Here is a 55,095-nt window from a genome sequence, read left to right on the forward strand (position 1 = left end):
GGCTGGCAAAGGATTGGGAAAGGTCCATCGCGTCATCCACCGCATGGGCCCTCATCGCCTCAATCCGCATGCTCACGCGCAGAACCGCAAGATACTGTCAAATTTGATCAACTTCTGAATCGGGCTCATAGACATGGAATACGGCGGCACGTTCCTTGGAATGATTGGCAAACAACAGGCTGGCAGCATCGCCTTCCACGCGCAACTGCGCATCGATCCGATAGGGTGTCGGCCGACGCCTGCGCAAACCGGTTTCCTGCACCGGTGCAGCCAGCGCCGTCGGCAAGGGTGGCGGAACTTCCTGCAACTGCGCGGCGCGCTCCGACAAGGTCGTTGTCGTCGGCAATGACGCCAGAAACAGCCGCGTATCCGACCCGCTGAAGTCGAAGCACGAGGTCAGATCGCCACACACGGCGCGACGCCAGGCGCTGATGTTCGGCTCCATCACGCCAAAACGCGCTTCCAGAAAGCGCAGGATGCTGGTGTGGTCGAACACCTCTGATGCGACATGCCCCCCCTTGCTCCACGGCGATACCGCGTAGAGCGGTACGCGCGGCCCAAGGCCATAGGGACGGCCAAGGTAGGCGGCATCGGCAGCGCTCTGCGAACGGACGTGATATTCGTCCTCCGCCGGGATCGTCGTCGCGCCCAGCGTACGGCCCCCATCGCGTGCTGGCGGCGCTGGTGGGGGAACGTGATCGAACAGGCCGTCGTTCTCGTCGAAGTTGATCAGCAGGACCGTCCTGGCCCAGACGTCGGGGTTGGCGGTCAGCGCATCGAGTACGCGCGCGGTATAATCCGCGCCCTGAAGCGGGGTGGAAGCGCCGGGGTGTTCCGAATAAGCAGCAGGCGCAACGATCCACGAGACTTGCGGCAACTTGCCGCTCTGCACATCCTGCCGCAGGTCGTCGAGCGAACGGCTCGTCATGGTCCGGCGCGCGAGCAAGCGCTCCACCTCGGCAGAGGCGTTGCGTGACGCGCGGTAGCGCTTGAAGCCCTCCAGCGGGTTATCCGAGAAGTTGTCGGCGGTGTCCTGATAGATCTGGAAGCCGATGCCCGCAGCCATCAGCCGCTCGGGATAGGTCGTCCACGTATAACCGCCGTGATGGAAGGGATCGCCGGCCAGCGTATCATAGCCGTTGTCGATCGCCGGACCATTGCCCTTTGCCTGCGGATCGTGCGTGCCGGTCCAGATGTACAGGCGGTTGGGATTTGTGCTCAGGTGCAGTGCGCAATGATAGGCATCGCACAGCGTGAACGCTTCGGCCAAGGCGTACTGAAACGGCAGATCGGCGCGGGTGAAATGCGCAAGGGCATGGTTGTGTTTGGAATGCGGCCAGGCGCCCATGCGACCGTTGTCCCATGCTGCCTGACTGTCGGTGAAGCCATGCGGCGTGCCGAGCGGTCGGTACAACCGGAAGTCGACCGAAGTATCCAGCCGGAACGGAGCAAGCAGCGCAGGCTCGGCCCCGGCATGCTCGTTAGGCTGGACAAGCACGCTGCGCTGCGGCGCGCCGGGCAATGGCGGCGCGGGAATAGCGAACCGGTCGCCATAACCGCGCACTCCGCGCATCGTCCCGAAGTAATGGTCGAACGAGCGGTTTTCCTGCGTCAGGATCACGACATGGGCTACGTCCTGCAGCGTGCCGGTTCGACGATGTCCGGGGATATCGAGCGCCCGCGCGATGGCAGGGGTAAAGGCCGATGCTGCGCCCGCCGTGGCCGTCAGCGTTCGGATGAAGCTGCGCCGATCCTGCATCGTAACCATGCCATTGTCTCCATCGGTTGCGACCGACAAGGCAGTCTCGTCCAAGCGTAACCACCGCCCGTCATCCTGTCGTCGCAAAATTGTGGCCTATACCAGTGATGTGGCGGAAAAGTGACGGAAGGGAGCCCCAACATGTGGCAGACTGCAGCAAGACTTCTGCTGGGCCCCGCGTTGCTGGCTGGCACCGACTGCCTTGCCCATTCGTGCAACCTGTCCGCCGCAGATGCTCCTGGCGCCGGAACCGGTTGCGAGCGCGCGTGGATCGACCACAACCTCAAGCTCAACGACATCGTCACCGTCGGCACGCACAACAGTTACAAGCAGGCGCTGCCCGAAGCAGTGATGACGCTGGTGCGCAAAGTTGCCCCCGGTTCGGCTGACGAGATCGACTATCGCCACCGCCCCTTGTCCGAACAGCTGGACGCAGGCGCGCGCCAGCTAGAGATCGATGTCTACCACGACCCCGATGGCGGGCGATTCCTCGATCCCGCCGGTTTGCGCGCCGCCGGAATCGCGCTCGACCCCGCCCGCAGAGCCGCATTGGCCGAGCCGGGTTTCAAGGTGCTGCATGTCCCCGACATCGACGTGATGAGCAACTGCATCACGCTGACAGCCTGCCTTGGCGTCGTGCGGCGCTGGTCGCTGGCCCACCCAGATCACACACCGATCCTGTTGCTGTTCAATGCCAAGACCGATGCGTCGCCGTACCCCGGCGGCGTTGCCGGTCTGCCGTTCGACCACAGCGCTTTTGCCACGCTCGATCGCGCCGTCCGTTCGGTGTTTCCGCCGTCAGCGCTGATCACGCCCGACGATGTGCAAGGCGCCTTTCCGACGCTGCGCGAGGCGGTGTTGCACGGTGGCTGGCCAAACCTTGGCCGGGCACGGGGCAAGGTCATGTTCGCGCTCGATGAAGATCCGCTGAAAGTTGCAGCTTACATGGGCGCTCAGGCGTCGCTGGCGGGCAGGGTCTTCTTCGTCAATGCCGAGGAAACCTCGCCAGTCGCGGCCTATCTGACGCTCAACGATCCGCTTGCCGATGCCGCGCGCATCCGCAAGGCGGTGGCCGACGGTTTCATCGTGCGCACCCGCGCCGATGCGGGAACCATCGAAGCCCGGCGCAACGATACTGCCCGCCGCGATGCCGCGCTCAAATCGGGCGCACAGTTCGTTTCGACCGACTACCTGTGGCCCGAGCCGCAGTTGCATGATGCCTATCAGGTGCGGTTGCCCGATGGCGCGGCAGCGCTGTGCAATCCGGTCAGGGCGGCGGGTCGGTGTGGCGAAGTACCCGTCGAAGCCGTGGCGGCTACCGGCAATGGCTACTTGTCGCCCGAGGATACGCCCGACGGCGTGCGCATCCTGCCGCCGCCTCCCCGGCCCGACAGCCCGCTGGCAAGGGCCGATCGTGCCGTGTTTGCGACAACCCCGCGGCTGGCGGGCACGCCGCGCTGGAAGCTGGCGAGCGCCGACGTGCACAGCGAGGCGTTCGAACACTTCGCCTGCGCGCTGGGAGCCAGGCTGACGCCGCAGTCGGCGCCAGCGCTTGCCCGGTTGCTCGACCGGGCGAGCACCGCAGGCGTGGTCGATCCGGTCAAGAGCTTCTACCGCACACAGCGCCCCTACCTGCGGTCGTCCGCACCGATCTGCCAGCCCCGGACCGCAGCGCTGGCGGCCAATGGCGACTATCCCTCCGGCCATGCGGCAGGGGGGTGGATGGAAGCGCTGATCCTTGCCGAACTTGCCCCCGACCGGGCGAGCGAACTGCTCGCCAGAGGGCGCGCGTTCGGCGAGAGTCGCTTTATCTGCGGCGCCCACAGCCACAGCGCGGTTGCGGCAGGCTGGCTGGCCGGAGCCGCCGCCACGGCCGCGCTGCACGGCTCGGCGGCCTTTCGCGCCGACCTTGATGCCGCGCGCAGCGAACTGGCCGCGCTGCGCAAGACCGCTCCGACACCCGCCGCAGCCACCTGCCGCGCCGAGTCGGCCGCTTTGGTGCAGGACCGTTACTTCAGCGCCACAGCAGTCTCGAAACCTCGCCGCCAATTGCACCGCCAGCGCTGAATAAATGCAACAAATTGCGGGTATCGGCGTGCAAATCGGACCGATCCGGCGGGCGGGACACTCGCCGTCATCGCACGAAAACTCAGTTTAATGAGGCGTTTGGATGACGGTTCCACGCCAAGTGTAACAGAGGCGTCGCTTCAAGCTGCTTAAGCAAACTGGTTCATACCACTTTGCAGGGGCAATCAAGATGACGCGATATTCCCTTCTGGCCACGCGCTGGAAATCGAAGAGCATTCTGCTGGCTACGGCAGCGATGGTGGTCGCTGGCGCCAACCCTGAAGCCGCTCTGGCCCAAGACGCCGCCCAGCCTGCGGAAACCTCGAACCCGGGCGAAGACATCGTCGTCACCGGCTTCCGCAACTCGCTGATCATCGCGCGCGATATCAAGAAGACCGCGGTCATCCAGATGGACGTGATTGTGGCCGAGGACATGGCCAAGTTCCCCGAATTGAACCTGGCCGAATCGCTGCAACGCCTGCCGGGCGTCCAGATCACGCGCGAGGCCGGTGAAGGCCGCCGCATCTCGCTGCGGGGGCTTGGCCCCGATTTCGCCCGCGTGCAGCTCAACGGCATGGAAGTGCTGGGCAACGTCGATTCGGCGCAGGACAGCCGTGGCCAGCGTTCGCGCGACCGCGCCTTTGACTTCAACATCTTCGCGTCCGAACTGTTCTCACGCGTGGAAGTCGAAAAGACCTTCCAGGCCGCGCAGAACGAAGGCGGCATGGCCGGTACGGTTGGCCTGTTCACCGGCAAGCCGTTCGATTACGCATCGGGCACCAAGGGCGCGCTGGTCGTCAAGGGTGGGTCGAACCAGTACACCAAGGACGGGCAATTCCGCGTTGCGGGCTTGCTCAGCCACAACTGGGACAATCGCTTCGGGATCACGATCTCGGCCGCCTACAGCGAGCGCAAGACCTCGGAACAGGGCCACAACACCTACAACTACAGCCACCTCGGCAAGACCGAAACGGTCGACGGCAAGCTGGTCGGCGATGCAGTGGACCTCGTCAACGGCGGTCTCGACATCTCGCACCTCAGCGCCGAGAAGCAGGCCCGGTTCATGGCCGGCGACCTCTACTTTGCCGACGGCAACCGCATTTCTTCGTGGAATGCCAAGCAGCAGCGTCTGGGCATCACCGCATCGGTGCAATGGCGCCCGGCCGACAACCTGCTGCTGACGCTTGACGGGTTGCATGGCGAATTCACCACCCATCGCGACGAACTGCATCTGGCCACCCGCCCGATCCACGGGCTTGGTTCGACCACGCTGGACACTGCTGCTGGCAGCCCCTGGCCGAGCCAGTTCAACAGCCCGACGGTGCTGAACGACTTCAACGTCGACGCCAACAACTACGTCACGATGACCAATGCCTCAAACGTCACGTTCGGCAGCGAACATCGTCGCGAGCTGAACAAGAACAAGTTCAACCAGTTGGCGCTGACCGGCAAGTGGGACGCGTCCGACCGCCTGACCATCGACGGTCACGTCGGCTATGAAAAGTCGAACTACGACACCCCTTACGATGACAAGTTCTACATGCGCGCCAAGGGCAATCTGGTTGCCGATTATGGCGCGGATGGCCGCTCGGCGACGTTCACGTATCCGGGCTTCGACACGACCAAAGCCGCCAATTACGCGATGGACAACTTCTACTATCGCTCGTTCTACAACAGCTCGGAACTGCTCGAAGGCGTTCTGAACCTGCGTTACAAGGCGACCGACGCCCTGACCGTGCGCGCAGGCGGTGCCTATCACCGCTTCACGCAGGATGGTGCCAGCTATTTCTATGACGGTGGCGACAACGGCACCACCAAGAAGGCGCGCGGCACCTCGATCACCGGCATCACCGACGTGTTCAGCAACAGCTTCGGTTCGTGGCTGGTCGGCAACTATGATCGCGGATTTGCCAAGTACAACGAATACCACCGGCTTGTGCCCAATTCCGATGGCACCGGCGGCGTGCTGGTGGACATCGAAAACGTCTACAAGACCAAGGAAGAGACCGTTTCCGGCTACTTGCAGCTGGACCTCGACACCGAACTGTTCGGCAAGCACTTGCGCGGCAACGTGGGCCTGCGCGGTTACCACACCAACACCCGCAGTCAGGGCTGGATCCAGGGTGACAGCTATGCCTACCTCGGCACGGCTGACGTGAAGGGCAGCTATTCGGGTGTCCTGCCCGCGCTGAACGCGGTGCTGGACATCACCGACGAAACGCTGGTGCGCTTTGCCGCGACGCAGAACCTCAACCGTCCCTCGCTCGGCTCGATGGCCGCGCAGGGCAAGGCGTTCAAGAACGAGGACACCGGCGAAATCAGTGCCTCGCGCGGCAACCCCAACCTCAAGCCGTTCAAGGACACCACGCTCGACTTCTCTGTCGAACATTACTTCGGCAAGGTCGGTCTGGTTTCGGCCAGCGTATTCCACAAGTGGATCAAGAACTTCATCGGATCGCAAGACCTGTCGAACGTCCGCTTTGGCGATATCGGCATCCCGATCAGCAGCATTCCGGGCGCCACCGCCGACACGATCGTCAAGTCCTACTCCATCCCGATCAACATCGCGGGCACCAAGAGCCTGACCGGGGTGGAATTGGCCGCGCAAAGCCAGTTGTCGTTCCTGCCTGCCCCGTTCGACAAGCTGGGCGTGCTGGCCAACTTCACGTATGTCGATGCCGACGAGGCACTGACCGGCATTTCGGACGTCAGCTACAACGCGACGGTCTATTACGAGACCGACAAGTGGGGCATGCGCGGCTCGATGAGCCACCGCAACCGCTGGTACACCGGGCACAACAGCGATCCGATGAGCGCCGACACGCGCGGCTTCGAAGGATCGACTTATGTCGATGCCTCGGCGTTCTTCAACATCACGCCCAAGCTCCAGTTGACCGTCAATGCCATCAACCTGACCAACGCCAAGGACACGCAGTTCTGGGGTCAGGCCCGCTACCTGTACAACCAGACGCAGAGCGGCACGACCTACATGGGTGGCATCGCCTACAAGTTCTAAATCCCCTTCCGCCACGAGATCGCGCACCTTCCCTTTGGGGGAGGTGCGCTTTTTCCGTAAAAGGCCAAGCATGATCGTATCGCATCGCCACCGCTTCATTTTCGCCGCCGTGCCCAAGACGGGGACGCATTCGGTGCGGCAGGCACTGCGCGAGCAGATGGGCGACGAGGACGTCGAGCAGGTCGGCCTGTTCGTCAACAAGCGCTTCCCATGGGCCGATCTCGCGGCGATCCAGCACGGCCACCTGTCCCTGCAGCAAGTCCGCCCCTATCTGGGGGAGGAGGCGTTCGGCCGCTATTTCAAGTTTGCGTTCGTGCGCAATCCGTTCGCGCGCTTCGTCTCGTACTGCGCGTTCATGCTGCGCGGGGGCGACCTGTTCCAGCAGCGCCCGCGCGACGTGATGCGCCACTTCCTGTTCGAACAGCCACCCGAACAGCACATCCTGTTCCAGCCGCAGGCATCGCTGCTGGTGGATCGCGATGGGACAACCCTGCTGGCCGATACCGTGGGACGGGTCGAGGACATGCAGGCATCGTATGACGCGATCTGCGCCCGCATCGGCATCGCCGCGCGCCCGCTGGAGCGGGTCAACGGCAGCAACCACGACGATTACCGCCGCTACTACGATCAGGCGCTGATCGATGGCGTGGCCGCGCGATATGCGCAGGATCTTGACCTGTTCGGCTATACTTTCGAGGGTATGCGATGAGCGTTGCCGCCGACCTGCCCGCCGCCAACCCGCGCAAGACGACTGGCATCCGCCCGCTTGGCCCGGTCGACACCGCCGCGCTGCTGGCCGCAGTGGAGACCATCCCGGAGGCGATCTGGGACGCGCAAAACGCCGCCAAGCCCAACAAGTTCGACGTGCTGGGCAACACCCGCCACATCGTATTCCGCTTCATCGACAGCCCGCACGACTGGCGCGGCTCTTACGATTGTCCGCCCTGGGCAGTATGGCGTTTGCTGCTGGAACCGGTGCTGGCGCAGGCGGTGCGCGACTATGGTTATGCGCAAGGCGTGTTCCCCCGCGTGATGCTGGCCCGCTTGCCCGCAGGCGAAGCGATCCTGCCGCACATCGATGCCAATCCGGCGGCGAAATGGCCGCACAAGATCCACGTGCCGCTAACCACCAACGCTCAGGTGGTGTGCAGTTTTGGCGGTATCGAACGCCATTTGCCCGTGGCCGAGGCGTTCGAAGTCAACAATCTGGGCCCGCACTGGGTGCACAATGGCGGCGAGACCGATCGCATCCACCTGATCTTCGAATACTACGACGCCGAACAGCCCGCCCCCGAATGGCTTGCCCCTCTGGTGCAGGCAGGGATGGGCGGATGAACGCCTTCGACACAAGCGCTGGCCCGGATACCGTCGATCCGGAACGCGACGTGCTGTTGCAGCAAGCACAGGCACTGCGCACCGCCGGTCGCGTCGTCGATGCGCTCGCCATTCTTGCCCGGCTGGAGCAGCAGCATCCCCGGTTCAGCCGTCTGCATCAGGAGCGTGGCCATTGCCAAATTCTGCTCAAGAACGGCCCCGCTGCGATCGAGGCCCTGCAACAGGCGGTGGCTTTGAACCCCACCTTGCCTGCCAGTTGGGACATGCTGGCGCAGCTTTATCGCCTGCTGGGCGATCGCGTTCAGGCCGATACGGCGGCGCAAAAGCTGACCGTGCTCAAGCAGCTTCCCCCGGCGGTTGTGGTCGCCAACAGCCTTTATGCAGACGGCGATCTGGCACCGGCCGAGGACGTCTTGCGCGACTATCTGCGACAGGATGGCGGCAACGTGGGCGCGCTGCGCCTGCTCGCCCGCATCCGCCTGGATCGTCAGGACGCAGCCGAGGCCGAAGCCTTGCTCGCCATGGCGCTGGAGCTTGCGCCCGATTATCATGCGGCGCGGCTCGATCATGCCATGGCGCTGCTGCAGCAGCAAAAGCACCAGCGCGCACGGCAGGAAGCGGAACGGCTGTTGCAGCATGATCCGGACAACCGCGCATACTGCAAGCAATATGGCGCGGCCTGCGTCGGGCTGGGCGACCACGAGGCGGTGGTCGATCTCTATGCGCGGCTGCTGGCCGACCCGCGCCTGCCTGCCGCCGAGGTGGCCGAACTGCGCTTGTGGCGGGCCAACGCGCTGAAGATCACCGGGCGCCCGCACGATGCCGTGGCCGATTATCACGCCGCGCTGGCAGCGCGTCCCGACTATGGCGTGGCGTGGTTCGGCCTGTCCAACCTCAAGACCTACCGTTTTGGCGATAACGAGATCGCCCGAATGCGCGCTGCGGTCGAGCGCGCAGGGGTGCACGACATGGACCGGGTCTACCTGTGCTTTGCGCTGGGCAAGGCGCTGGAGGATCGCGGCGATCACGCACAATCATGGCAGTTCTATGCACGCGGCAACGCGTTGCGCCGCCAGTCCAGCCGCTATCGCCCCGACGGTGCGCAAGCCTGTGCCAACGCCTTGCGTCAGACGTTCAGCGCGGAATTCTTTGCCGCACGCACCGGCTGGGGATCGGATGATCCTGCCCCCATCTTCGTTGTCGGCCTGCCGCGTTCGGGATCGACGCTGATCGAACAGATCCTCGCCTCGCATGTGCAGGTCGAAGGGACGCAGGAACTGGTCGAGATTGGCCGCTATGCCGCCGAACTGTGCGGCAGCGACCCCGCTTGCGGCCTGCCGCTGCGCCCCGAAGCGCTGCTCCGCCTCAGCGCTGCCGATGCCCGCGCGCTGGGCGAGCGCTACCTTGCCGAAACGCGCGCTTATCGCAGGCTTGGCCGCCCGTTTTTCATCGACAAGATGCCCAACAACTTCTGGCACATCGGCCTGATCCACCTGATCCTGCCCAACGCCCGGATTCTGGACGTGCGGCGCGAGCCGATGGCCTGTTGCTTCAGCAACCTGAAGCAGTTGTTCGGCACCACCAATCAGGAATTCACCTATGGCATCGACGATGTAGCGCGGCACTATCGTGCTTATCTGGACGTCATGCGCCACTGGGATGCGGTATTGCCGGGCCGGGTGTTGCGCGTGCCTTACGAACAGGTGGTCGATGATCTTGAAGGCAGCGTGCGGCACATGCTGGCCCACTGCGGGCTGCCGTTCGAACCAGCCTGCCTGCGCTTTCACGAGACACAGCGCAGCGTGCGCACGCCCAGTTCCGAGCAAGTGCGCCAACCCATCGGCCGCGATGGTCTGGCGCAATGGCAGAACTATGCGCAATGGCTCGAACCGCTGCGCGAGGCGCTGGGCGACGCGCTGACCAGCTATCGGGATTGACCGCCATGCGACTGCCCCAACCGTTCTATCAACTGCCCGTGCTGTTCGATGTGGCCTGCCTGCAGGCCGAAGTCGCGGCCCTGCCGGATGAGGCTTGGGCACCGCATCCCGACGGCGTTCCCGGCAACAGCGCGGCGCGCCTGATCACCGTCGGCGGGGCTGAAAGCGATGCCCATGTCGGGCAGATGCTGCCCACCCGCTGGCTCGCCGGGATGCCATATTTGCGGCAAGTGCTGGCAGGGTTCGGTGTCGTGTGGAGCCGTTCGCGCCTGATGCGGCTGGCGCCGGGCGTGGGCGTGCCCGAACATGCCGACATCAACTATCACTGGCACAACCGGGTACGGCTGCATATTCCGGTGTTCACCACGCCCGAAGTCCGCTTTCATTGCGATGGGCAGAGCGTGCACATGGCCGCGGGCGAGACCTGGCTGTTCGATAATTCGCGCCGCCACCATGTCGAGAACAACAGCACTGTCGAGCGGGTCCACCTCGTCGCCGACACCTCGGGCACCTCGGACTTCTGGCAGTTTGCCCGCAAGCCGCTGCCGCCGCGCGCGCAATGGCGGACCTTGCCGATGAAGCCCGGCGCCAACCCACAGGTGCTGACCGAGGCCGACCAGCGCTCGGTGGTCATGCCCGCCGCCGAAGTGCAGTTGCTGATCGACGACTTGCGCGGCGAACTGACGGTTGCTGCCGATAGCGACGAAGCGCGGTCGCGCGGCGAGCGGTTCGACCGCCTGCTGGAAAGCTTCGTGTTCGACTGGCGGCAGCTATGCGCGCTGCATGGCACGGCGGGACGCGGCCTCGCACAATTCGACGGACTGACCCACTCGGTGCATCAGGCCGCGCGGGCGCTGGGCGATGGGCTGGTCATGCGCACCAACGGCGTCGACGCCATGCTGGTGCTCGAAAAGCGAGTGCTGCAACATCTGATCGTGGAGTGACGCCGGGCCGCGTCGTTCTTTTGGTCAGGCGCGCACGTTCAGATCGACATGGATGCGGATGGCATCGTGGCGCCAGTATTCGCGGTCATATTCGACCACGCGCCCTGCTTCATCGAAGCTGGTACGCGTGACCTTCAGGCCCGGCGCGCCGGACTTCACGCCAAGCTGTTCGGCGGTTTCACGGATCAGCGCGCAGGGGCGAATGTCCACCCGGTTGCGAGCGACCGCGATTCCGTAGTGCGCCTTGAGGATATCGGTGAGCGAGCCATCGAGCGAATGGTCCAGCAGGTCGGGCGCCAGCGCGGGATCGACCATGATCCGCTCGACCAGCACCGGACGCCCGTCGATCGTGCGGCGACGCTTGATGCACAGCAGCATGTCGCCGGGGGCGACGCGAAAGATGTCCGCCAGCCCCGCGTCGGCAGGCAACGTCGACTTGTCGAGCGTTTCGGTGCCGGGAACCCGCCCTTGCGCGCGCACATAACTCATGAATCCGGCCCAATGGGTCGGGTTGTAGGTGACGGCGGGCGGTGAGACGTACCAGCCGCTGCGGTCGCGGCGATAGATCAAGCCTTCGGATTCAAGCTGGGCCAGAGCCTCGCGGATCGTGCCGCGTGCAGCGCCGGTCCCGCTCTGGAAGCTGCGCTCGGACGGCAGGCGCGTTTCGGGCTGGAGGCGCCCCATCTCGATGCTGAGGGCGATCCGGTCACGCAGTGCGAGGTATTGGGGGCCCTCGGACTGCTCGGCCAGATGGGGAAGTTCGACCATGTCGGTTGGCTTGCGCATCGTGATGACGCATGACAGGGGCGAAGGCTGTAGGCAACCGCGAATGCGCGGTGGTCAGCCAGCCGGCAGCAACAGATCGCGCAGCAAGGACCGGTAGCTTTCCAGCCCGGGAACCTGCCAATCGATGCGCTTTGCAGCATCATCGCAACGCCGCAGGCTGATCGCTTCGGCAAACCATGGGTGCCGGGCGAACGCTTCGGCCTCTGCCTCGGTCATCGGCCCGCCCTGCAAGCGCAGGCTCAGTTCCGACGCAGGGCTGAGCGCATCGCGATAGCCGGTCTCTGCCTGACACAGATAGCGCTTGGCCGCGACGTGCAGGCGCATCGGTTCGGTGACTTCGGGCCCGAAGAAGGGCGCAAGAAACGCGGCGCCGGTCTCTTCGTGATGCGCATCGATCCCCTTGTGCTCGGCCGCGTTGCCCGCATCGTCGATGAACTGGCCGACATCGTGCAGCAAGGCGGCGGCGATCAATGCGGGGCTGCCGCCCTGTTCGCGGGCCAGTTGCGCGCATTGCAGCGCGTGCTCAAGCTGGGTCACCGCCTCGCCATAGTGCAGATCGCCGTAATCGATGACAGGCTTGAACACACGATCGATCCGCTCATTCTGCATTCGGTATTCCCATGACTTTGTACGATATTTCAGGACAGCGGCCGATTGCAGCACCTTTGGGCAGGCGCCGTCCGTCGTCAATCTGTAGCGATTTTGGACTAGACCAGCAATATGACTCGGTGGCGACAGTCGCGGATTTCCGGCGGCAGCGAAACCGGCGACAACGCATGGCAGGATGTAGCACATGGATTCCCACGGTCGGCGGCAGTTCCTCAAGCTTGGTGTCGGTTCGGCCGCGCTCGGCGCCTGGCCCGGCCTGATCGACCGCGCGCTGGCGATTGCGCCTTCGGGCAAGACCGGTACGATCATGGATGTCGAACATGTCGTCATCCACATGCAGGAAAACCGCTCGTTCGACCACTATTTCGGGATGCTCAACGGGGTTCGTGGCCTTGGCGATCCGCGCCCGCTGCGCCTGTCCGGCGGGCGTTCGGTGTTTGCCCAGCCCTCCACCCAGCACCCTGATGGCCATGTGCTGCCCTATCACGGCGATTCGCGCACGACGCGCTCGTTCACTGTCGACGGCGCGGACCAGTCGCACACCGAGAACATCCACATGTTCAATCGCGGCCGCCACGACCGCTGGGGCCACAACGGCGAACTGCAGAACCGGATGCTGCACTACGGACCGGGCGACCTGCCGTTCTACTACGCGCTCGCCGACGCGTTCACGATCTGCGACGCCTATCACTGCTCGACGATGACACAGACGTATCCCAACCGCCTGCACCTGTTCACCGGGTGCAACGGCGGTGGCGGCTTTGGCGGCGAGCCGGAAATGAGCAACTATGGCGAGGATGAAACGCCCAGCGCCGACATGGTGCAGGACCGGCAACTCCGATCCGACGCCTATGGCTGGACGACGTATGCCGAGCGGTTGCAGGCAGCCGGGATCGACTGGAAGGTCTATCAGGAATACGACAATTTCGGCGACAACCTGCTGTCGGTTTTTCCGGCTTTCCGCCCGTGCGCCAAGGATTCCGACCTCTATCGCCGGGGCCGCTCGTGGGTCAGCGAGCACAAGCAGGGCGCCGATCGCACCCGATCCGATGGCGAACAACTGGTCGAGGCGTTCCGCGCCGATCTTGCCGCCGACCGCTTGCCGCAAGTCTCATGGATCGTCACCGCCGCCGACTTGTCCGAACACCCCACCGCCGAACCGGCCAAGGGCGAGCATGTCACCGCGAAGCTGATCGAAGCCCTGACCGATCATCCCGAGGTGTTCGCCAAGACCGCCTTCATCCTGACCTATGACGAGGCTGGCGGGTTCTTCGACCACATGCCGCCCCCGGTGCCGCCGGTCGGCGACTATCGCGGGCACAGCACCGTGCCGACCAGGGGCGAGACCAAGGACTGGTCGAACGAGGCGCAATGGGCCGCCGAACATGGCGCGCTGCATCCTATCGGCCTTGGCATCCGCACGCCGACGATCGTTGTCTCGCCGTGGAGCGGGGGCGGCAATGTCTGCTCCGAACTGTTCGATCACACCTCGGTCCTGCGGTTCCTTGAGCAGCGTTTCGGCGTGCGCGAACCCAACATCAGCGACTGGCGGCGTTCGGTCTGCGGCGATCTGACATCGGCTTTCGACTTTGCCCGGCCCGATGGCGCGCGCACGGCAAAGCCGCTGCCCGATACCGGCGCTTTTCGCGAGCGGGTCGCGCAATCGAAGGCGGGAGCCGCAAACGCCATTCCGGCAAAGCAGGAGATCGCCCGGCAGTTGCCCGGCCAGCGCGCTCACCGCCCGCTGCCCTATCGCTTTGCGGTTCAGGGCGCGGTGACCGATGCGGGGCGCTTGCGCATCGCGATGGACAATCCGGGGCCCACCGGCATCGTCCTGACCGTGCACGACAACGCCAGCGCGCAGGAACCCTGGCATTTCACCATCGGCGCGGGCGCCAGCCATGCGTCCGAGCAATGGCACGAGCAGGGCGCCATCGGCAGCGTGTTCGACCTCACCTTGCGCGGGCCCAACGGCTTTTGGCGCCGCTTTGCCGGAACAACCGACGACAGAATCGAGGTGCAATGCCGCGACCGGCCGGAGCTTGAGGCGGTGGAACTGGTGTTCAGCAACCACGGCACCGCCGCTGCGGAATTCGTCGTCAGCCTTGACGCCGCCTACCCGGTGCAGGGCGCGCGCGAACGCCGCATCGCGGTGCCGCCGGGCACGCAGCGGAGTGACCTGTGGCGCCTGTCACGCAGCGACCGGTGGTACGACCTTGCCGTCACAGCCAGCGGCACTGCCGGGTTCCTGCGCCGCTTTGCCGGCAAGGTCGAGAACGGCAAGCCGGGCCGCACCGACCCCGCCATCGGCCAGATGCGGCTGGACGTCTGACCTAGCCCGCCTTAGCCGACAACGTCGACCGGGCGCTGCATCACGCCCTTGCTGACCGCATAGTCGCGCACGAACGCCGGGTTTTCGACCCGGCCTTCGGGCAGGAACAGGCGCGATGCATGGCCGATGCCGATCACGCGGATGCCCGCAACGTCGAGCGGGCCGCTGGTAACCGGCAGGCGAAGCGCATCGCCCTGCACCAGCCAGGCCCCGCCATCGGGCGCGGTGGCAAAGATGCGGGCGCTGCCGTCGGGCTCGACGGCAAGGCTGGCGCTTTCATCCACGCCCAGCCCGATCAGCGGCTTGCGGTCGCCCGGCCAGCCGACCTGGGCCTTGGCGACGAAGGCGAACAGCCGCCCCAGCCGGTCGCGCTCCTTGAAATGGGTGTCGGTGATCACGCCCTTCAGCAGCGCCAGATGGAGGAAATCGTCCTCGATCGTGTTGGAGGGGCCGAACGGTGCGGCCAAGGCCGGTCCGCTGGTCTGGCTGATCCCGTCCATGCAGCCATAAAGCTTTTCGCCCAGCATCGCCAACCCGGCGCTGGTGCCACCCAAAGGCTTTCCTGCGGCGACATGCGCGTCGATGATCGCGGCAATCGGCGTGCCCTTCCACCGGCGGACATAGTTGCCCTGATCGCCGCCCGACAGGAAGATCCCGTCGGCGTGGCGCAGCGCATCTTGCAGGCGGGCATCGTCGGCGGCGCTGCGGTCGCGCGTGACGAAAGTTTCGGCCGACAGGATGCCGCCGACCTCGCGATAGAATTCCTTGCCGATCTGGCCCTGCTGCGTCGCGCGCAGGATCACGATGTGGCCATGCCCGGCCTTGGCAAAGAACCAGCGCATCGCATCGAGATTGCGGTCCCCGCCGCCCATCAGCAGCAAGCCGCCGCTGACCTTGTCGGGCGCGGTGCCGGCCAGATTGCCCTCGACATAGTGGTGATAGCTGCGCGCCTGAGCGGCGACGGCCGCCGAGAAAGTTCCGGCAAGTCCGAGCGCGATGGCAAGACAGGCTTTGGCAAGATGGCGCAAGAACAGATCCCTTCGGGTCACCGCGATGTCAGCCTGACGGGAGTTACCTTTTTGCCGCAGCATGTGGCAAACGCTTTTCGGTGGAAAATACAGTGTTGTTTCAACGTTTGGACTGTGCCCATTTGCAAATATGTTCGGCGCGTGACGATCGCGTCGTTGCTACAGGGGGACCACCTAATGAACACAAGCGGGCGTGGCGCCATGCGGGCCATGTTGGCCCTGGGCTCGGCCATGGCCATGCTGCCGACGGCGGCATGGGCACAACCGGCTGCCGCCGGCGGCGAAGCACCGGAAACGATCATCGTGACCGGATCGCGCATTCCGCGGGTTCAGGAAGAAGGCCCGGCCCCGATCACGGTCATCACGTCCGACACCATTCGCGACAGCGGCTATGCCAGCGTGCCCGACATCTTGCGCGCGGTCACCCAGAACGGTGGCGAAACCCAAAGCCAGCAATCGTTCAGCGGGGCTGCCTTCACCCCCGGCGCGCAACAGGTGGACTTGCGCGGGCTTGGCCCCAACCACACGCTGGTGCTGGTCAATGGGCGCCGCATTGCCGATTTCCCGCTGCCGTTTCAGGGGCGCAGCAACTTCACCGATATCTCCAACATCCCGGTCAGCCTGATCGAGCGCGTCGAAGTGCTCTCGGGCAGCGCTTCGGCCATTTATGGTTCGGACGCGATCGCGGGCGTGATCAACTTCACGCTCAAGAAGCATGCGGATGGGCTGACGCTCGATTACCGGCACGGCGACACGCAGCATGGCGGCGGGGACTCGCACCGGTTCACCGCTGCGGGCGGCTGGGAAAAGGGTGATTTCCACATCGTCGGCGGTCTGGAGTATCAGCTTCAACGACCGCTCTGGGCCTATCAGCGCGGCATCCAGAACAGCCGCGCCGATAACCCGACCACCGCCCAGCCGCTCGCCGGGCGCACGTTCCTGCGCTACAATCCCGACGCGGATGAATACGTCGATCCCGGCAAGGCGACCTGCGACCGACTGGGCTACCTCAACGGCGGCAGCACCTATTACGCCTCGCGTCCGCGCTACGGCGCCTATGACCCGGTGCTCGACGACTATGGCCCCGGCTATTTCTGTGGCAGCGATACGTCGGTCGGCTATGGCACGGTCATCTCGCGCCGCGAAGGCTTCAATGGCTACCTCTCGGCGGGGCTGGACCTGTCGGACAAGGCCTCGCTATTCGTCGATGCACAGTTCGGCATCAGCAAGGTATCGCTGATGCGCGATGTGATGAAGTGGTACTTCCAGGACGCCACGGGCAGCAGCGACAGCACCTTCTACAACGCCTTCGACGGCACGCTCGACGATTGGTCGCGCCAGTTCACCCCCGAGGAATCGGGCGGGTTCGGCAGCGTCATGACCCACAACCGCCAGCAGACGTTCAGCGTCACCCCCGGCATCAAGGGCACGCTCGGCAAGTGGAGCTATGAGGCCTCGTTCAACCACAGCGAGTATTCGGCGCGGGTCGATTTCCCCGAAGTGATCGCGGCCAAGGCCAACGCCCTGTACCTTGGCGCACAGCAGGGCACCGACGCGGACAGTGGCTATCCCATCTACAACGCCGATCCAGCGCGGCTCTACACCCCGCTGACCCGTGCCGAATACGACAGCATCACCGCTTACAGCACTTATCGCCCGAAAAGCTGGAACGACGGCTTTTCGGCGACCGTCAACACGTCCGACCTGTTCCAGCTTCCCGCCGGGCCGGTCGGTTTTGCCGCCGTCGCCGAACTGGGCAAGCAGGGCTATGCGCTCAAGCCCGATCCGCTGGCGCTGACCAACTACTACGTAGGGCTGAAAGACAGCGACGGATACGGCACGCGCACCCATTGGGCGCTGGGCGGCGAATTGCGCGTTCCGGTAGCCCGCTTCCTCGAACTGTCGGGCGCGGCGCGCTATGACCACTTCAGCTTTGCCGGCAACTCCATCGGCAAGCTTACCTACAACGCCGGGGCCGAACTGCGCCCGATGCGCTCGCTGCTGCTGCGCGCGGCCTATGGCACCGGCTTCCGCGCGCCCGACTTGCACTATGTGTTCACCGGACCGGGCAACACCCACCCATCGGCCACAGACTACTACTTGTGCCGCACCGAGGAGCCCGACACCGACATCGGCGATTGCAGCTATGCCGACAGCGGCATCGTCGCCAACCGCACCGGCAACAAGAAGCTGCAACCCGAAACCAGCAAGTCGCTCAACGCTGGCATCGTCTTTGCGCCGACGCGCCACATCGACATTTCGGTCGACTATTTCCGCGTTCAGCTCGACAATCAGGTGGCCGACCTCAGCATCGACAAGCTGCTGCGCGATGAGGCCAGTTGCCGCATCGGGACCACCTCTGCAGGCACTGCGGTCGACCCGACCTCACCCACCTGTCTTGACGCGATAGCGCGCATCCACCGCTATACCGGCGGCGCCTTTGCCGGGCAGGTCAGCTCGGTCGCGATCAACCCGATCAACGTGGCGCAGGAACGCACCAGCGGCGTCGACGTGGCGCTGCACGTCAACGTGCCGACCGAACGCCTGGGCACTTTCGCCCTCGCCCTGTCGCACACCCACGTGTTCGACCACACCTATCAGCAATATCCGGGCGATCCGGTGATCAACAAGCTGGCATTCGACAGCGGTTACGACATTCCGCGCGACAAAAGCACCGCCAGCCTCACCTGGTCGCAAGACAAGCTGAAGTGGACCATCGAAGGACGTCGTCTGGGCAAGCTGCCCAACTACAACGAGGACGCCTTCATCAAGGAAAGCTACCAGTTCAACACCACGTTCCAGATCGATTTCAACGATCACTTGCGCGGCTCGCTGTCGATCGACAACCTGTTCGATCAGGATCCGGTGCGCGACCCGACGTATGCCAGCTACCCATACTACGACATCAGCTGGTTCGACAGCGTTGGGCGCAGCTTCTATCTGCAACTGACGTGGAAGCTTGGCGGCAAGGCGCTCTGACCTGCGCGCTGGCCGGGGGCCCACCGGCTCACCGGCCAGCGGATTCGTAGCGACTTGCGCGATCCCGGCGCGCCCGGCCACCGCTTGCGGGACTTCAAGGATTGCGCAAGCCGGGATGGGAGCGCGATGGGGTAACCTGGCTTGTACGCACGCTTGCGCGCTGCGTCGCGCTCCCGACTGTCAGTGGACGACGTTCTTCGTGCGCTGCGCTTCATAGCCCTTGCGCTGCTGGTCGATCAGGTAGGCGTGGATCGCTTTCACGTCGTACTTGGTGACCATGTCGTCCAGCGGAGCCATGCCCGCCCCCGCCAGCACGCCTTTCAGCACGATGGCGTCGAACATGCCGTGGATTTCGCGCGGCAGGCGCGACAGGTCGGGCGTGATGCCGGGGCCGAACATGTGGCAGCGCGAACAGAACTCGGTGAATTTGGCCTCGCCGTGGGCGATCAAGGCCGGGGTGGACCTGAACGCGGGCGGTGCGGGATAAGTCAGCGGATCGGGGCGCGGGTCGGGCTGCGGCACCGGCCCGCCGCCCAGCTTGAACACCACAATGCGGTTGGTGTTCTGGTTCCTATAGGCGATGTCCGACGATGGCAGCGGATAGCTGATGCCGATCCCGCCATAGCCCACCTGCACCGCAATGTACTGCACCCCGCCGATGCGATAGGTCATCGGCGCGGCCATGATGTGCGAGCCGGTCTGGATCGCGGCCAATTGCACGCCGGTCCGGGCGTTGTAGACGCGCAAGGTGCCATCGCCGCGCCCCTGCACGACGATGTTGCCCGCGGTCGACAGCACGCCCCCGTCATAGCCGCGATTGCCGTCGGAGGTGACCTGTTCCCACACCACCTTGCGCGCGACCGGATCCCAGGCCTTGAGCACTTCGCGCACGAGGCTGGTCTTGCCGCGTTCCTTCTGCAGTTCGGCCTTGGTCGGCAGCGGACCGAACAGGCGCGTCAGCGTGACTTCGTCATAGGTATCGTCGGGAATGATGCCGTTGGCGTTGAAGAAGCCTTCGAGATGGTCGAGCTTGCCATGATTGGCGGGCAGGTTGACCATGACATTGGGCGCATCGAGCGTGGGGATATAGACCAGCCCGGTCTTCGGGCTGAACGACATCGGGTTCCACGTGTGTGCGCCCGCCCATGAAGGATAGACGTTCTTGGGCTTGGCCGAATAATCGGCAATCTCGGTAAAGCGTGGACGGCCGGTGGCAAGGTCGATGCCCGTGGCCCAGTTGACATAGGAGAACGGATCGGCGGCCAGTAATTTGCCGGTCTTGAGGTCGAGCGTGTAGAAGAAGCCGTTCTTCGATGCCTGCATCACCACTCGGCGCGTTTCGCCGCCGACGGGCAAGTTGGCGAAAATGAACTTCTGCACCGCGTCATAGTCCCAGGCGTCGCCGGGGGTTTCCTGATAGTACCAGTTCATCCGGCCGGTGTGCGCGTTTACCGCGACGATCGAGGCGTTGAACAAGTCGTCGTGGCGCTCGGCGGCGCTTTTGGCGCGTACGTAGGGCGAGGCATTGGCGGTGCCGAACACGATCTGGTCGGTTTGCGCATCATACGACAAGCCGTCCCACACCGTGCCGCCGTTCTGATAGCGGCCATCGTGGCCGGGCCCCCACGATTTGGCGGCCATTTCGAGTTCGGGGTGTTCGAACGGCTGGCCGGGCGCGGGCGGCACGGTGAAGAAGCGCCATTTCAAGGCGCCGGTCCTGATGTCCCAAGCCGAGATGTAGCCGCGCGTCGATCCGTCGCCCAGATCGGCACCCGAATTGCCGATCACCACGCAATCGCTGGTGAGCAGCACGGCGCCGGTCGAAGCATAAGTATAGGTCTTGTTGCGGCTGATGATCGTGTCCGCGGTCCATTTTTCCGCACCCGTCCTGGCATCGAGCGCATGGAGCCGCCCGTCCTCGCTGGCGACGAACACCACCCCGTCACGCACCGCGACACCGCGGTTGACCACGTCGCAACAGGCATTGCGCGCCGATGCCGGGTCGATACCCGGATGGAACGACCACAGCAGTTTGCCGGTAACGGCGTCGAGCGCATAGACGATGCCCCACACGCCCGAGGTGTACATCACGCCGTCGATCACCAATGGGGTCGCTTCCTGCCCGCGCTCGGTGCCCATGTCATAGGCCCAGGCAAAGCCGAGCTGACCCGCATTGCTGTCATTGATGTCGGCAAGCGATGAAAACCACGTTCCCGCCGGATCACCGCCGACATAGGGCCATTGTTCGCCCGCGACCGGATAAGTGGCCGCCGGAAAATCAGCCGGATTTGCAGCCGAAATCTGGGCGAACCCAGCTTGAAGCGATGACGCGGCCACGCTGAATGCACACAGCAGGCCGAGCAGGGGTTTGCGCAGATTGATCGACACCATGGGCCGAAGTCTCCGTCGCAACGGCTGCCTTGGCAAGCGGGTTTTAGGCGGCGTGATCGTCGCCGTTTGAGGCTGTCGCTGGCACCGGACGAACTACATTTCCGCCATGGCCTGCCGGGTGAAGTCGATGAAGGCGCGCAGCGGCGGCGGAAGCTGTCGTCGGCCGGAATAATACAACATCGGGCCGGAAAACGGCGGGCTCCAATCTTGCAGGACTGGCTCGAGCGCCCCGCTGGCCAGATGCGGCGCGAGCCAATCCTCGAACAAGGCGATCACGCCAAGGCCCGCCACGGCGCTGCTGATCAGCAGATCGCAAGCCAGACCGGGCCGAACGAGCAGCCTTGTCGGCGGATCGACGCGCAGAATTTCGCCGTCCTTTTCGAACTCCCACGCTGCAGGCGCGCCGCTCGAAAAACGCAGACCCATGCAAGCATGCGCCAGCAGATCGCGCGGATGGGTGGGTCGGCCTCGCGCGGCAAGGTACGAGGGTGCGGCGGCGACAAGGATTCGCTGCGTGCGGGGCCCGATCGGTAGCGCGATCATGTCCTGCTCCAGCCGCTCTTCATAGCGAATGCCTGCATCCGCGCCCGATGCCAGAATGTCGACAAAGCTGTCCTCGACCGTCACTTCGACGCGCACATGGGGGTGGGCCAGCAGAAAGGACGGAATGATGCCGGGCAGCACCGTGCGCGCGACATTGGCCGGTACATTGAGCCGCAGCGTGCCCGCTGGCTGGTCGGTCTGCACTTGAACGCCTTCAAGCGCGGCATCGATTTCATCCAGGACGGGTGACAACCGCTCCAGCAGCCGCGCCCCGGCTTCGGTCAGCGATATGCTGCGGGTGCTGCGGTGGAGCAGTCGCACACCCAGCTTGCTCTCAAGCCTGCGCATGGCCTCGCTAAGCCCGGAAGCCGAGACTTTGGAGATCCGGGCCGCCTCACGAAACCCGCCAGCACGCGCGACAGCGGCAAAAGCCGAGAGATCATCCAACACGATCGGCATTGTGCGATAATCCGTACAACCTGTCTGGAATGTCATGCCTTATCGATCATTCGCGCCAAGTCTATATACCGCTTGCAGCCTGAGGAGATTTGCCATGACCGTTTCAGCCAAAGCCGGGACTTTTCAACTGGGCGACCGCATCGTCAACCGCATGGGGTATGGCGCGATGCAACTGGCCGGTCCCGGCGTGTTCGGGCCACCGCGTGACCGCAACGAGGCAGTGGCAGTCGTGCGCGCCGCCGTCGAAGCTGGCGTCAACCACATCGATACCAGCGATTTCTATGGCCCGCACATCACCAACCAGATCCTGAAGGAGGCACTGCATCCCTATGGCGATGATCTGGTGATCGTGACCAAGGTCGGGGCTGTGCGTGGCGAGGACGCCTCGTGGCTCCCCGCGCAAAGCCCTGCCGAACTCATCCAGGCGGTGCACGACAACTTGCGCAATCTCGGGCTCGACCGGCTGGATGTCGTCAACTTGCGCCTGATGGGGGATATCTTCGCGCCCAGCGAAGGGTCGCTCGACGAACAATTCTCGACACTCGCCCGCTTGCAACGCGAAGGGCTGATCGCGCATCTGGGGCTCAGCAATGCGACGCCTGCGCAAGTGGCACAGGCGCAAGCCATCGCCCCCGTCGTCTGCGTCCAGAACCACTACAATCTGGTGCACCGGAGCGATGACGGGCTGATCGACGCCTTGGCCGCAAAAGGCATCGCCTATGTCCCGTTCTTCCCCCTGGGCGGGTTCAGCCCGATCCAGTCGGATGCCCTGTCTGCAATCGCGGCCGAAGTCGGCGCCAGCGCGATGCAGGTGGCATTGGCCTGGCTGCTGGCCCGTTCGCCCAACCTGTTGCTCATCCCGGGCACGTCCGGCAGGGGCCATCTTCGCGACAATCTGGCGGCGGCAGAATTGCACCTGCCAGCCACGATTCTGGCGCAACTGGATGGTATCGGCAAGCCAAGGCCTTGATCGACAGCCCCGCATTTGCGGCAACCACCCGGCAAGCCACACCATCCAAGCTGTTGAAAAGGTGGTGAGTCCAGCTGGGTTCGAACCAGCGACCTACTGATTAAAAGTCAGTTGCTCTACCGACTGAGCTATGGACCCGCCTGAGACCGGGGGCCTTGTGGCACCGGGGCGTGGCGGTCACCTAGGGGCGGCGCGGCGGCGGGTCAAGCGGGTGACGAGGTGTTTCACCCAAAGGTGTGTCACCGGGTCGCGCCAATCGCGCGCAATTTTGGTCGCCGGAACCAGCACGAAGGCGCGCTCGCGAAACGCCGCGTGTGGCACCGTCAGCCGTGAATCGAGCCAGCGCCCGCCCGACCACAGCACGATGTCGAGGTCGAGTGTGCGCGCCCGCCAGCGCTGGCCGCGCCGGACACGACCGAAATCATGCTCGATCCGCTGCAGCAGCGCCAGCAGATCGGGGGGCGCCAATGGCGTGGCGACAAGCGCCGCCCCATTGGCATAGCGCCGCCGCGACGGACCAACCGGCGCGCTGGCGATCAGCGGCGATGCCGCTTCCAGCACCAGCCCGGCATCCACCAGCGCGCGCAATGCGGCGCGCAAGACCGCAGGCGGGGGTCCATGGCGATGGTGCCCGACATTGGAGCCGAGCGCGACGACATAGCGCTGATGCGCGGCGCCACCCGAAGGCTGCGCCGCGCCCGTTGCGATCACTTGTCCTCGACCAGCCGGGTATAGAGTTGCGGCCTGCGGTCGCGGAAAAAGCCCATGCCCGCCCGGTTGATTCGCGCTGTTGCCAGATCGAGCGTGGCAACCAGCACGCCGGTTTCCTCGGCGCCGTACTCGGCCTGGAAATCGCCCCATTCATTGGTGATGAAGCTGTGACCATAGAAGCTTTGGCCGTTCGCCTCGATGCCGATGCGGTTGGCCGCGACCACCGGCATGCAGTTGGATACCGCGTGGCCCTGCATGGCGCGGCGCCACATGCGGCTGGTGTCAAGCTCGGCGTCCTGCGGCTCGGTGCCGATCGCGGTCGGGTAGAACAGCACTTGCGCGCCCATCAGCGCCATCGCCCGCGCGCATTCGGGATACCACTGGTCCCAGCAAATGCCCACGCCGATGCGCGCGCCGAACACGTCCCACACCTTGAACCCGGTGTTGCCGGGGCGGAAATAGAACTTTTCCTCATACCCCGGCCCGTCGGGAATGTGGCTCTTGCGATAGATGCCCTGCACCTCGCCGTCGGGGTCGACCATCGCGATGGTGTTGTAGAAGTGATGCCCGTCGCGTTCGAAGAAGCTGACCGGAATGGCGATCTTAAGGCCGCGCGCCAGTTTGCGCATTGCGGCCACCGCCGGATCCTGATCGAGCGGATGCGCCAGCGCGAACAGTTCCTGATCTTCCTGCTGGCAGAAATAGGCCCCCGAGAACAGTTCGGGCGGCAGCACCACTTGCGCACCCTTCGCAGCGGCCTGTTCGACCAGCGTGGTCACCGCTGCAATGTTGGTGGCGGCATCGGGCGCATTGAGCGCCAGTTGCAGAGCGGCGACGGTGAGTTCGGTCATGCCATGCGACGTAGTCTGCGGGGCGGCGAAATTCAACGCCGCCCCGCATCCTTTCAAGGTCCGGTCAATGTCCGGCCGGACGGCCTGCGATCACGGCCGCTTGCGGAACAGCAAGGTCATCCGGTCGCTTTCACCGATCGCCTGATACTTCGCGCGATCCTTGTCCTTGAGGAAATAGGACGGCGGCAAGGTCCACACGCCATCGGGCCAGTTGGCGCTGTCCTTGGGATTGGCGTTGATCTCGCTCTTGGCGACAAGCTGGAAGCCATTCGCCTCAACCAGCGCGATCACGTCCTTTTCACGCATGTAGCCCTTGCTGCTGTCGGTTTCGGAGAAGGGCGCGCCCGGCTTGGCGCGATGCTCCTCGATCCCGAGCAGGCCATCGTCCTTGAGCAGCGAACGGATCGCCAGCAGGTCGGGGTGAAGCCAGCCATTGGGCCAGATGTTGTGCACCTCGCGCATGATGATGGCGCGATCGACCGTGCCCTTGCGGGCAGCGGGAATGGTATCGCCGTTGAAGGCAAGGATGCGGCTGGCCGGTACGCCCGTCCACTCCGCAGCCTTGGCCGGGAATTTGTCGGCCATGTCCCCCAGAATCTCGCGCCGCTCGGGGGTGAGGTTCACTTCGGCGGGATTGAGGCCGATGTACTGGCCCTTGTCCCCCAGATAGGGGACGAGGATGCGGGTGAACCAGCCGCCCGACGGCAGATAATCGACCACCGTCATGCCTGGCTTGATCCGGAAGAACGCCAGCGTTTCGGCGGGGTGGCGATAGATGTCGCGGGCGCGGTCCTTGTCGCGGCGCGGATCGGCGAGCACGGCCAGCAGCGCCGGATCGATCTTCACCGCAGGTTTCGTCGTGGCATAGGGCGCATGCGCTCCGGTGCCCTTGGCCATGGCCGTGGCGGCAAGGCCCACACCTGCTGCTGTTCCCGCCAGCGCCAGCATGATCCCGGCGAATTTCGCGACCTTGCGCATGTTCCTGTCCCTCTGTTGAACCTGCTCGACGTATCAGGCGCGAGCGATTCGCACCCTAGCTTGGGGCAAGGCGATGACAACCGCGACTTGCGTCCCTATCTCCACCGCGACATCTGGAAAGGACCAACACTCCATGGCTGAAGCGATCCTGGCCGGCGGCTGTTTCTGGTGCACCGAGGCGGTGTTCCGCAACCTTGCCGGCGTAAGCGCGGTCGAAAGCGGCTACATCGGCGGCACCATCGCCAACCCTACCTACAAGCAGGTCTGTTCGGGCAGCACCGGCCATGCCGAAGCGATCCGCGTGATCTTTGATCCGGCGCTGATCGGCTATGGCGACTTGCTCGACGTGCATTTCGCCACGCACGATCCGACCCAGCTCAACCGGCAGGGCAACGATGTGGGCACGCAATACAGGTCAGCGCTGTTCCCGCTGGATGATGCCCAGCACGCCGAGGCCGAAGCCGGAATCGCCCGCGCCCAAGCCGATCGTGCCGCACCGGTGGTGACCACCATCGAAGGCCCCGCCACATGGTATCCGGCCGAGGACTATCATCAGGAATATTGGCAAGGCGAAGGCCAGCGGAACCCCTACTGCCTCGCGGTAATCCCGCCCAAGCTGCAGAAGCTGCGCAAGGGCTTTGCCGACCGGCTCAAAGCGTAAGGCCGCCGATCGGCACGGTGTCTGGCGGGGATCAGCCCCGCCAGCGCGCCGCGAAGAAGCCGTCGATGCCGCCCGCCTGCGCCAGCATGCCCGGATCGCTGCGCAGCCAGCCCTGCCCGCTCGGCGCGATGCCTGCGGGCAATTCGGCGGCATCGATCGGAGCGGGAGCAAGGCCGCTCACCGATGCGGCCTGCGCCTCGCCCTCCTCGGGTTCAAGCGAGCAGACGGCATAGACCAGCACACCACCGGGTGCGAGCCATTGGCTGGCACGCGCCAGAAGCGCGGCTTGCAGTTCGACCAGTTCGGCGATGCGCGGCAGGCGGTGCATCACGTCGGGATGGCGCCGGGCGGTGCCGGTGGCGCTGCACGGGGCGTCGATCAGGATCGCATCGAACCTGGCGTCCGGCTCCCACGTCAAAGCGTCGGCCACCACGACATCTGCCGACAGACCGGTGCGCGCAAGGTTCGCGGTCAGCCGCTCCACGCGCCGGGCGGACTTGTCGAGCGCGGTCACCTGCCAGCCGGTTGCGGCCAGTTGCAGCGTCTTGCCACCGGGTGCGGCGCAAAGATCAAGCGCGCGGCCGGTTCCGGTGCCGATCAACCGGGCGGGCAAGCTGGCGGCCAGATCCTGCACCCACCACGCGCCATCGGCGAATCCGGGCAGGCTTTCCACCGCCGTGCCGCGCGGCAGGCGCACATGGCCGGGCAGCAACGAATGGCCGCCCAGCCGCTCGGTCCAAAGCGCGGTTTCCGCAGCATCGCGCAGCGTCACGTCGAGCGGCGGCGGTTCGGCAAGGCCAGCGGCAATCGCATCGACCCGTCCGGGCCATGCGGCTTGCCAGCGCGCGGCGACCGTGGCTGGCAGGGTCAGCGCCTCGGGCAGTGTACCCGCATCACGCAGCACCGCCGAAAACACGCCATGCGCCAGACGGCGTGGGCCACCGGTGAGCAGCGGCAGGCCCGTGGCGATGACCGCATGCGGCGGCAGGCCCAGCCGCAGCGCCTGCGCCAGCATCAACCGCAGCACGGCGCGGGCCTTGGCATCTTCGGGCAGATTGTCGCGGGTATGCGCATCGATCAGCGCGTCAAAGTCGGGCAGGCGGCGTAGCGCTTCATGCACGATGGCGAGCGCGAGCGCGCGGTCGTCGGCACGCTCGATCGCGCGCAACAGCGGCGGCGCGGCCTGATCGAGCGGGTCGCCCCGGCGCAGTACCGCATCCATCAGGCGCAGCGCGGCCAGCCGGGCGGGCACACCCGGCGCGTCGGCGGGACGGCTGGATTTCTGGCCGGAGTTCGGGCCAGTGTTCGGGCCAGTGTTCAGGCCAGTGTTCGGGGCGGACGGGGGAGGACTGGATCGCGACATCGTGCCCCGCCTATCGGCGCTTATGCCCCACTTGGCAATTGCGCTCGGTCGTCGGCGGGTTCATCTGGGTGTCATGGACAAACCGACGCCCCGCGCCACCCGGCGGCCCGAAAGCTTTACCCCTCCCGCACACTGGACCAATCTGCCGGTGCCCGAACCGCGCGCGGTCGAACGCGGCGAAGATCCCGACGGGCTTGACCCCACCCGCTATGGCGACTGGGAACGCAACGGCATCGCCATCGACTTCTGATCACCCGGCCGGTTGCGGGTTTCAGCCCGGAGTCTGCGCCAGCGGCGGCAACGGATGCCAGCCCCACGGATTGGGCGTGATGCCTGCGCCAAGACTGCGCGCCATCAGCCAGCGGATCGGTCGGGCCAGCGGAATGAAGCCATTGGCGGCAGTGATTTCGGCCTCTGCCCGGGTCAGCAACTGGCTGCGCCGCAACGGGTCGGCTTCGCGCATCGCCTGTTCGACCAAGGCATCGCCCACCGCATTGCAGGCTGGCCGGATCGCGGCGCACGATAGCTGGTTCAGGAACCACGTGGCACGGGGATAACGCGCCACCAGGTCGACCAGCCGCAAGTCGCCATGGCCGCTTTCGGGAACCCGCTGCAGCGCCGCGCCGATGGCGGCGAAATCGGCCTGCAACTGCGCGAGCACCAGCCTTGATCCCGGACCGTCGGTCATGGCGATGGTGATGGTCAGCGGCTTGCCGCTCAGTTTGCGCCAATGCGCCACCCGCTGCGCCGCCTGCGCCCTGCGCTGGGCCATGCCGATGCCGCTCCAGCGCTCACCGACGGCGCCTTCGTCACCATCCATGCCGGGCGCGACCAGTCGGGTGGTCGGTTGCCAGCCATCGATGCCAATGCGGGCGACCAGCGCGTCGCGATCGACCGCCAGCGCCAGCGCTTCGCGGTTGGGCGGCTCGGCCAGAAAGCCGTCGGCGCGCTCCACCGCCAGACCGTAAAGCCCGGTGACCGGATCGAGCAGGAGATTGCCGCGAGTCAGCCGACTGCCCGTGGCCAAGGGCAGCGAATCGATCGTTCCGCCGAGTACCACGTCGACCGCGCCGCCATTGAAGCGCTCGACCGCGCGTTCGGCCCGGTCGAATTCGATGTGCAGCGCGCGGGTTGCGCCAGCCGGCGTGCCCGGATCGCCGCCAGCGCCTTTGCGCGCGGGCAGCAGCAGCAGGCCATCGTTGAACGCCCGCGCGGTCATCGCGCCAGCCGTGCGCGCCCGGCCAGCGTTGGACGATGACACACGACCGGTTTCAGGCAAGGTCAGTTCGGGTTGCGCCAACAGCGTCAGCAGATCGGGCTGCGGCGCGGCGAGGTCGATCTCCACCACCCGTTCGGCCATGGCGCGTACTGCGGTGACCGGCAGCAGATCGCGCCCCAATGGCAAATCGGACTGGGCCGCTATCGCGCGCTTGAGCGATTGCGCCACGGCCTGTGCGGTAATCCGGCCGCCCCCGCCCCAGTATCCTTCGCGCAGGCGGAAAATGTAGCTGGTGCCGTCGGCCGTCACGATCCAGCGTTCGGCCAGTCCCGGCACCACGCGCCCTTCGGCATCGAAGCCGACCAGTCCTGCCCGAGTCGCTGCACGCAAGGGCAAGCCCGCTTCCGATGGATTGACCTGATCGTCGCGCGCGTCAGCAGCGGTGCCGATCAACGCCACGCCCAGCGCACCCTGCTCGCGATTGCAAGCGCCCGGCAACAGCGCCAGCAATGGCAGCAAAAGGGCCAGGTGCAGCCGGGAACCGCTGTGGAGGCGGGGCCGTTGTCGGTAGTGGAGCCGGAAACGCGCCATGGCCTCGGCGTTTAGCACAGCGTGTGCGCGTGGTCAGCGCCCGGACGATGGCGAATGATCAGATCTTGCACAGGCGCTTGGTATCCACCGTCGAGACCAGCGGGCGGGCATAGCGCGGCACGACCGCATCGGGCTGGGTGGACGCCGGTGCGCGCACCAGCTTGGGGTCGATCGGCTCGGCAAAGGCGATGCCGAAGCGGTTGTCCTGAATCCATGCGACGGTGCCATCGACCCAGCCGATGTTGCGCAAGTTGACCTCGATGACGGTGCCGCGCGAAACCTTGACGTTGCCTTCGGCCATCATGCCGCCGGCCGACAGGTTGCGTACCCGCACCTTGTGTTCGCCACCGCTGCCGAACAGACGCAAGTCCGCCGTCAGGAAAAGGCTGTCCCGTCCAAGCTGCCGATGGTCGATATCTGTCACCACCCGGTTCCCGTCGCAAGTTCCAGCACGTTGCTGCCGAAGCCATCCATCAATGGGCCACATTGGGCTGGCCGCACGCCCAAGGCAAGTGCGACCCGGCCGCAAACGCGGACCCGACATCCAAGCCTAGGCAGCAGTGGCAAAAAAAGCGTTAATTCGTTGCGGGCATACACGTCAGGAAGCGGCCCGATTGCCCCGAATCAGGACAGTCGGGCCGTTCGAGATCGCATCAGCTTGCAGCTGCGATCAGGCAATCACTGATCGCGCGAAATCTTCTCGCGCCGTTCGTGCGCGCCCTGCGCCTCGACGGTCATCGTGGCGATCGGACGCGCGATCAGCCGCCCCAGACCGATCGGTTCGCCGGTCACTTCGCAATAGCCGTATTCGCCTTCATCGATCCGGCGCATGGCGGAATCGATCTTGGCGATCAGCTTGCGCTGGCGATCGCGGGTGCGCAGTTCGATGCCCCAGTCGGTCTCGCTCGAGGCGCGGTCGTTGAGGTCGGGTTCGCGAATCGGCCCTTCCTGCAAGGCCGAAAGCGTGTTCTCGGACGCCGACAGGATCGATTTCTTCCACTGCAGCAGCAGCTTGCGGAAATAGTCCAGTTGCGCCTCGGACATGTAGGGTTCGTCATCACTCGGAACATATTCGCCTGCCAGTGCCCGACGGGCTTTGGCCAGAACGTCAATCTCGTCACCCAGAACCCCAGCCATTCGGCCCTCCGCGTAGCCCGCCTTATGACCCAGACCTTGCCGCCTTGCCGTTCCGTCCTGCCCTGCAGGACAAGAAACCGGGACAGCGCAAAGGCTTGGTTTGAGCGCGCCTATACGGGCGGCCAGAAACCCGCACAAGCCATTCCTTGCGCCCTATTGCGCGGTCCGAGCCAAGATCGCGACGAAACGTGTCTGACCGATGCCGATTGTTGCCTCCATTCTGGAGATAATGCGCCGATCCCGAGAAATCGTCGGGCCAAGAACTGTCGGTTAACGCTTTGTTGACCAAACTCGTCAACTCTTGGGACTGCGGGAGGCTCCGGTCCGGTGCCGATTCCGCAAGCGAACACGATGGGGTTCACGGCACATGGGGTTCACGGGACAGGGCACGATCAAGCTGGTGGTGGACACCGGTTTGCCAAACGGAGGGATCGCCGCCTCCGACACGCGATTCGCCGATGACAGCGAAGCACGAGGGGTCATGGCCGGTTGTCTGGCCGCCGCCGCGCAAGGGTGCATGGACGGATACTTCGATCTGGGCGTCGCCTTCAGCACCGGCAGCCACGGCTTCGACTGCGATCTGGTCGAGGCGCACAAGTGGTTCAATCTGGCCGCAGTGGGCGGTCATCCCGAAGCCGCCCGCGTGCGCGCCGAAGTGGCCGACGACATGACCGCGCGCGAAATCGCCGAAGCGCAGCGCCGCGCCCGCGAATGGCTGCGCAACCAGACGACCACGAACATCCGAGCGGCCTGACCACGCGCTCAGGCCGGTTCAACCCGGCTCAACCCTTGCGGAACGGGGTGTGCTGGCCCAGCACCAACTGATCCTGCGCGATCCCGGCGCGCTCGCGCACCAGATAGTCGGCCACCGCCGCGCGGAACTGCGGATCGACGATGTAGTGCGCCGACACGGTCTGCACCGGCTCATAGCCCCGCGCCAGCTTGTGCTGGCCTTGCGCGCCTGCTTCCACCCGCGACAGCCCCAGCGCAATGGCCGCATCGATCGCCTGATAATAGCACAGTTCGAAGTGCAGGAACGGCTTGTCGACCACCGCCCCCCAGTACCGTCCGTACAGGGTGTCGGCGCCGATGAAGTTGAGCGCGCCCGCCACCGGCATCTCGTCGATGAAGGCCAGCACCAGCAGCACTTTGTCGGCCATCCGTTCGCCCAGCAGCGAAAAGGCCGCGCGCGTCAGGTACGGCGTGCCCCACTTGCGCGCGCCGGTATCCTGATAGAACTGCCAGAACGCATCCCAGTGCTCGGGCCGGATCGCATCGCCGGTCAGCGCGCGGATGGTCACGCCATCCTGCGCCTTGGCCCGTTCCTTGCGCAAGTTCTTGCGCTTGTCCGATGACAGCGCCCCCAGAAAGTCGTCAAAGCTGGCATAGCCATGGTTGCGCCAGTGGAACTGAAGGTCGGACCGGGGCATCCACCCGGCCGCTTCGAACAGCGGCACCTGTTCGGGCGCAATGAACGTGGCGTGGGCCGAGGACAGCTCGTTCTCCTCGCACAGCATCTCTGCCGCGCGCAGCAGCGCCGGGGCAAGGTCGGGCCGGTCGCCCAGCAGCAGGCGCGGACCGGTGGCAGGGGTGAACGGCACGCTGATCTGCAGCTTGGGGTAATAGGCGCCCCCGGCGCGATGCCACGCATCGGCCCATGCATGGTCGAACACATATTCGCCCTGACTGTGCCGCTTGAGATAGGCGGGCAATGCGGCGGCAGGGCGTCCCGCCTCGTCCTCGATCACGATCGGCAGCGGCGCCCAGCCGCTGCGCCCGCCGACACTGCCCGATTCTTCAAGCAACGTCAGGAAGGTATGGCTGACAAAGGGATTGCCGTCGCCCGCCATCCGGTCCCAGTCGTGTGCCGCGATGTCACCGACCGACTGGTGGATGTGGGCCGCAACGCTCATTCGACCCCTTCACCTTCGGCAATGGCCGCATCGGCATACATGAAGGCGACCTGACGCCGGGCCGGGCTGTCGACCGTCCAGGTCAGCACCGGCAAGCCGCGGCGGCGCTGCGCTCCGGCAAAGCGGCTGGGCAGATCGCGCACGTCATAGGCCAGAAAGTCGGGTCGGGCGTGCCACAGTGCCAGATGGCGGCGGTACTTGCCGGTCATCGTACGGCGGCCGTCCTCGGTCACCACCAGCCCGCGCACCGTGTGCGGCGAATAACGCGCGAACCAGCGCGATACCCGCGAATCGAAGCTCATCACCGCCACCGGCCCGCGATAGCCTTCCAGTTGGCGACGGACCGCCAGACACAGCGGCGCGACCCGCGTGCCGGGTCTGGCCTTCACCTCGATCAGCAGCGGGACTTTGCCTTCGACCAGATCGAGCAAGCGCCGCAAGGTCGGGATCGTTTCGGCGCGGCTGGCGCTGTTGCCCAATGGCAGCACCGCCAGTTCGGCCGCGCTGCGCTCGATCACCGCGCCGCTTTGCCCGGTCAGCCGCTCAAGCTCCCAGTCGTGGAACACCACCGCATGGCCATCGCTCGACCGCTGGACATCGCATTCGATGCCCATCCCGCGCGCCAGCGCTCCGGCAAAGGCCGAAGGACCATTTTCGGGAAGGCCCGCGCCATGCAGCCCGCGATGGGCGTAGATCACCCCGCGCAGCCAGCCCACGCGCCGGTCATTCGGCGCGGGAGCCAGCTGCCGGTCAAGCAGCGCTAACAGCAAATACAGCATCGATTTCCACCGCAGCGCCCAGCGGCAGCGTGGGTACGCCCACCGCGCTGCGGGCATGGCGGCCCGCATCGCCAAACGCGGCAACCATCAGATCCGAAGCGCCATTGGCGACCTTGGGCTGATCGGTGAAATCGCCGGTGGAGTTGATGAAGGCGCCCAACTTGACCACCCGTTCCACCCGATCGAGCGAGCCGAGCGCGGCCTTGACTTGCGCCAAAAGCATCAGGCCGCAAGCCTGCGCCGCCGCATAGCCCTGCTCCACCGACACGTCGTGGCCCAGCCGACCGGTCACCAGCGCGCCGCCGACGAAGGGCAACTGGCCCGAAACGTGGAGCAGCCCGCCCGCCAGCACGGTGGGCACATAGGCGGCCACCGGCGCAGCAGGCTGGGGCAAGGTGTGGCCGAGTTCGGCCAGCCGGGCGGCGATCGTGTCAGTCATCGTTTTCTCCGTGCAAGCGGTCCATGATCCACGGCAGAGCGCTGGACCAGTCGTCAATCCGGGCATGGGCGTGGCCGGCCTGATGGGCGCAGCCGATGTGCGGGGCCAGCAGCGGTTCGCCGCACAAGTGCAACCGTGTGACTTCGGGCACCAGTTCGGCGACCGAGCCATGGTGCTGCGGCAGATCGTCGATGAACAGCGCGCGGCTGGGCCGGTATTCCTCGATGATCGCCTTGAGCGCGGGGCCCTTGGGCCCGGTATTGGTGAACACCCGCGCGTCGATCCCGACACCGCGCAACTGCTCGGTCCGCGCCAGTTGGCGGTCGTCGGACAGGTTGGTCAGGATCACCACATCGGCATCGCGGGCCAGCGCGTTGATCCCGTCGACCGCACCGGCGATCGGCATCTGGCGATACATCTCGGTATCGAAAAAGGCATTGAGCAGCCGCCAGATCTCCTTGGGCTCGACCAGCGAGCCGTCGTGGCGATGGCGCATGGCCTTGCTGAAATCGTGATCGGTCATCGAAAAGTCGATGCCATGCGCCTCGTCCAGCCACGCCTTGTAGGGCGCGATCATGTGCAGCAGCACTTCATCGCAATCGCTGATGACAAGCGGGCGACCGCTGGAGGGACGGGTCATGACAGGGTGTTCCTTGCGGCCAGAATGGCTTGCGGGCCTATGTCGAGTGCGTCGGCCGCCGCGACAAGGTCCGCTTCGTGATTGCTGAGGAAATCGATCACCGCGCCCAAAAGGGCACCATCCTGCAACCCGGCGCGCAAGGTGTCGGGCGTCAGCCCCGTCAGCGACAGGAAACGCTCGGCGCGCGAATCGTCCGACAGCACCCAGCCGAGCGCCTGCAACGCGATGGCCGCGCCATCTGCTTGACCACCGGTTTGCCGGGACCGACTAGGTTCGCGAATGATTGTCATGTCCTTCCGCGCGCAATAAGGGTGCCAGACCCGCAGCCCGTTTGGCACATCGTGCCTTAACGCGCGTTGCGACCGGGTTCGGGATTGTGCGGTCAGTGGCAAAAAGAATTCTGGTTGTCGAGGATAACGACCTCAACCGCAAGTTGTTCTGCGATCTCTTGGCGGCCAACGGCCATACGGTGGAGCCGCTGGCCGACGGGCGCGAGGCGATTGCCCGCGCGCGCAGCTTTGCCCCCGATCTGGTGATCATGGACATCCAGATGCCCAACGTCTCGGGGCTCGACCTGATCGAGGCGCTCAAGGGCGATGAGGCGCTGCGCCTGATCCCGGTGCTTGCCGTCACCGCCTATGCCGGCAAGGGTGACGAAGAACGCATCCGCCAGGCCGGGGCCGAAGGCTATCTGGCCAAGCCCGTCTCGATCAACCCGTTCATGCAGGCGGTGAACCGGCTGGTTTGAGGGTGTGAGGGCGCACTTCGGGCGGCGTGCCCCCGACCAAACTTGACAACCCTGCCGCAAAGCCGCTTTTCCGCCGCAATCGTCTGGCAGGGGCCATCTTGCCCAATGGAGTTACTACCAATCATGGATCGCGCGACCATCGCTGCCCGCATTGCCGAACTGATCGAGCCCTTCAACAAGAAGGGCATCGCCATCACCGACGACGTGACCTTTGCCGGCGACCTTGAATGGGACAGCCTGACGGTGATGGATTTCGTCGCCGCGATCGAGGACGAATTCGACATCATCATCAGCATGAACCAGCAGGCCGAGATCGAAACCTATGGCCAGTTGATCGACGCGGTTGAAAAGCTGCAGGGCTGAGGAACACCATGACCGACACTTTGACGACCGAGACGACCACCGACCTGTTCAGCAAGTTCGATCCGCTGATCCAGCAACGCCAGGCGCTGCTCGACACCGGGGTGACCGATCCGTTCGGTCTGGTCATGGAAAAGGTGCTTTCGCCGACGACCGCGATCTGCAGCGGGCGCGAAACGATCCTGCTGGGCACCTACAACTACATGGGCATGACCTTTGACCCCGACGTGATCGCGGCGGGCAAGCAGGCGCTCGATGAATTCGGGTCGGGCACCACCGGCAGCCGCGTGCTCAACGGCACGTATGCCGGGCATCGCGCGGTCGAAGATGCGCTCAAGGACTTCTATGGCATGGATCATGCCATGGTGTTCTCGACCGGCTATCAGGCGAACCTTGGCATCATCAGCACGATGGCGGGCAAGGGCGATTACATCGTGCTCGACATCGACAGCCACGCCAGCATCTGGGACGGCTGCAAGATGGGCGACGCCGAAGTCGTGCCGTTCAAGCACAACGATATCGAGGCGATGGAAAAGCGCCTCAAGCGCATTCCCGCAGGCGCGGGCAAGCTGGTCATCCTCGAAGGCGTCTATTCGATGCTGGGCGACATTGCCCCGCTGAAGGAAATGATCGCGATCGCCAAGGCGCACGGCGCGATGGTGCTGGTCGACGAGGCGCACTCGATGGGCTTCATCGGTCCCAACGGGCGCGGCGTCGCCGAAGATCAGGGCGTGCTCGATCAGGTCGATTTCGTGATCGGCACGTTCTCCAAGTCGGTCGGCACCGTCGGCGGGTTCTGCGTGTCGAACCACCCCAAGTTCGAGATCCTGCGGCTGGTCTGCCGCCCTTACGTGTTCACCGCCAGTCTGCCGCCCAGCGTGGTCCACACCGCCGCCACCAGCATCCGCAAGCTGATGCACGGTGAGGCCAAGCGCGCGCACTTGTGGGAAAACTCGCGCACGCTGCATGGCGCGCTCAAGGCCAAGGGCTTTCAGCTTGGCACCGAAACGCCGCAAAGCGCGATCATCTCGGTGATCATGCCCGATCTTCAGCGCGGCGCCGCGATGTGGGAAGCGCTGCTGCACGAAGGGCTCTATGTGAACCTCGCCCGTCCGCCGGCCACGCCCGCCGGGATGACGCTGTTGCGCTGTTCGCTCTGTGCCGAACACAGCGCCGAACAGGTCCAGACGATCATCGGCATGTTCGAACGCGCGGGCAAGGCCATGGGCATCATCTGATGCGCCGGATCGTCCGGGCTGCGGCGATTGCAGGGTTCGTCCTGCAAAGCGCCGGGCACGCGCTGGCGCAAGCTCCGGTGGCAGCGCCGCAGGTCGTGCCGCCGGGGACGCTGGCCGCCGCGCCATCCGGTCCGGCCTCGGCGATGGTCGACCAGCCTTGCGCGCTGCCCCGCAATGCGCAGAACGACTGGCCCGCCTTGTGCCGGTACCAGCGCGCCAATCGCCAGTTGGCCGCACCGCCGCGTGTGGTGATGATCGGCGATTCGATCACCGAATGGTGGCTGACGACCTCGCCCGGCATGTTTGCCGGCGGGATCGTCGATCGCGGCATCGCCGGGCAGACCTCTCCGCAAATCCTGCTGCGGTTCTATCAGGATGTGGTCCGGCTCAAGCCGCGCGTGGTGCACATCATGTGCGGCACCAACGACGTTGCGGGCAACACCGGCCCGACCAGTCCTGAGGAATACACCAACGCGATCCGCGCGATGGTCGATCTGGCGCAGGCCAACGGCATCGCGGTGGTCATTGGCAGCGTGCTTCCGGCCGGAGCCTTCAACTGGCGCGCGGGCTATCGCCCGGCGGGACAGATCGTGGCGCTGAACGTCTGGCTGCGCGACTTTGCCCGGCTGCGCGGCGCGGCCTATGCCGATTACCACGGCGCGATGACCGACCCGCAGGGCGCGATGAAGCCGGGCCTGTCGAGCGACGGCGTCCACCCCAACGCGGCAGGCTACGCGGTGATGGAGCCGATCGCCCGCGCCGCCATCGCCGAAGCGCTGAAACCCGCACCCCAGACCGCGCCCGGCACCCCCCGCACACGCTGATCGGTTCCGCTGGGCGCATGCCGCGCGTTACTGCCACATTGGCCCGAATGCATCTTTCCCGTATCGGCGGAACCGCTTAAGCTGATGGCGCGTACCGACCAGGGGGCCAGAATTTCATGGGGATTTTTGCATACCGGATTTTGCTGGCCCCGGCGGCCTTGCTGTGGACCGGTTCCGCCTTGGGGCAGGCGGCACCCGTGGCAGAAGCGCAGTTGCAAAGCGGATTCCTGCGCGATCGCAACATCGAGTTGTCCAATCAGGATGCGCCGAACGAAGAGGCCTACACCCGCCGCGCGGCTGAGGCGATCGGCGCGGGCGACTTTACCGGCGGGCTGGCGATCCTGCGGCGCTATCGGATGAGCGCGACGCTCAACGACTGGATGTTGTCCGGTCAGGCCCATGTCGGCCTTGGCGATTACGATGCCGCGCGCAAGGATTTCGGGACCGCGATCAAGAAGCGCAAGAATTTCAGCCCTGCCCAGATCGCTCTGGCTGAACTGGAAGCTGGGCATGGCGACAAGGCCGTCGCGACGGAACTGCTGACAGCCTTGACCGCGCGGCGCGATGCCTGTGGCGGGCGATGCGCCGAACAGCGCGTGCTGGATGCCGGCACCGGACGGATCGAGGCTGCGCTGAAGGCCCGGCCCTGATCCTGATCCTGATCCTGATCCTGATGCCGCCGGTTACCGCCGCTCAAGCAAGCTGCGCGGCCATGGCGCGCGCATAGCCTTCGCGCGCGGCCAGCCGGTCGAAGTAGGCGCGCATGGTGGGGGAGACGAACTCCTCCAGCCCCACCGACAGCGCCAGCTTGATCGCGTAGCCGACCGAGATGTCGGCCATGGTGAACCGATCGGCGGCGGCATAGTCAGGCCCCAGCATTTCCTCGGCGTTGCGCAGGCGCGATCCGAACCATTCGGCATAGTCACGCGCGATCTCGGGCCGTCGCGCCTCGGGCGGGGCGAACACGGCGTAGCGCAAATGGATCGTCTGCGGGAACGTCAGCGTCGCCTCGCCCATCAGCAGGAAGTTGAGGTAGGCGGCATAGCCCGGTTCCTCCACGCCGACTGCCAGCGGCGATGGCCCGTACCGCGTGGCCAGATAGTGCGGGATCGCGCTGCTTTCGGTCATCCGCGCATCGCCATCGATCAACAGCGGGATGGTGCCGAGCGGATTGATGTAGCGGTACCCTTCCACCCGCGCGCGCGGCGGGAACGGCAGGACTTTCAACGCGTAAGGCAGCCCCAGTTCCTCAAGCGCCCACAGCGCACGGAAGGAACGGGCATCGCGGCAGTGATAGAGCGTTATCATGCCTGTGAGTTTTACCCAAGGGTGCGGCCTTGGCAAGTCCTGACCCACAGGTTCCGATCAACGGCGCTTCAGCTTTGGCTGGCCAGCGTGGCGTGTTCGCAGCGCGCATCGGCCGCCTTGTTGCCGCCCGAACCGCCCAGCAGCGACATCGCCACAAATCCGGAAATCACCAGCAGCACGAAGCCGATCGTCACCAGCCCCAGATACTTGTCGATGAAGCGCTTGATCGGCGCGCCGAACAGGCGGAACAGCACGCCCACGATCATGAAGCTGATCGAGCGCGAAACGATGCTGGCCAGCAGGAACGGCACCAGCGGCATCGCAATGAACCCGGCGGTGATCGTCAGCAGCTTGAACGGGATCGGGGTGGCCCCCTTGATCACGATGATCTCGACCCCGTATTCGCGCAAATAGCAGGCTGCGCGCGGGAAGCTTTCCTTCAGGTGCAGCAGGCCAAGCAGTTGCTCGCCCACGCTGGCATAGAGGAAGTGGCCGATGGCATAGCCCAACAGCCCGCCTGCCACCGATCCGACAGTGGCAAACGCGGCATAGCGTACCGCTTTTTTCGGATTGGCCAGGCACATCAGCCCCAACAGCGGATGCGGGGGCACCGGAAAGAAGCTGGCTTCCATGAACGCGAACAGCGCCAGCCACCACTCGGCATGGGGGTGCGCGGCCTTGGCGATGGTCCAGTCATACAGGCGGCGAAGCATCGTGGCGGTCATCCCCATTGGTGCACTGCGGCACGATGCTTAGGCGAGGCTCGGGCTTCGCACCAGACCCGGACGCAATTAACCCATATGGCACTTTTCGATTGACATTTCACGTGCAGATAGGTACATAACAGGAACAAGCCGCCACTCCCGAGTCGCAACGGCTCCTGCCGACACCCGGCACGGCCCGATTGCCCCGGACGGGCGCCCCGAACAGTCTGGCCCGACCAGCCTGCCTCGAACAGCCTGCCTTACCCCTTTTTCGCCAACTGCAACGGAGCCACCATGGCCGAGCGAGACCCGGTTGCGCGCGCTGCGCCTGTCGCCAAAGCCCGATTGGCAAAAGCCCCTTCGGCAACCGCAAAAAAGTCCAAGTCCGCGCTGGGTCAGCGCTGGACCCGGCCGTTCCTGGCGGCGCTGGCCGATACCTCGAACGTCGCTGCCGCCGCGCGCAAGGCCAAGATCGACCCGTCGACCGCCTATCACCGCCGCCGCATCGACGCCGAGTTCAATCGCGAATGGCAAGTCGCGCTGTGCGAAGGCTACGACAACCTTGAGATGGAATTGCTCCACCGCCTGCGCACCGGCGAGTTGAAACCTGCCGCCGGTGCCGCCAAGCGCGCCGGGCGCAGCTTCGACAACGCCACCGCGTTTCGCCTGCTGGTGGTCCACCGCGAAAGCGCGGCGCGCGAACGGGCCTTGCGCGATCATGTCAGCGCGGCCGAGATCCGCAGCGTCATCGACCGCAAGATCGAGGATCTGCGCCAGCGCGTGGCTGCCGCCAAGTCGGCGCGCGATGGCTCGGGCGCGGCTTCGGCTTCGACCACCCTCACCGCCCTTCCCGCTCCGGCCAATCCTGCGAACAACCGCGTATGATCGAGCGGTTCGACTTCCTGCTCGATGATGTCGAGGGCCTTTACCGGCAATTGCCCGAACGGCTTGGTCCGGTCGAGCGCAGCCACTTTGCCGCCAACTGGCCGGCCTTTGCCCGCGCCGAACAACTCGCTCCGGCGGGCGACTGGCGGGTGTGGCTGGTCATGGCCGGGCGCGGCTTTGGCAAGACCCGCGCCGGGGCCGAATGGGTGCGCAGCGTGGCCGAGGCCGATCCGGCCGCCCGCATCGCGCTGGTCGCCGCCTCGCTGCACGAAGCGCGCAGCGTGATGGTCGAGGGTGAAAGCGGCTTGATGGCGATCAGCCCGGTCCATGCCCGCCCGCGCTTCGAGCCATCGTTGCGGCGGATCGTGTGGCCGAACGGTGCGCAGGCGCAACTCTATTCCGCCGCCGAGCCCGAAGCGCTGCGCGGTCCCCAGCACAGCCACGCCTGGTGCGACGAGATCGCCAAGTGGGACGATGGCCAAAGCCAGGCGCGGCGCAGTTGGGACAACCTGCTGCTGGGCCTGCGGCTGGGCAGCGATCCGCGCATCGTCGCCACCACCACCCCGCGCCCGGTGCCGCTGCTGCGACGGCTGCTCGACCAGTACGACAGTACGGGCAGCGTGGAGGGGCCAAGCGGCGTGGTCATCACCCGCGGCCGCACGCAAGACAATGCCGCCAACCTGCCAGCGCGCTTCATCGCCGATGTCGAGCGCGAGTTTTCCGGCACGCGGCTCGGGCGACAGGAGCTCGACGGCGAACTGATCGAGGACTTGCCCGGCGCCTTGTGGCGGCGCGGCCTGCTCGAAGCCTGCCGTACCGGTGCGGTGCCGGCGATGAACCGGGTGGTCATCGGCGTCGATCCGCCCGCCAGTGCCGAGGGCGATGCTTGCGGCATCGTGGTCTGCGGGCTGGGCGAGGATGGTCTGGCCCATGTACTGGCCGACGCCTCGGTCGAAAAGGCCAGCCCCGACACCTGGGCCCGCGCGGTCGCCGCCGCTGCTGCTGCATGGAACGCCGACCGCGTGGTGGCCGAGGCCAATCAGGGCGGTGCGATGGTCGAGGCGGTGCTGCGCGCCGCCAATGCCGCGCTGCCCTTGCGGCTGGTCCACGCCTCACGCGGGAAAGTCGCAAGGGCCGAGCCGGTCGCCGCGCTGTATGAAGCGGGCCGGGTGCGCCACGTCGGCCAGTTTGCGCGGCTGGAGGACGAATTGTGCGGGTTGATGCCGGGCGGCGCCTATCACGGTCCCGGCCGCAGCCCCGACCGCGCCGATGCCTGCGTCTGGGCGCTGACCGAACTGATGCTGGGCCGCAGCGGGCAAGGCCGACCGCGCGTGTGGTTCGACTGACCGCGCGCTCATCCCGATCGTCGCTGCCGCTCGCAGACTTTCTGAAATTCCGCAGCCCGTTCGCCGGGCCCTTGTGAAAGGAAATCCATGTCGATTTTCCAAAGCCTGGCGGCCGCCTTCAAGGGCGATCCCGTTTCTGCCCGCGCGCCGCTGGAGCGATCCCAGATCTCCCCATGGATCGCCGGTTTCGACTGGCGCGGTCCGGGCGCAAGCGGTGCCGCCGACTACCCGGTGGCGGTGCGCGAGGCCTATCTGCGCAACCCGGTGGGTCAGCGCGCGGTCCGACTGGTGGCCGAAGGCGTGGGCGGTGCGCCGCTGACCGGTTCGGACCCGCAATTGCTGGCGCTCGTCAACGCCACCAGCGCCGGGCAGGCGCTGCTCGAAACGCTGGCCAGCCAGATCCTGCTGCACGGCAACGGCTATGTGCAAGTGCTGCGCGATGCCGAGGGCAATGCCGCCGAGCTTTATGCGCTGCGGCCCGAGCGCGTGACCGTGCAGCCCGATGTGGGCGGCTGGCCCGCCGCGTTCCGCTATACCGTGGGCGACCGCACGATGACGCTGGATGCGGTCGACGACTTCGGCCAGCCCAACGTCATCCACATCCGCTCGTTCCATCCGGCCGACGATCACTATGGGGCGGGCTGTCTTGAGGCCGCCGCCGATGCGGTGTCGCTGCACAATGCCTCGTCGCGGTGGAATCTGGCACTGCTCGACAACGCCGCGCGGCCATCGGGCGCGCTGGTCTATGACCCCGGCGATCCGGGCGCGACGCTGAGCGCCGACCAGTTCGAGCGGCTCAAGGCCGAACTGGCCACCGCCTATTCCGGGCAGGGCAACGCCGGGCGGCCGATGCTGCTCGAAGGCGGATTGCGCTGGCAGAGCATGGCGCTGACGCCCGCCGACATGGATTTCGCCAACCTCAAGGCATCGGCCGCGCGCAGCATCGCGCTCGCCTTCGGGGTGCCGCCGATGCTGCTGGGGCTGCCGGGCGACAACACATACGCCAATTATCGCGAGGCCAACCGCGCGTTGTGGCGCCAGACGATCCTGCCGCTGACGCGCAAGATCCTGGGCGCGCTGAGCGAAGGCTTGCAGCCATGGTTCCCCGAGGCGACGCTGGCGGTCGCGCTCGATCAGGTGGCCGAACTGGCCGAAGACCGCGATCTGCTGTGGTCGCAAGTGGGCAAGGCCGATTTCCTCAGCAATGCCGAAAAGCGCACGATGCTGGGCCTGCCGCCCGAGCCTGCGGACCTTGCCGCCGCCTCTGCGGCACCAGCCGATCACGGAGGGGCCGCATGAATCGCGAGGACATGCTCGCCCGCCTGCTGGCGCAAGCCGAAACCGCCGGGTCCGAGCGGCTCACCTTGCGCGCGATCGTCGAGGAAGCGAGCGACCTTGGTGCGGTGCGCGTGCTCGAACGCATGGGCCTTGCCGATGACAGCGCGCATCAGGATCTCAACGAGCTGCGCGAGCTGCTGCGGGCATGGCGCGATGCCAAGGCCAGCGCGTGGAAGGCGGTGGTCGACTGGGCGGTGCGCGGATTGCTGGCGCTGCTGCTGATGGGCATCGCGGTGCGGCTGGGCGCGTGGAACCTGGTGCGATGAGCGTACCTCTCACAACCACCGCCACGCGCTTTGCCGGTTACGCCGCCGTGTTCGGCAAGCGCGACAGCGGCGGCGACACCATCCTGCCCGGCGCCTTTGCCGGGACGCTGGCCGCGCGCAAGGCGCAGGGCACGCCCCTGCCGCTCTACTGGCAGCACCGGCCCGACCAGCAGATCGGCTGGGTCGATCTGGCCGAGGAGGATGCCCACGGCTTGCGCGTGATCGCCACGCTCGACCAGCCACAGGGCCCGGCGGCCCGCGCACTGGCGCGCGGCGCGGTCGATGGCCTGTCGTTCGGCTATCGCGTGCGCGATGGTCAGCGCCATTCCGGCGGCCGCGATCTGGCCGCGGTCGACCTGTTCGAGGTCAGTCTGGTGACCAGACCGATGCAGCCGTTGGCACGCGTCCACCTCGTCGACCGCGCCGCTTGCCCCTCCCTCTGATCTCCCGGCTCCCCCGGAAGAAAGCCGCCACCCGACCGGGTGGCCCCTCCCCCGAAACCGGTCACCCGGAAAGGACGTTGAGCCTCATGGACAATCTTGTTCCCGAAACCCCGCACGCTGCCACCATCGAAACCAAGGCCGATCAGCTTGGCGACAGCTTCGACATCGTCACCCGCCAGGATGTGCATGATGCCGCGCTGGCCGCGCTGCGTCAGGAAATCGGCACCCTGAAGGGCCGCCTCGAAAAGCTGGGCCGCCATGCGCTGCGCCCCCTGCTGGGCGATGGCGAGGCCGCACCTGCGCCCGAACTCAAAGGCTTTGTCGATGGCTACTTGCGCACCGGTCGCGAAACCGAACTGAAGTCGCTGTCGATGGGATCGGCTGCCGATGGTGGTTACGCCGTGCCGCGCCAGATCGACGAGACGATCTCGGCCCGGATGATCAAGATCAGCCCGATCCGCGCGATCGCCACCGTCGCCAAGACCAGCACCAGCGGCTATCGCCGTCTGCTCTCGCAAGGCGGCACCGCGTCTGGCTGGGTCAGCGAAACCGCCGCACGCCCGGACTCGGCCACCTCGAAGCTGGTCGAGATTGTGCCGCCCAGCGGCGAATTGTACGCCAATCCTTCGGCAACGCAGCAGATGCTCGATGACGCCGCGTTCGACGTGCCGACCTGGCTGGCCAACGAAATCGCCACCGAGTTCGCCCGCGCCGAAGGTGCCGCCTTCATCAACGGCACCGGCAACAACCAGCCCAAGGGCTTTCTGCAGGCGACCACCGCTGCGCAAAGCGATGCGACCCGCGCCTATGGTTCGTTGCAGTTCATCGGCTCGAACAACGCAACCGGCTTCGATGGCACACCCGAATCCAAGCTGATCGACATGGTCTTTGCCGTGCGCGCCAGCCTGCGTCAGGGTGCGGTCTGGGTGATGAATTCGACCACGATGGCCACGATCCGCAAGTTCAAGGCCGCTGACGGGTCGTTCCTGTGGCAGCCGGGCATCGCCGATGGCCAGCCCAACCGGCTGCTCGGATTCCCGGTGGTCGAGGCCGAAGACATGCCCGATATCGCAGCCAATGCCTTCCCGATCGCGTTCGGCAACTTTGCCGCCGGCTACCTGATCGCCGAACGCAACGCGACCACGATCCTGCGCGATCCTTACTCCAACAAGCCCTACGTCCAGTTCTATGCCACCCGGCGGATCGGCGGCACGGTGCTCGACAGCGACGCGATCAAGCTGCTCAAGATCACCACCTGATCGGCTTGCGGATGGAGCGACGCGCTTGCCCCCTTGGCGCGCGCTCCGTCCCTTGCGCTCGCGGCGGGCACGCCCTCTCCCCGTCGGCCCGCCGCGAGCGCCTTTTTGCTCGCCCGACACCACCCATCCCCCAATCACCGGAGATTGCCATGAAGCGGGCAATTGTCGCGCCCCCGGCGCTGTCATCGTCGGCGCTGGCCGACCTGAAGGCCTGGCTTGGCATCACCACCAGCCGGGACGATGCCGAACTGACCGCGCTGCTCAGGCTTGGCCTTGAACTGTGCGAAGGTTTTACCGGCACGATGCCGCTGCAAAGCGCGGTCGAGGAAATCCTGCCCGCAAACGGGTGCTGGCAGACGCTGTCGACCCGCCCCGTGCAGGCGATCACCGGCATTGCGGCGCTGGCCGCCACCGGCCTGCGGACCGCGCTCGGCGCCGGGGACTATGACCTTGACCTTGCGGCCGATGGCACCGGTCTGGTGCGGCTGCGCCGCCCGCTCGACCAGACCCGCGTGGCCGTGCAATTCACCGCCGGGATGGCCGCCTCGTGGGAGGCTTTGCCCGAGGCGCTGCGTCAGGGCGTGATGCTGCTGGCCGCACATCAGCACCGCCAGCGCGATGGCGACGCCAAGTCCGGACCCGACGCGCTGCCCCCCGCTGCGGTTGCGGCGCTGTGGCGGCCATGGCGCCGGATGCGCCTGGCATGAGCGGCGGCACCAGTGGCGGCATGATCACGCTGGGCGCCGATCTCGCCGCGCTCGAAGCCCGCCTGCTGGACCAAGCCCGGCGCCTCGCCACCGCGCAGGCAGCAACGATCGCACGGCAAGGTTCGCCCGACCGCTGGCGCAGCGCCGCGCTGCTCTGGCCCCTGCTCGTTCAGGAGTAACCGATGGAACTGGCCTTTCGCGCCGTGCTGCTGGCCTGGCTGGCCGCAGACCCCCAACTTTCCGGCAACCTCAACGCAATCGTCGAGGAAGCGCCGAGCCGCACCGCGCTGCCCTGGCTCGCGCTGACCGCCAGCGCCAGCATCGACTGGAGCCACAAGACGGGCAAGGGCCGCGAGATACGCGTGGCGCTGGAACTGAATTATCGCGGCGATGATCCGCTGTCCGAAAGCGCGCTGCTCGGCGCGGTCGAACGCCGGATCGAAAGCCTGCCCTCCGACCAGACCGCCGCCGGTTTCACCATTGCCAGCCTGCGCTTTCTGAAAGCCCGCGCCGAACAGCGCGGCGAAGCCCGGCGCGCGCTGGTGCTGGAATACGTCGCCCGCGTGCTCGCGGTTTAAGCGGCAATCACGCCCTCAAACATCAAGGAGAACGATCATGGCAGCCCAGAAGGGAAGCGCCTTTCTGCTGAAGATCAGCGATGGCGCGGCAACGCCGACCTACAACACCGTTGCCGGTCTGCGCACCACGCAACTGACCATCGGCGGCGAACTGGTCGTCATCACCAGCAAGGATTCGGGCGGTTGGCGCGAACTGCTGTCGGGCGCGGGCACGCGCTCGGTCTCGGTCAGCGCGGCGGGCATCTTCCTTGGCAGCACTGCCGAAGCGCAGATCCGCACCAATGCGCTGGCCGGAACGATCGCCGAATACCAGCTCTCGTTCGAGGATGGCAGCCGATTGCAGGGCAAGTTCCTAGTGCAGCGGCTCGACTATGCCGGGGATTTCAACGGCGAACGCAATTATACGCTCTCGCTCGAAAGCTCGGGCGCGGTGGTGCCGGCATGAGCGCGCCTGCTAAAAATCCGGCCAGCAATTCGCCCAACCCGCCAGCCAATCCGCATCGCGGCGAAATCGCGCTGCTGCTCGACGGCGTGGCACATGTCCTGCGCCCGACTTTCGCGGCCCTTGTTGCCGTGGAGGAGGAAGTCGGCCCGCTGCTGGCCATGGTCGAACGCGCCAGCGGCGGCGAGCTGAAACTGGGCGAGATGGTCGCGCTGTTCTGGCACTGCCTGCGCGATGCCAGCGACGCCGCGCGCGAAGCCGCCGACCGCGAGGCCTTTGCCGAAGCGGTGACCCGTGCGGGCCTTGCCGCTTGTGCGCAACCGCTGCGCGCGCTGCTGGTGCAGGTGCTCAAGGGCGTGTTGTGACCGCAGCGCCGGGCGATCGACCAGCCATCCCCGACGACCGGCGCTTTGGCCCGATCGCGGCGCGGCTGGCGGGGCAGACGGCCCTGCTGTTCGGGTGGAGCCCGCATTGTTTCTGGCACGCCACCCCGGCCGAACTGGCCGCCATCACCGCTGCGGCAGCGGCTGCAGACCCCGCTGCATCCGGCACGGGCGGCATCGACCGGCAAACGCTCAAGACCCTGATGGAGCAAGATCGCGATGGATAGCCTCAACACGCTGATGGTCGATGTGCGCGCCAGCACCGACGGCTTTGCCGCCGATCTTGGCCAGATGCGCAGCAGCTTCGATTCAATTCTGGTCGACGGTTTCTCGCGCGGCGGCGCCACGCTGGAACGCAGCCTGCTGGGCGCGGTCAAGCGTGGCAGTCTGGGCTTCGAAGACCTTGGCCGGGTGGCGACGGGCGTGCTCGACACGATCGCCGGTCAAGCACTGCGAGGCGGCCTTGCCGCGTTCGGGCTGGGCGGTGGCGGCGCCGGAAGCGGGCAAGGCGGCCTGCTTTCCGGGCTCGGCAGTCTGGTCGGCTCGCTGTTCGGCCTGCCGGGACGCGCGACCGGCGGCAATGTCGCGCCCGGTGGCGCCTATGTCGTGGGCGAACGCGGGCCCGAACTGTTCGTGCCGACTTCTGCCGGGCGGATCGAGACGGGCTCTCCTTCGGCTGGTCGGGCGGTCAATGTCTCGATCCAGGTCGTCGCCCCGCCGGGCGCCAGCCACCCCGAAAGCCTGCGCCGGTCCAGCCGTCAGGTAGCGCAGGCCGTCCGCCGCGCGCTGAGCGATTACTGAAAAGGGAATTTGCGACTATGGGCCACTGGATCGCCACCAAGCGCACGGTGCAGCAAACCGACACGATCCAGCGCTTCGATCCGCGCTTCTGGACGGTGGACTTTCCGCGCCCGGCCATGGCCAGCTTGGTTACCATCGCACCCGATGGCTTGCGCGTCGATGCGGTGTTCCGCCAGCACGCCGACCTGATCGGGCTGATCTGGGAAAGCGCCGACCGCTGGGACCACCCGCTGCTGGCCTATGACACCGACCGCGACTATTCGCGGCTGACGCTGTCCTTCCGCTGGCGCTCGTCTGGGCTTATGCCGCTGAATGCCGTCAATGGCCCAACGCTGACGATCGAAGGGCGCGATGCCGCTGGCGCCCCTCGCACGTGGTATGTGCGACTGTGGAACTATGCCGTCGGCGCGCCCGACGATGCGCAAGTCACCTTGCCGTTTTCTGCGCTGGCCGGGGGATTCACGCTGCCCGGTGAGGCAGATCCGGTCCACCCCGCCGACATCGACCGCCTGTTCATCTCGCTGGTGGAGCCCGGCTATGGCACGACAGGTTCGCTAGCGGCCGAAGCGACCGGCTGGGTCGAGCTGACCGATATCCGCTGCGAAGGCCATCGCCCGATGTTGACGGTCGGCGACGTGATGGTCCCGCCGCACGGCCTGTCGATCGCCACCGGCTATGACGATGCCTACAATCAGACCCCGGCGCGTCTGGTGCGCTCGATCCGCGCCCTCGGCTATCGCGCCAGCATCAACCACTACATCGGGATGAGCCACTTCTTCCCGCTCGCGCCCGACGGGACCGGCGGCTTTCTTGTCGCTTCGGCGCTACCCGCCTTCAACGCGGCTGCCGATCGCTGGCACCGCGCCTTGCTGGCCGAAGCGAAGGCGGCGGGCTATTCGGTGATCCTGTCGCAATCGTTCGAACTGCTCGCGCAGTATTGCCCCGCTGCATGGCAGCAACGCGCCGCCAATGGCGACCCGGCGCGCACCGGCTGGGTGCCGCCGTCGGCGCTGCTGTCGCCTGCCAACAACACCGCCTGCAGCTGGTTGCGCAAAGTGGCGAGCGAACTGGTCGGCCTGCAGCGCGACGCCGGGCTGCCCGTGCGCTGGCAAGTCGGCGAGCCGTGGTGGTGGATCACACCCGACCGACAGATCTGTCTGTACGATGCCGACGCACGCATCGCGCTCGGCAGCAACTCGGTGGCCATCCCCGACATGGCGGCGCCGCTGAGCAATGCGCAGACGTATCTGCTCGATGCCGCAGGCCGGATGCTGGTCAGCGCCACTTCGGGGCTGGTGGCGGCCGTGCGCAACGCGGCAGGTGCCGCTGGGGCGCAAGTGCACCTGCTCGCCTACCTGCCGACCGTGCTCGACCCGGTCATGCCCGAGGCGCGCCGCGCCAACCTGCCGGTCGGCTGGGCCAGCCCCGCTTTCGACGTCCTGCAGATCGAGGACTACGACTGGGTCACCGGCGGCTTTGACGCGCTGCGCCGGTCGGGCCGCGCCATCGTCGAGAGTCGGCTGGGCTATGCCCGCACGGCGCAACATTACCTTGCGGGCTTCGTCCCCGATCCCGCCAGCGCCGCCGCGCAGTGGTCGGCGATCGATGATGCCGCCAGCGAAGCGCGCGCGCTGGGCGTTGCCGAAACCTTTGTCTGGGCGCTGCCGCAAGTGGCGCGCGATGGCTTCACCCGTTTGCCCGACCCCGTTCAGGAGCCGCAGATGCAACCTTTCGACGATGTGCTGTTTCCGATCGCCATCGGCCGCAGCGCCACGGTAACGCCCGAATTCTCGACCAATGTCACGATCACAGCTTCGGGCTATGAGCGGCGCAACAGTCTGTGGTCCGACGCGCGGCTGCGCTTCGATGTCGGGCCCGGCGTGCGGTCAGAGGTGGAACTGGGCGAACTTATCGCGTTCTTCCGGGCGCGGCGCGGCCAGGCACGCGGCTTCCGCCTGCGCGACCCATCGGACTTCAGTTCCAACGCGATGACCGGAACGCCGACCGCGATCGACCAGTTGATCGGCGTCGGTGATGGCGCTGCTGCCCGCTTCGCATTGGTCAAGAGCTATGGCGATGGCAGCGAGGCGCAATTGCGCCACATCACCCGCCCGCGCGCCGAAACGGTGCGGGTCAGCGTCGACGGCGTCGAGACCGCCGACTGGACGCTAGAGGCCCCCGGCGTGATCGTGTTCGGCCACGCCCCGGCGACGGGCGCCGCCATCCGTGCGGGGTTCCTGTTCGATGTGCCGGTGCGCTTTGCCGATGACCGGCTGGACATCAGCGGATCGGCCTTTGCCGCGGGCGAGGCACCCAGCGTGCCCTTGGTCGAACTGCGCGAGGAGTCCTGACCATGAGCGACAGCTTGCGGACCTGGTTCAGCCAGCCGCTCGAAACCGTGGCGATCTGGTGGCGGGTGGAGCGCCCCGACGGGGTGACATTGGGCTTCACCAGCCATGATCGCGACCTGTTCTTTGCCGGGCTGGTCCATCGCACCGCACCCGGCATGGTCCCTTCGGCCATCCGCCGCACCGCCGATTTCGAAGCCGACAGCGCCGAAATCGCAGGCGCTCTGGCCCACGATTCGATCAACGAGGCGGATCTTGCCGCCGGGCGTTTTGACGGTGCGGCTGTCCAGATGGGCCTGATCGATTGGCAAAGCCTTGAACATACGCTGCTTTATGCAGGCACCATCGGCAGCGTCGGCCACGAAGGCGCAGGCTTCACCGCCGAACTGCGCTCGGTGAAAGAGGTTCTGGCCCGAGAACTCGTGGTCCGTACCTCGCCCACCTGTCGCGCGGAGTTCTGCGGCACCGGCTGCACCCTGTCGGCTCCTCGCTTCACCCACGCAGCGACCGTTGCTGCCATTTCGGCCGATCGTGGCGCAGTCCAACTGGCCACCGGTTCTCCTGCAAGCGCCGATCTGCTGTTCGGAACCTTGCGCTGGCTCGATGGCCCGGAAGCGGGCCTGACCCGCCGGATCGACGAGACCGACGGACAATGGCTGATGCTTGATCGCCCGGTTGCCGATGGTGCCGATACCGGCCTTGCCGTGCTGCTACGCGAAGGTTGCGACCATACGATCGAGGCCTGCTCCACCCGCTTTGCCAATGCGGTGAATTTTCAGGGCGAGCCGTTCCTGCCGGGCAACGACCTGCTCACCAGCTATCCCTCGCCGCAGCCATGAACGCCGCCCTTGCCGCTGCCGCGCATGGCCTGATCGGCGTGCGCTTTCGCCTGCACGGCCGCGATCCTGCCACCGGGCTCGACTGCGTGGGATTGGTCGCTGAGGCCATGCGCCGTGCAGGTTTCGCGCCGGTTGTGCCGATCGGATACAGCTTGCGCAGTGCCGAGCCCGATCGCTTGCTGCCCTTTGCCCGGTTGAGCGGGCTTATCGCCGAACCACGCTCGCCCGATATCCTGCTCGTCCGGGTCAACGCCGTTCAGCAACACTTGCTGATCGCTACCGCAACAGGGTTCATCCACGCCCATGCCGGGATCGGGCGCGTGGTCCTGATGCCGGGCGCTTGCCCATGGCCGATCGCGCGCGGCTGGCGCGTTTCGCATCACAAAGAGGACTGACCGTCATGGCTACGCTACTTCTGACCGTCGTCGGCACCGCTGTCGGCGGGCCGCTGGGCGGAGCGATCGGAGCACTGGTCGGCCGCGGGGTCGATTCCGCGATCATCGGCGGACGCAAGATCGAGGGGCCCCGGCTCAAGGAACTGGCGGTCCAGACCTCGAGCTACGGCACCGCACTCCCCCTCCATTTCGGCACCGTCCGCACCGCTGGCAGCGTGATCTGGTCGACCGATCTGGTCGAACATCGCACAAGCAACGGCGGGGGCAAAGGTCGCCCCTCGACCACCAGCTACAGCTACTCCGCTTCGTTTGCCGTCGCCGTTGCCTGCCGCCCGATCCTCGGCATCGGCAGGGTCTGGGCTGACGGCAATCTGCTGCGCGGTGCTGCCGGCGATCTCAAGTCAGCGGGAACGATGCGCATCCACACCGGCCACGGCGACCAAGCGTGCGATCCGCTTATGGCGCAGGCCGAAGGCATGACGCGCTGCCCGGCGCACCGCCACAGCGCGTATGTGCTGTTCGAGGATCTTGACCTGACCGATTTCGGCAACCGCCTGCCGTCGTTGACATTTGAGGTCATTGCCGACGCCCATGGGATCAGCGTGGCCGACATCGTCGGGGAAATCCTGCCCGATGCAAGTGTCACCGACCTTGCGACGCAGTTCGGTGGGTTCACGATCGATCAGGGCAGTGCCGGTGACACGTTGGCAACCCTATCGGAAGTCGCGCCGATGACTTGCGCCACGCAGGGTGACCGGCTCGCCATCGGGCCAGCCGCAGGCGCGCTTCCGAGCGCGCTGCCCATGTTGCCGCGCCCGGCCGCGAGCGAGGACCAGCAGGCCGATGCCGTCAAAGTGGCTGGCTGGTCGCGCAGCCGCGATCCCATGCCCGCCGTGCGCCTGTGCGGTCTGCGCTATTACGATACGGCGCGCGACTATCAGCCCGGGATGCAGCGGGGCATCGGCCGCTGCGAAGCGGGTAATCTGCGCACGATCGAGCTGCCCGCGACGATGGATGCGGCAGCGGCGCGAGCGTTTGCCGAAGCCGCATCGCGGCGTGCGGCAAGGCCGACCGACACCATAACGTATCGCATCACCGAAATCGCGACGTCGATCGGTCCCGGCACACTTGTGCGGACACCGGTTGCCGATGGCGTTTGGCGGATAGACCGATGGGAGTGGCAAAAGGACGGCATATTGCTCGAACTGGTCGCCAGCGGACGCCGCCCGATGCCGGCCATCGCCATGGGAACCGGCGACGCCGGCCGTGCCACGCCCAAGCCCGACCTGGCATTGCCCCCGACCATCCTGACCGCATTCGAGCTTCCGTGGGACGGCACTGGCTCGGGCAACACCCCGGCCCTGTTCGCCGCCGCCTCGGCCGCCAGCGCGGGCTGGCGCGGCGCTGCTCTGTTCGTTGCACCGACAGGCGATGACGGCACGCTGCTGAACCTAGCCAGCACCAACCGAATCAGAGCGATCAGCGGGCAGACGCAAACCATCCTGGCCAATGCCTCGCCACTGCTGATCGACCGTGGCAACACGCTTGATGTCGCGCTTGATGGCGCGGACCTCGAATTGGCCGATGCCACCCTTGCCCAGTTGCTGCAGGGTGCCAACCGCGCGCTGGTCGGCCGCGAGATCATCCAGTTCGGCACCGCCCACCCCCTTGGCGGAGGCGTGTGGCGCCTCGGCACACTGCTGCGCGGTCGCGGTGGGACCGAAGCGGCGGTAGCCAGCCACCACATCGGTGAACGCTTCGTTCTGCTGGACGGAAACCTCACACCGATCGACCCGACCTTGGTCGCCGATCCCGCAACCGCCCGAATTGTCGCGCTCGGACTGGGCGATGACAGCGCGGTTCATCAACCGATCGTCACTGCAGGTGCAACTTTGCAGGCACTCTCTCCGGTCCACGGCAAAGTAACCAGAACGAGCGATGGCGGTGTTCAGGTGATCTGGACGCGGCGCGCGCGCGGAAGCTGGATGTGGCCGGACGCGGTTGAGACCGCGCTCAACGAAGAGCGCGAGTTGTACCAGATCAGTTACGGGGACGACTCATCGCCTGTGCGCATCTGGCAAGTGACCGCCCCGGTCGTGAACTTCACCGCAGCCGATCTGGCCGACCTGTCGGCCACTGGTGCACCGAACAGATTGCAGGTGCGTCAGTTGGGCAGGGGCTTGCCATCGCCGCCCCTGTCGCTTGCCCTGCCCTGACCGCCACCTTGTCCGCCAGATATGCCGAACAAAGGAACTTACGCGATGACCGATGCCCTGAACTTCTCCTCCACCGCGCCCCGATTTGCTCTTCCCCTGCTGTTCTCCGGGCAGAGCCAGAAGGAAGTCACGGTCAACGAAGCGCTCGTTCTGACCGATCTTCTGCTTCACCCGGTTGTCCAGGGCACCGCCCTCGCCCCGCCATCTGCGCCGACCGCCGGGCAAAGCTGGATCGTCGGCTCCGGCGCGACCGACGCCTTTGCCGGACACGACGCCGCAATCGTTGCCTGGACCGAGGGCGGATGGCGTTTCATCGCACCGCAGCAAGGTTTGAAGGTCTATGACATCGCCCACGCCTGCTTCCGCGTATTCACCGATACATGGGTGTTGCCAAGTGCCCCGGCCAACCCGAGCGGCGGGACTGTCATCGACTCACAAGCAAGGACAGCGCTGACAAGCCTGCTTGCGCTACTTCGGGACTCCGGTATTCTGACGTCATCCTGATCACGACTTGGGGAGAATCGCGGCCGATCTTTGAACCAACCGGCAACTTGGGTTCGCGGTTTGTGTTCGCAGATGCGAAAAATCGGCAAAACAGTGATCAATGTGCAACAGTGGCCGTGCTTGCGCGCTTGCATGAATAAGCTAGAAACGGTAAGCAAGGCCAAAGACGTGGCTCGAATTCGCTCTAAAGGGGAAACGTAAATGCGGAAATTAGCCCTCGGCTTTGCCTTGGCGTCTACCGTCCTGGCAACGCCAGCTCTTGCTAAGGACAAGGCCTGGTATCTTGAAGTCGATGCCGGTGCGATCATCGTCAAGGACGCGGCGATCACGGCGGTAAGCGGCAGCAAGGCCGGTACTGTCACCAACAAGACCGGCTCCGATTTTGGCACCGCGATCGGTTACGACTTCGGTCATTTCCGCCTCGAAACCGAAGTCAGCTACCGTCGCGCCCGGTTCAAGACCCTTGACGTTGGCGCAGCAAGCTACTCGCATGATGCCGGTACGCTTGGTGGTTCGAGCAAGGCGCTTGCCGTCCTCGAGAACGTGCTGATCGACTTCGGTCCCGATGATGGCCTGCAGGGCTTCGTGGGCGCCGGCTTCGGTGTCGCTCGTGTTCGCTACAACCTCGCGAACTCGCCTTACGGCATCGCCGATTCCAACTCGCGCGCAGCGTATCAGTTCATCGCTGGTGTTCGTGCGCCGCTGACGAAGGACATCGATGTCGGC

Annotated in this window: 56 protein-coding genes, 1 tRNA gene and 1 pseudogene (1 of these 58 only partly in view); 37 read left to right on the forward strand and 21 right to left on the reverse strand. The window is 65.9% G+C overall.

The features are described from left to right. Positions 1 to 107 (forward strand): annotated as a pseudogene (locus LDN95_RS13045) (IS5/IS1182 family transposase); the annotation flags it as partial. On the opposite strand, the gene LDN95_RS13050 reads toward LDN95_RS13045, so the two are convergent. Next, on the reverse strand, positions 98 to 1,768 hold the full coding sequence (locus tag LDN95_RS13050; RefSeq protein WP_226018124.1) for a phosphocholine-specific phospholipase C: 1,671 nt from the start codon (positions 1,766 to 1,768) through the stop codon (positions 98 to 100). The pseudogene LDN95_RS13045 and the gene LDN95_RS13050 sit on opposite strands and share 10 nt — an antisense overlap. A gap of 132 nt (positions 1,769 to 1,900) precedes the next feature. Here LDN95_RS13050 and LDN95_RS13055 point away from each other — a divergent pair, with 132 nt between their 5' ends. The 6 genes from LDN95_RS13055 (at position 1,901) to LDN95_RS13080 (ending at position 11,058) form a co-directional block, all read left to right on the forward strand. Beyond that, positions 1,901 to 3,826, forward strand: coding sequence for a Ca2+-dependent phosphoinositide-specific phospholipase C (locus tag LDN95_RS13055; protein WP_226018125.1), 1,926 nt, complete (start codon positions 1,901 to 1,903; stop codon positions 3,824 to 3,826). Between the two features lie 190 nt (positions 3,827 to 4,016). Continuing rightward, positions 4,017 to 6,842 carry a TonB-dependent receptor gene (locus tag LDN95_RS13060; protein ID WP_226018126.1) on the forward strand — a complete coding sequence of 942 codons (2,826 nt, stop codon included), beginning with the start codon at positions 4,017 to 4,019 and terminating at the stop codon, positions 6,840 to 6,842. A 70-nt stretch (positions 6,843 to 6,912) separates the two neighbouring features. Then, positions 6,913 to 7,551: a sulfotransferase family 2 domain-containing protein gene (locus LDN95_RS13065; RefSeq protein WP_226018127.1), complete on the forward strand. Its 639-nt coding sequence runs from the start codon at positions 6,913 to 6,915 to the stop codon at positions 7,549 to 7,551. Continuing rightward, positions 7,548 to 8,177, forward strand: a complete 630-nt coding sequence (locus LDN95_RS13070; protein ID WP_226018128.1) for an aspartyl/asparaginyl beta-hydroxylase domain-containing protein — start codon at positions 7,548 to 7,550, stop codon at positions 8,175 to 8,177. The genes LDN95_RS13065 and LDN95_RS13070 overlap by 4 nt, the downstream gene beginning before the upstream one ends. Next, positions 8,174 to 10,114 carry a tetratricopeptide repeat-containing sulfotransferase family protein gene (locus LDN95_RS13075; RefSeq protein WP_226018129.1) on the forward strand — a complete coding sequence of 647 codons (1,941 nt, stop codon included), beginning with the start codon at positions 8,174 to 8,176 and terminating at the stop codon, positions 10,112 to 10,114. The genes LDN95_RS13070 and LDN95_RS13075 overlap by 4 nt, the downstream gene beginning before the upstream one ends. A 5-nt stretch (positions 10,115 to 10,119) precedes the next feature. Next, positions 10,120 to 11,058 (forward strand): aspartyl/asparaginyl beta-hydroxylase domain-containing protein, encoded by a 939-nt coding sequence (locus LDN95_RS13080; RefSeq protein ID WP_226018130.1) that lies wholly within the window; start codon positions 10,120 to 10,122, stop codon positions 11,056 to 11,058. A gap of 24 nt (positions 11,059 to 11,082) precedes the next feature. Here LDN95_RS13080 and LDN95_RS13085 read toward each other — a convergent pair whose 3' ends face one another. Further along, complete coding sequence (locus tag LDN95_RS13085; RefSeq protein WP_226018131.1) at positions 11,083 to 11,844, reverse strand: UTRA domain-containing protein; 762 nt, start codon at positions 11,842 to 11,844, stop codon at positions 11,083 to 11,085. Positions 11,845 to 11,898: 54 nt separating this feature from the next. Further along, entirely contained in the window at positions 11,899 to 12,453 is a 555-nt protein-coding gene (locus LDN95_RS13090; protein ID WP_226018132.1) for an HD domain-containing protein, read from the reverse strand. A gap of 184 nt (positions 12,454 to 12,637) precedes the next feature. Between LDN95_RS13090 and LDN95_RS13095 the strand changes: the two genes are divergently transcribed. Beyond that, complete coding sequence (locus tag LDN95_RS13095; protein ID WP_226018133.1) at positions 12,638 to 14,785, forward strand: phosphocholine-specific phospholipase C; 2,148 nt, start codon at positions 12,638 to 12,640, stop codon at positions 14,783 to 14,785. 11 nt (positions 14,786 to 14,796) lie between these two features. Here the strand turns inward: LDN95_RS13095 and LDN95_RS13100 are convergent, their stop codons facing one another. Next, the gene (locus LDN95_RS13100; protein WP_226018134.1) at positions 14,797 to 15,834 is read right to left on the reverse strand and encodes a cyanophycinase; all 1,038 of its coding nucleotides are present in this window, start codon (positions 15,832 to 15,834) and stop codon (positions 14,797 to 14,799) included. Between the two features lie 210 nt (positions 15,835 to 16,044). Between LDN95_RS13100 and LDN95_RS13105 the strand changes: the two genes are divergently transcribed. Then, positions 16,045 to 18,792, forward strand: a complete 2,748-nt coding sequence (locus LDN95_RS13105) for a TonB-dependent siderophore receptor (protein ID WP_226018135.1) — start codon at positions 16,045 to 16,047, stop codon at positions 18,790 to 18,792. 180 nt (positions 18,793 to 18,972) lie between these two features. On the opposite strand, the gene LDN95_RS13110 is transcribed toward LDN95_RS13105, so the two are convergent. Next, positions 18,973 to 21,183, reverse strand: a complete 2,211-nt coding sequence (locus LDN95_RS13110; protein ID WP_226018136.1) for a PQQ-dependent dehydrogenase, methanol/ethanol family — start codon at positions 21,181 to 21,183, stop codon at positions 18,973 to 18,975. A 93-nt stretch (positions 21,184 to 21,276) separates the two neighbouring features. After that, a complete protein-coding gene (locus LDN95_RS13115) occupies positions 21,277 to 22,185 on the reverse strand; it encodes a LysR family transcriptional regulator (RefSeq protein ID WP_226018137.1) in 909 nt (302 codons plus the stop codon). 94 nt (positions 22,186 to 22,279) lie between these two features. Here LDN95_RS13115 and LDN95_RS13120 point away from each other — a divergent pair, with 94 nt between their 5' ends. After that, positions 22,280 to 23,155, forward strand: coding sequence for an oxidoreductase (locus LDN95_RS13120; RefSeq protein ID WP_226018138.1), 876 nt, complete (start codon positions 22,280 to 22,282; stop codon positions 23,153 to 23,155). A 62-nt stretch (positions 23,156 to 23,217) separates the two neighbouring features. Here LDN95_RS13120 and LDN95_RS13125 read toward each other — a convergent pair. From LDN95_RS13125 to LDN95_RS13140, 4 genes are all read right to left on the reverse strand, one after another. Beyond that, positions 23,218 to 23,293 (reverse strand) — tRNA-Lys (locus tag LDN95_RS13125). Between the two features lie 39 nt (positions 23,294 to 23,332). Further along, on the reverse strand, positions 23,333 to 23,866 hold the full coding sequence (folK, locus tag LDN95_RS13130; protein WP_226018139.1) for a 2-amino-4-hydroxy-6-hydroxymethyldihydropteridine diphosphokinase: 534 nt from the start codon (positions 23,864 to 23,866) through the stop codon (positions 23,333 to 23,335). Continuing rightward, the gene (aguB, locus tag LDN95_RS13135; RefSeq protein WP_226018140.1) at positions 23,863 to 24,717 is read right to left on the reverse strand and encodes an N-carbamoylputrescine amidase; all 855 of its coding nucleotides are present in this window, start codon (positions 24,715 to 24,717) and stop codon (positions 23,863 to 23,865) included. The genes folK and aguB overlap by 4 nt, the downstream gene beginning before the upstream one ends. A 90-nt stretch (positions 24,718 to 24,807) precedes the next feature. Beyond that, entirely contained in the window at positions 24,808 to 25,695 is an 888-nt protein-coding gene (locus tag LDN95_RS13140; RefSeq protein WP_226018141.1) for a class I SAM-dependent methyltransferase, read from the reverse strand. A 133-nt stretch (positions 25,696 to 25,828) separates the two neighbouring features. On the opposite strand from LDN95_RS13140, the gene msrA reads away from it, so the two are divergent. Continuing rightward, positions 25,829 to 26,356, forward strand: a complete 528-nt coding sequence (gene msrA, locus LDN95_RS13145; RefSeq protein WP_226018142.1) for a peptide-methionine (S)-S-oxide reductase MsrA — start codon at positions 25,829 to 25,831, stop codon at positions 26,354 to 26,356. A 31-nt stretch (positions 26,357 to 26,387) separates the two neighbouring features. Here the strand turns inward: msrA and LDN95_RS13150 are convergent, their stop codons facing one another. Then, positions 26,388 to 27,719 (reverse strand): RsmB/NOP family class I SAM-dependent RNA methyltransferase, encoded by a 1,332-nt coding sequence (locus LDN95_RS13150; protein WP_226018143.1) that lies wholly within the window; start codon positions 27,717 to 27,719, stop codon positions 26,388 to 26,390. 73 nt (positions 27,720 to 27,792) lie between these two features. On the opposite strand from LDN95_RS13150, the gene LDN95_RS13155 reads away from it, so the two are divergent. Then, a complete protein-coding gene (locus tag LDN95_RS13155; protein WP_226018144.1) occupies positions 27,793 to 27,969 on the forward strand; it encodes a DUF1674 domain-containing protein in 177 nt (58 codons plus the stop codon). 21 nt (positions 27,970 to 27,990) lie between these two features. Here LDN95_RS13155 and LDN95_RS13160 read toward each other — a convergent pair whose 3' ends face one another. The 3 genes from LDN95_RS13160 to dksA form a co-directional block, all read right to left on the reverse strand. Further along, complete coding sequence (locus LDN95_RS13160; RefSeq protein ID WP_226018145.1) at positions 27,991 to 29,529, reverse strand: ABC transporter substrate-binding protein; 1,539 nt, start codon at positions 29,527 to 29,529, stop codon at positions 27,991 to 27,993. Between the two features lie 58 nt (positions 29,530 to 29,587). Next, positions 29,588 to 29,953 carry a PilZ domain-containing protein gene (locus LDN95_RS13165; protein ID WP_226018146.1) on the reverse strand — a complete coding sequence of 122 codons (366 nt, stop codon included), beginning with the start codon at positions 29,951 to 29,953 and terminating at the stop codon, positions 29,588 to 29,590. Positions 29,954 to 30,207: 254 nt separating this feature from the next. Further along, positions 30,208 to 30,666 (reverse strand): RNA polymerase-binding protein DksA, encoded by a 459-nt coding sequence (dksA, locus tag LDN95_RS13170; protein ID WP_226018147.1) that lies wholly within the window; start codon positions 30,664 to 30,666, stop codon positions 30,208 to 30,210. A gap of 481 nt (positions 30,667 to 31,147) precedes the next feature. Here dksA and LDN95_RS13175 point away from each other — a divergent pair, with 481 nt between their 5' ends. Then, positions 31,148 to 31,420 (forward strand): hypothetical protein, encoded by a 273-nt coding sequence (locus tag LDN95_RS13175; protein ID WP_226018238.1) that lies wholly within the window; start codon positions 31,148 to 31,150, stop codon positions 31,418 to 31,420. 28 nt (positions 31,421 to 31,448) lie between these two features. On the opposite strand, the gene LDN95_RS13180 is transcribed toward LDN95_RS13175, so the two are convergent. From LDN95_RS13180 to LDN95_RS13200, 5 genes are read right to left on the reverse strand one after another with little or no spacing between them, the layout of a single operon-like run. Then, entirely contained in the window at positions 31,449 to 32,579 is a 1,131-nt protein-coding gene (locus LDN95_RS13180) for a GNAT family N-acetyltransferase (protein ID WP_226018148.1), read from the reverse strand. Further along, positions 32,576 to 33,358, reverse strand: coding sequence for a glycerophosphodiester phosphodiesterase family protein (locus tag LDN95_RS13185; protein WP_226018149.1), 783 nt, complete (start codon positions 33,356 to 33,358; stop codon positions 32,576 to 32,578). The genes LDN95_RS13180 and LDN95_RS13185 overlap by 4 nt, the downstream gene beginning before the upstream one ends. Continuing rightward, the gene (locus tag LDN95_RS13190) at positions 33,330 to 33,797 is read right to left on the reverse strand and encodes a RidA family protein (RefSeq protein WP_226018150.1); all 468 of its coding nucleotides are present in this window, start codon (positions 33,795 to 33,797) and stop codon (positions 33,330 to 33,332) included. Before LDN95_RS13190 ends, LDN95_RS13185 begins: the two co-directional genes overlap by 29 nt. Beyond that, a complete protein-coding gene (locus tag LDN95_RS13195) occupies positions 33,790 to 34,437 on the reverse strand; it encodes an HAD family hydrolase (protein ID WP_226018151.1) in 648 nt (215 codons plus the stop codon). Before LDN95_RS13195 ends, LDN95_RS13190 begins: the two co-directional genes overlap by 8 nt. After that, positions 34,434 to 34,727: a DUF3572 family protein gene (locus LDN95_RS13200; RefSeq protein ID WP_226018152.1), complete on the reverse strand. Its 294-nt coding sequence runs from the start codon at positions 34,725 to 34,727 to the stop codon at positions 34,434 to 34,436. Before LDN95_RS13200 ends, LDN95_RS13195 begins: the two co-directional genes overlap by 4 nt. 95 nt (positions 34,728 to 34,822) lie before the next feature. Here LDN95_RS13200 and LDN95_RS13205 point away from each other — a divergent pair, with 95 nt between their 5' ends. The 5 genes from LDN95_RS13205 to LDN95_RS13225 all read left to right on the forward strand — a co-directional run bounded on the left by LDN95_RS13205 (position 34,823) and on the right by LDN95_RS13225 (position 38,257). Further along, complete coding sequence (locus LDN95_RS13205; RefSeq protein WP_226018153.1) at positions 34,823 to 35,185, forward strand: response regulator; 363 nt, start codon at positions 34,823 to 34,825, stop codon at positions 35,183 to 35,185. Positions 35,186 to 35,308: 123 nt separating this feature from the next. Next, positions 35,309 to 35,548 (forward strand): acyl carrier protein, encoded by a 240-nt coding sequence (locus LDN95_RS13210; protein WP_226018154.1) that lies wholly within the window; start codon positions 35,309 to 35,311, stop codon positions 35,546 to 35,548. Between the two features lie 8 nt (positions 35,549 to 35,556). Beyond that, complete coding sequence (locus tag LDN95_RS13215) at positions 35,557 to 36,783, forward strand: aminotransferase class I/II-fold pyridoxal phosphate-dependent enzyme (protein ID WP_226018155.1); 1,227 nt, start codon at positions 35,557 to 35,559, stop codon at positions 36,781 to 36,783. Next, a complete protein-coding gene (locus LDN95_RS13220; protein WP_226018156.1) occupies positions 36,783 to 37,607 on the forward strand; it encodes a GDSL-type esterase/lipase family protein in 825 nt (274 codons plus the stop codon). The genes LDN95_RS13215 and LDN95_RS13220 overlap by 1 nt, the downstream gene beginning before the upstream one ends. A gap of 116 nt (positions 37,608 to 37,723) precedes the next feature. Further along, positions 37,724 to 38,257 carry a lipopolysaccharide assembly protein LapB gene (locus LDN95_RS13225; RefSeq protein WP_226018157.1) on the forward strand — a complete coding sequence of 178 codons (534 nt, stop codon included), beginning with the start codon at positions 37,724 to 37,726 and terminating at the stop codon, positions 38,255 to 38,257. A 43-nt stretch (positions 38,258 to 38,300) separates the two neighbouring features. On the opposite strand, the gene LDN95_RS13230 is transcribed toward LDN95_RS13225, so the two are convergent. Beyond that, positions 38,301 to 38,915 carry a glutathione S-transferase family protein gene (locus LDN95_RS13230; protein WP_226018158.1) on the reverse strand — a complete coding sequence of 205 codons (615 nt, stop codon included), beginning with the start codon at positions 38,913 to 38,915 and terminating at the stop codon, positions 38,301 to 38,303. Positions 38,916 to 38,983: 68 nt separating this feature from the next. Then, positions 38,984 to 39,628, reverse strand: coding sequence for a YqaA family protein (locus LDN95_RS13235; RefSeq protein ID WP_226018239.1), 645 nt, complete (start codon positions 39,626 to 39,628; stop codon positions 38,984 to 38,986). Positions 39,629 to 39,913: 285 nt separating this feature from the next. Between LDN95_RS13235 and LDN95_RS13240 the strand changes: the two genes are divergently transcribed. The 19 genes from LDN95_RS13240 to LDN95_RS13330 form a co-directional block, all read left to right on the forward strand. Continuing rightward, entirely contained in the window at positions 39,914 to 40,504 is a 591-nt protein-coding gene (locus tag LDN95_RS13240; RefSeq protein ID WP_226018159.1) for a hypothetical protein, read from the forward strand. Then, positions 40,501 to 41,850 carry a DNA-packaging protein gene (locus LDN95_RS13245; RefSeq protein WP_226018160.1) on the forward strand — a complete coding sequence of 450 codons (1,350 nt, stop codon included), beginning with the start codon at positions 40,501 to 40,503 and terminating at the stop codon, positions 41,848 to 41,850. Before LDN95_RS13240 ends, LDN95_RS13245 begins: the two co-directional genes overlap by 4 nt. An 87-nt stretch (positions 41,851 to 41,937) precedes the next feature. After that, a complete protein-coding gene (locus tag LDN95_RS13250; protein WP_226018161.1) occupies positions 41,938 to 43,149 on the forward strand; it encodes a phage portal protein in 1,212 nt (403 codons plus the stop codon). Continuing rightward, the gene (locus LDN95_RS13255; RefSeq protein ID WP_226018162.1) at positions 43,146 to 43,454 is read left to right on the forward strand and encodes a DUF6127 family protein; all 309 of its coding nucleotides are present in this window, start codon (positions 43,146 to 43,148) and stop codon (positions 43,452 to 43,454) included. The genes LDN95_RS13250 and LDN95_RS13255 overlap by 4 nt, the downstream gene beginning before the upstream one ends. Then, a complete protein-coding gene (locus LDN95_RS13260; RefSeq protein WP_226018163.1) occupies positions 43,451 to 43,897 on the forward strand; it encodes an HK97 family phage prohead protease in 447 nt (148 codons plus the stop codon). Before LDN95_RS13255 ends, LDN95_RS13260 begins: the two co-directional genes overlap by 4 nt. A gap of 86 nt (positions 43,898 to 43,983) precedes the next feature. Beyond that, a complete protein-coding gene (locus LDN95_RS13265) occupies positions 43,984 to 45,156 on the forward strand; it encodes a phage major capsid protein (RefSeq protein ID WP_226018164.1) in 1,173 nt (390 codons plus the stop codon). Positions 45,157 to 45,305: 149 nt separating this feature from the next. Beyond that, positions 45,306 to 45,863: a hypothetical protein gene (locus LDN95_RS13270; protein ID WP_226018165.1), complete on the forward strand. Its 558-nt coding sequence runs from the start codon at positions 45,306 to 45,308 to the stop codon at positions 45,861 to 45,863. After that, positions 45,860 to 46,042, forward strand: coding sequence for a hypothetical protein (locus LDN95_RS13275; RefSeq protein WP_226018166.1), 183 nt, complete (start codon positions 45,860 to 45,862; stop codon positions 46,040 to 46,042). Before LDN95_RS13270 ends, LDN95_RS13275 begins: the two co-directional genes overlap by 4 nt. A gap of 3 nt (positions 46,043 to 46,045) precedes the next feature. Next, positions 46,046 to 46,441 (forward strand): DUF3168 domain-containing protein, encoded by a 396-nt coding sequence (locus LDN95_RS13280; RefSeq protein ID WP_226018167.1) that lies wholly within the window; start codon positions 46,046 to 46,048, stop codon positions 46,439 to 46,441. A 37-nt stretch (positions 46,442 to 46,478) separates the two neighbouring features. Further along, entirely contained in the window at positions 46,479 to 46,886 is a 408-nt protein-coding gene (locus LDN95_RS13285; RefSeq protein WP_226018168.1) for a phage major tail protein, TP901-1 family, read from the forward strand. Further along, the gene (locus LDN95_RS13290; RefSeq protein ID WP_226018169.1) at positions 46,883 to 47,248 is read left to right on the forward strand and encodes a gene transfer agent family protein; all 366 of its coding nucleotides are present in this window, start codon (positions 46,883 to 46,885) and stop codon (positions 47,246 to 47,248) included. Before LDN95_RS13285 ends, LDN95_RS13290 begins: the two co-directional genes overlap by 4 nt. Continuing rightward, positions 47,245 to 47,493 (forward strand): phage tail assembly chaperone, encoded by a 249-nt coding sequence (locus LDN95_RS13295; RefSeq protein ID WP_226018170.1) that lies wholly within the window; start codon positions 47,245 to 47,247, stop codon positions 47,491 to 47,493. The genes LDN95_RS13290 and LDN95_RS13295 overlap by 4 nt, the downstream gene beginning before the upstream one ends. After that, a complete protein-coding gene (locus LDN95_RS13300; RefSeq protein WP_226018171.1) occupies positions 47,486 to 48,067 on the forward strand; it encodes a tail tape measure protein in 582 nt (193 codons plus the stop codon). The genes LDN95_RS13295 and LDN95_RS13300 overlap by 8 nt, the downstream gene beginning before the upstream one ends. Before the next feature lie 17 nt (positions 48,068 to 48,084). After that, a complete protein-coding gene (locus LDN95_RS13305; protein WP_226018172.1) occupies positions 48,085 to 50,418 on the forward strand; it encodes a DUF2460 domain-containing protein in 2,334 nt (777 codons plus the stop codon). A 2-nt stretch (positions 50,419 to 50,420) separates the two neighbouring features. Further along, positions 50,421 to 51,254 (forward strand): DUF2163 domain-containing protein, encoded by an 834-nt coding sequence (locus LDN95_RS13310; RefSeq protein WP_226018173.1) that lies wholly within the window; start codon positions 50,421 to 50,423, stop codon positions 51,252 to 51,254. Beyond that, positions 51,251 to 51,649: a peptidoglycan endopeptidase gene (locus LDN95_RS13315; protein ID WP_226018174.1), complete on the forward strand. Its 399-nt coding sequence runs from the start codon at positions 51,251 to 51,253 to the stop codon at positions 51,647 to 51,649. The genes LDN95_RS13310 and LDN95_RS13315 overlap by 4 nt, the downstream gene beginning before the upstream one ends. A 5-nt stretch (positions 51,650 to 51,654) precedes the next feature. Beyond that, positions 51,655 to 53,865, forward strand: coding sequence for a phage tail protein (locus LDN95_RS13320; protein WP_226018175.1), 2,211 nt, complete (start codon positions 51,655 to 51,657; stop codon positions 53,863 to 53,865). A 45-nt stretch (positions 53,866 to 53,910) separates the two neighbouring features. Next, positions 53,911 to 54,369, forward strand: a complete 459-nt coding sequence (locus LDN95_RS13325) for a DUF2793 domain-containing protein (protein WP_226018176.1) — start codon at positions 53,911 to 53,913, stop codon at positions 54,367 to 54,369. A 201-nt stretch (positions 54,370 to 54,570) separates the two neighbouring features. Then, positions 54,571 to 55,095, forward strand: the beginning of a protein-coding gene (locus tag LDN95_RS13330; RefSeq protein ID WP_226018177.1) for an OmpA family protein. It continues 576 nt past the right edge of the window; the window shows 525 of its 1,101 coding nt (coding positions 1–525); it begins with the start codon at positions 54,571 to 54,573; the stop codon falls past the right edge of the window.

The organism is Novosphingobium sp. FKTRR1 (assembly GCF_020404405.1).
Lineage (GTDB): Bacteria > Pseudomonadota > Alphaproteobacteria > Sphingomonadales > Sphingomonadaceae > Novosphingobium.

What these genes read in the sequence shown, in the direction of transcription:
- LDN95_RS13320 (WP_226018175.1), top strand. Translation starts at nt 51,655, where the DNA reads ATGGCTACGCTACTTCTGACCGTCGTCGGCACCGCTGTCGGCGGGCCG.
- LDN95_RS13315 (WP_226018174.1), top strand. Translation starts at nt 51,251, where the DNA reads ATGAACGCCGCCCTTGCCGCTGCCGCGCATGGCCTGATCGGCGTGCGC.
- LDN95_RS13275 (WP_226018166.1), top strand. Translation starts at nt 45,860, where the DNA reads ATGAGCGGCGGCACCAGTGGCGGCATGATCACGCTGGGCGCCGATCTC.
- LDN95_RS13175 (WP_226018238.1), top strand. Translation starts at nt 31,148, where the DNA reads ATGGCCGGTTGTCTGGCCGCCGCCGCGCAAGGGTGCATGGACGGATAC.
- LDN95_RS13140 (WP_226018141.1), bottom strand. Translation starts at nt 25,695, where the DNA reads ATGCGCAAGGTCGCGAAATTCGCCGGGATCATGCTGGCGCTGGCGGGA.
- LDN95_RS13060 (WP_226018126.1), top strand. Translation starts at nt 4,017, where the DNA reads ATGACGCGATATTCCCTTCTGGCCACGCGCTGGAAATCGAAGAGCATT.
- LDN95_RS13190 (WP_226018150.1), bottom strand. Translation starts at nt 33,797, where the DNA reads ATGACTGACACGATCGCCGCCCGGCTGGCCGAACTCGGCCACACCTTG.
- LDN95_RS13185 (WP_226018149.1), bottom strand. Translation starts at nt 33,358, where the DNA reads ATGCTGTATTTGCTGTTAGCGCTGCTTGACCGGCAGCTGGCTCCCGCG.
- LDN95_RS13305 (WP_226018172.1), top strand. Translation starts at nt 48,085, where the DNA reads ATGGGCCACTGGATCGCCACCAAGCGCACGGTGCAGCAAACCGACACG.
- LDN95_RS13225 (WP_226018157.1), top strand. Translation starts at nt 37,724, where the DNA reads ATGGGGATTTTTGCATACCGGATTTTGCTGGCCCCGGCGGCCTTGCTG.
- LDN95_RS13210 (WP_226018154.1), top strand. Translation starts at nt 35,309, where the DNA reads ATGGATCGCGCGACCATCGCTGCCCGCATTGCCGAACTGATCGAGCCC.
- LDN95_RS13195 (WP_226018151.1), bottom strand. Translation starts at nt 34,437, where the DNA reads ATGACCCGTCCCTCCAGCGGTCGCCCGCTTGTCATCAGCGATTGCGAT.
- msrA (WP_226018142.1), top strand. Translation starts at nt 25,829, where the DNA reads ATGGCTGAAGCGATCCTGGCCGGCGGCTGTTTCTGGTGCACCGAGGCG.
- LDN95_RS13115 (WP_226018137.1), bottom strand. Translation starts at nt 22,185, where the DNA reads ATGCCGATCGTGTTGGATGATCTCTCGGCTTTTGCCGCTGTCGCGCGT.
- LDN95_RS13240 (WP_226018159.1), top strand. Translation starts at nt 39,914, where the DNA reads ATGGCCGAGCGAGACCCGGTTGCGCGCGCTGCGCCTGTCGCCAAAGCC.
- LDN95_RS13120 (WP_226018138.1), top strand. Translation starts at nt 22,280, where the DNA reads ATGACCGTTTCAGCCAAAGCCGGGACTTTTCAACTGGGCGACCGCATC.
- LDN95_RS13250 (WP_226018161.1), top strand. Translation starts at nt 41,938, where the DNA reads ATGTCGATTTTCCAAAGCCTGGCGGCCGCCTTCAAGGGCGATCCCGTT.
- LDN95_RS13260 (WP_226018163.1), top strand. Translation starts at nt 43,451, where the DNA reads ATGAGCGTACCTCTCACAACCACCGCCACGCGCTTTGCCGGTTACGCC.
- LDN95_RS13280 (WP_226018167.1), top strand. Translation starts at nt 46,046, where the DNA reads ATGGAACTGGCCTTTCGCGCCGTGCTGCTGGCCTGGCTGGCCGCAGAC.
- LDN95_RS13155 (WP_226018144.1), top strand. Translation starts at nt 27,793, where the DNA reads ATGGACAAACCGACGCCCCGCGCCACCCGGCGGCCCGAAAGCTTTACC.
- LDN95_RS13215 (WP_226018155.1), top strand. Translation starts at nt 35,557, where the DNA reads ATGACCGACACTTTGACGACCGAGACGACCACCGACCTGTTCAGCAAG.
- LDN95_RS13050 (WP_226018124.1), bottom strand. Translation starts at nt 1,768, where the DNA reads ATGGTTACGATGCAGGATCGGCGCAGCTTCATCCGAACGCTGACGGCC.
- dksA (WP_226018147.1), bottom strand. Translation starts at nt 30,666, where the DNA reads ATGGCTGGGGTTCTGGGTGACGAGATTGACGTTCTGGCCAAAGCCCGT.
- LDN95_RS13300 (WP_226018171.1), top strand. Translation starts at nt 47,486, where the DNA reads ATGGATAGCCTCAACACGCTGATGGTCGATGTGCGCGCCAGCACCGAC.
- LDN95_RS13085 (WP_226018131.1), bottom strand. Translation starts at nt 11,844, where the DNA reads ATGCGCAAGCCAACCGACATGGTCGAACTTCCCCATCTGGCCGAGCAG.
- LDN95_RS13310 (WP_226018173.1), top strand. Translation starts at nt 50,421, where the DNA reads ATGAGCGACAGCTTGCGGACCTGGTTCAGCCAGCCGCTCGAAACCGTG.
- LDN95_RS13160 (WP_226018145.1), bottom strand. Translation starts at nt 29,529, where the DNA reads ATGGCGCGTTTCCGGCTCCACTACCGACAACGGCCCCGCCTCCACAGC.
- LDN95_RS13245 (WP_226018160.1), top strand. Translation starts at nt 40,501, where the DNA reads ATGATCGAGCGGTTCGACTTCCTGCTCGATGATGTCGAGGGCCTTTAC.
- LDN95_RS13095 (WP_226018133.1), top strand. Translation starts at nt 12,638, where the DNA reads ATGGATTCCCACGGTCGGCGGCAGTTCCTCAAGCTTGGTGTCGGTTCG.
- LDN95_RS13080 (WP_226018130.1), top strand. Translation starts at nt 10,120, where the DNA reads ATGCGACTGCCCCAACCGTTCTATCAACTGCCCGTGCTGTTCGATGTG.
- LDN95_RS13255 (WP_226018162.1), top strand. Translation starts at nt 43,146, where the DNA reads ATGAATCGCGAGGACATGCTCGCCCGCCTGCTGGCGCAAGCCGAAACC.
- aguB (WP_226018140.1), bottom strand. Translation starts at nt 24,717, where the DNA reads ATGACCGAACTCACCGTCGCCGCTCTGCAACTGGCGCTCAATGCGCCC.
- LDN95_RS13325 (WP_226018176.1), top strand. Translation starts at nt 53,911, where the DNA reads ATGACCGATGCCCTGAACTTCTCCTCCACCGCGCCCCGATTTGCTCTT.
- LDN95_RS13285 (WP_226018168.1), top strand. Translation starts at nt 46,479, where the DNA reads ATGGCAGCCCAGAAGGGAAGCGCCTTTCTGCTGAAGATCAGCGATGGC.
- LDN95_RS13105 (WP_226018135.1), top strand. Translation starts at nt 16,045, where the DNA reads ATGGCCATGCTGCCGACGGCGGCATGGGCACAACCGGCTGCCGCCGGC.
- LDN95_RS13290 (WP_226018169.1), top strand. Translation starts at nt 46,883, where the DNA reads ATGAGCGCGCCTGCTAAAAATCCGGCCAGCAATTCGCCCAACCCGCCA.
- LDN95_RS13265 (WP_226018164.1), top strand. Translation starts at nt 43,984, where the DNA reads ATGGACAATCTTGTTCCCGAAACCCCGCACGCTGCCACCATCGAAACC.
- LDN95_RS13070 (WP_226018128.1), top strand. Translation starts at nt 7,548, where the DNA reads ATGAGCGTTGCCGCCGACCTGCCCGCCGCCAACCCGCGCAAGACGACT.
- LDN95_RS13150 (WP_226018143.1), bottom strand. Translation starts at nt 27,719, where the DNA reads ATGTCGCGATCCAGTCCTCCCCCGTCCGCCCCGAACACTGGCCTGAAC.
- LDN95_RS13110 (WP_226018136.1), bottom strand. Translation starts at nt 21,183, where the DNA reads ATGGTGTCGATCAATCTGCGCAAACCCCTGCTCGGCCTGCTGTGTGCA.
- LDN95_RS13230 (WP_226018158.1), bottom strand. Translation starts at nt 38,915, where the DNA reads ATGATAACGCTCTATCACTGCCGCGATGCCCGTTCCTTCCGTGCGCTG.
- LDN95_RS13270 (WP_226018165.1), top strand. Translation starts at nt 45,306, where the DNA reads ATGAAGCGGGCAATTGTCGCGCCCCCGGCGCTGTCATCGTCGGCGCTG.
- LDN95_RS13075 (WP_226018129.1), top strand. Translation starts at nt 8,174, where the DNA reads ATGAACGCCTTCGACACAAGCGCTGGCCCGGATACCGTCGATCCGGAA.
- LDN95_RS13065 (WP_226018127.1), top strand. Translation starts at nt 6,913, where the DNA reads ATGATCGTATCGCATCGCCACCGCTTCATTTTCGCCGCCGTGCCCAAG.
- LDN95_RS13220 (WP_226018156.1), top strand. Translation starts at nt 36,783, where the DNA reads ATGCGCCGGATCGTCCGGGCTGCGGCGATTGCAGGGTTCGTCCTGCAA.
- LDN95_RS13090 (WP_226018132.1), bottom strand. Translation starts at nt 12,453, where the DNA reads ATGCAGAATGAGCGGATCGATCGTGTGTTCAAGCCTGTCATCGATTAC.
- LDN95_RS13180 (WP_226018148.1), bottom strand. Translation starts at nt 32,579, where the DNA reads ATGAGCGTTGCGGCCCACATCCACCAGTCGGTCGGTGACATCGCGGCA.
- LDN95_RS13235 (WP_226018239.1), bottom strand. Translation starts at nt 39,628, where the DNA reads ATGCTTCGCCGCCTGTATGACTGGACCATCGCCAAGGCCGCGCACCCC.
- LDN95_RS13055 (WP_226018125.1), top strand. Translation starts at nt 1,901, where the DNA reads ATGTGGCAGACTGCAGCAAGACTTCTGCTGGGCCCCGCGTTGCTGGCT.
- LDN95_RS13200 (WP_226018152.1), bottom strand. Translation starts at nt 34,727, where the DNA reads ATGACAATCATTCGCGAACCTAGTCGGTCCCGGCAAACCGGTGGTCAA.